Source organism: Achromobacter sp. JD417 (assembly GCF_041879325.1).
GTDB classification, from domain to species: domain Bacteria; phylum Pseudomonadota; class Gammaproteobacteria; order Burkholderiales; family Burkholderiaceae_B; genus Achromobacter; species Achromobacter mucicolens.
Map to the genome: position 1 here is coordinate 6,141,992 of NZ_CP087159.1, position 57,671 is coordinate 6,199,662.

General features: G+C 63.1%; 46 protein-coding genes and 4 tRNA genes (2 of these 50 running past the window's edge). 7 read left to right on the top strand and 43 right to left on the bottom strand.

Annotated features, from left to right (window positions below):
• The 7 genes from rplC to LN047_RS28345 form a co-directional block, all read right to left on the bottom strand.
• Positions 1 to 661, bottom strand: partial view of a 50S ribosomal protein L3 gene (gene rplC / locus LN047_RS28315; protein ID WP_056327035.1) — the 5' portion only. Its footprint begins 29 nt before the window's first position; the window shows 661 of its 690 coding nt (coding positions 1-661); its start codon is at positions 659 to 661; the stop codon falls past the left edge of the window.
• Between the two features lie 417 nt (positions 662 to 1,078).
• On the bottom strand, positions 1,079 to 1,390 hold the full coding sequence (rpsJ, locus tag LN047_RS28320) for a 30S ribosomal protein S10 (RefSeq protein ID WP_003806903.1): 312 nt from the start codon (positions 1,388 to 1,390) through the stop codon (positions 1,079 to 1,081).
• Between the two features lie 74 nt (positions 1,391 to 1,464).
• On the bottom strand, positions 1,465 to 2,655 hold the full coding sequence (gene tuf, locus LN047_RS28325; RefSeq protein ID WP_063953628.1) for an elongation factor Tu: 1,191 nt from the start codon (positions 2,653 to 2,655) through the stop codon (positions 1,465 to 1,467).
• A 77-nt stretch (positions 2,656 to 2,732) separates the two neighbouring features.
• Positions 2,733 to 4,835 carry an elongation factor G gene (fusA, locus tag LN047_RS28330; protein WP_056320702.1) on the bottom strand — a complete coding sequence of 701 codons (2,103 nt, stop codon included), beginning with the start codon at positions 4,833 to 4,835 and terminating at the stop codon, positions 2,733 to 2,735.
• Positions 4,836 to 4,853: 18 nt separating this feature from the next.
• Complete coding sequence (gene rpsG, locus LN047_RS28335) at positions 4,854 to 5,324, bottom strand: 30S ribosomal protein S7 (RefSeq protein WP_006389600.1); 471 nt, start codon at positions 5,322 to 5,324, stop codon at positions 4,854 to 4,856.
• Between the two features lie 166 nt (positions 5,325 to 5,490).
• Positions 5,491 to 5,868: a 30S ribosomal protein S12 gene (gene rpsL / locus LN047_RS28340; protein WP_005017264.1), complete on the bottom strand. Its 378-nt coding sequence runs from the start codon at positions 5,866 to 5,868 to the stop codon at positions 5,491 to 5,493.
• A 560-nt stretch (positions 5,869 to 6,428) separates the two neighbouring features.
• Complete coding sequence (locus LN047_RS28345; protein ID WP_373980825.1) at positions 6,429 to 7,106, bottom strand: response regulator transcription factor; 678 nt, start codon at positions 7,104 to 7,106, stop codon at positions 6,429 to 6,431.
• A 285-nt stretch (positions 7,107 to 7,391) separates the two neighbouring features.
• Here LN047_RS28345 and LN047_RS28350 point away from each other — a divergent pair, with 285 nt between their 5' ends.
• The 3 genes from LN047_RS28350 to LN047_RS28360 are packed head-to-tail and all read left to right on the top strand — an operon-like array spanning position 7,392 to position 11,563.
• Entirely contained in the window at positions 7,392 to 8,108 is a 717-nt protein-coding gene (locus LN047_RS28350; protein ID WP_223573695.1) for a response regulator transcription factor, read from the top strand.
• Positions 8,109 to 8,142: 34 nt separating this feature from the next.
• Positions 8,143 to 9,249, top strand: a complete 1,107-nt coding sequence (locus LN047_RS28355; RefSeq protein WP_373980826.1) for a FecR domain-containing protein — start codon at positions 8,143 to 8,145, stop codon at positions 9,247 to 9,249.
• Between the two features lie 10 nt (positions 9,250 to 9,259).
• Positions 9,260 to 11,563: a CHASE2 domain-containing protein gene (locus tag LN047_RS28360; protein WP_373980827.1), complete on the top strand. Its 2,304-nt coding sequence runs from the start codon at positions 9,260 to 9,262 to the stop codon at positions 11,561 to 11,563.
• A gap of 9 nt (positions 11,564 to 11,572) precedes the next feature.
• On the opposite strand, the gene LN047_RS28365 is transcribed toward LN047_RS28360, so the two are convergent.
• The gene (locus LN047_RS28365) at positions 11,573 to 12,880 is read right to left on the bottom strand and encodes a serine/threonine protein kinase (RefSeq protein WP_373980828.1); all 1,308 of its coding nucleotides are present in this window, start codon (positions 12,878 to 12,880) and stop codon (positions 11,573 to 11,575) included.
• 156 nt (positions 12,881 to 13,036) lie between these two features.
• Here LN047_RS28365 and LN047_RS28370 point away from each other — a divergent pair, with 156 nt between their 5' ends.
• Positions 13,037 to 13,432: a TssQ family T6SS-associated lipoprotein gene (locus tag LN047_RS28370; RefSeq protein ID WP_280001453.1), complete on the top strand. Its 396-nt coding sequence runs from the start codon at positions 13,037 to 13,039 to the stop codon at positions 13,430 to 13,432.
• Between the two features lie 114 nt (positions 13,433 to 13,546).
• On the opposite strand, the gene rpoC is transcribed toward LN047_RS28370, so the two are convergent.
• The 21 genes from rpoC to LN047_RS28475 all read right to left on the bottom strand — a co-directional run bounded on the left by rpoC (position 13,547) and on the right by LN047_RS28475 (position 36,970).
• Positions 13,547 to 17,791 (bottom strand): DNA-directed RNA polymerase subunit beta', encoded by a 4,245-nt coding sequence (gene rpoC / locus LN047_RS28375; protein WP_175156981.1) that lies wholly within the window; start codon positions 17,789 to 17,791, stop codon positions 13,547 to 13,549.
• Complete coding sequence (rpoB, locus tag LN047_RS28380; protein WP_142052175.1) at positions 17,791 to 21,903, bottom strand: DNA-directed RNA polymerase subunit beta; 4,113 nt, start codon at positions 21,901 to 21,903, stop codon at positions 17,791 to 17,793. The genes rpoC and rpoB overlap by 1 nt, the downstream gene beginning before the upstream one ends.
• Before the next feature lie 161 nt (positions 21,904 to 22,064).
• Positions 22,065 to 22,445 (bottom strand): 50S ribosomal protein L7/L12, encoded by a 381-nt coding sequence (gene rplL / locus LN047_RS28385; RefSeq protein WP_008157777.1) that lies wholly within the window; start codon positions 22,443 to 22,445, stop codon positions 22,065 to 22,067.
• A gap of 81 nt (positions 22,446 to 22,526) precedes the next feature.
• Positions 22,527 to 23,051, bottom strand: coding sequence for a 50S ribosomal protein L10 (gene rplJ, locus LN047_RS28390; RefSeq protein ID WP_056320723.1), 525 nt, complete (start codon positions 23,049 to 23,051; stop codon positions 22,527 to 22,529).
• 273 nt (positions 23,052 to 23,324) lie between these two features.
• Positions 23,325 to 24,026 carry a 50S ribosomal protein L1 gene (gene rplA, locus LN047_RS28395; protein WP_056320726.1) on the bottom strand — a complete coding sequence of 234 codons (702 nt, stop codon included), beginning with the start codon at positions 24,024 to 24,026 and terminating at the stop codon, positions 23,325 to 23,327.
• Between the two features lie 2 nt (positions 24,027 to 24,028).
• Positions 24,029 to 24,460 carry a 50S ribosomal protein L11 gene (gene rplK, locus LN047_RS28400; protein WP_043542688.1) on the bottom strand — a complete coding sequence of 144 codons (432 nt, stop codon included), beginning with the start codon at positions 24,458 to 24,460 and terminating at the stop codon, positions 24,029 to 24,031.
• Positions 24,461 to 24,523: 63 nt separating this feature from the next.
• Positions 24,524 to 25,057: a transcription termination/antitermination protein NusG gene (gene nusG / locus LN047_RS28405; protein ID WP_006389586.1), complete on the bottom strand. Its 534-nt coding sequence runs from the start codon at positions 25,055 to 25,057 to the stop codon at positions 24,524 to 24,526.
• A gap of 9 nt (positions 25,058 to 25,066) precedes the next feature.
• Positions 25,067 to 25,447 (bottom strand): preprotein translocase subunit SecE, encoded by a 381-nt coding sequence (secE, locus tag LN047_RS28410; protein WP_046806052.1) that lies wholly within the window; start codon positions 25,445 to 25,447, stop codon positions 25,067 to 25,069.
• Positions 25,448 to 25,511: 64 nt separating this feature from the next.
• Positions 25,512 to 25,587: transfer RNA gene (locus tag LN047_RS28415), tRNA-Trp, on the bottom strand.
• A 118-nt stretch (positions 25,588 to 25,705) separates the two neighbouring features.
• Positions 25,706 to 26,896, bottom strand: a complete 1,191-nt coding sequence (gene tuf / locus LN047_RS28420) for an elongation factor Tu (protein ID WP_063953628.1) — start codon at positions 26,894 to 26,896, stop codon at positions 25,706 to 25,708.
• A gap of 55 nt (positions 26,897 to 26,951) precedes the next feature.
• Positions 26,952 to 27,026: transfer RNA gene (locus LN047_RS28425), tRNA-Thr, on the bottom strand.
• A gap of 12 nt (positions 27,027 to 27,038) precedes the next feature.
• A tRNA-Gly gene (locus LN047_RS28430) sits at positions 27,039 to 27,112 on the bottom strand.
• A gap of 147 nt (positions 27,113 to 27,259) precedes the next feature.
• A tRNA-Tyr gene (locus tag LN047_RS28435) sits at positions 27,260 to 27,346 on the bottom strand.
• Positions 27,347 to 27,459: 113 nt separating this feature from the next.
• Positions 27,460 to 28,623: an iron-containing alcohol dehydrogenase gene (locus tag LN047_RS28440; RefSeq protein WP_373980829.1), complete on the bottom strand. Its 1,164-nt coding sequence runs from the start codon at positions 28,621 to 28,623 to the stop codon at positions 27,460 to 27,462.
• 25 nt (positions 28,624 to 28,648) lie between these two features.
• The gene (locus LN047_RS28445; RefSeq protein WP_373980830.1) at positions 28,649 to 30,058 is read right to left on the bottom strand and encodes an aldehyde dehydrogenase family protein; all 1,410 of its coding nucleotides are present in this window, start codon (positions 30,056 to 30,058) and stop codon (positions 28,649 to 28,651) included.
• A gap of 25 nt (positions 30,059 to 30,083) precedes the next feature.
• A complete protein-coding gene (locus LN047_RS28450; protein WP_373980831.1) occupies positions 30,084 to 31,469 on the bottom strand; it encodes a glutamine synthetase family protein in 1,386 nt (461 codons plus the stop codon).
• 57 nt (positions 31,470 to 31,526) lie between these two features.
• Entirely contained in the window at positions 31,527 to 32,333 is an 807-nt protein-coding gene (gene hisN / locus LN047_RS28455; protein WP_373980832.1) for a histidinol-phosphatase, read from the bottom strand.
• Positions 32,334 to 32,439: 106 nt separating this feature from the next.
• The gene (locus tag LN047_RS28460; protein ID WP_373980833.1) at positions 32,440 to 33,441 is read right to left on the bottom strand and encodes a Bug family tripartite tricarboxylate transporter substrate binding protein; all 1,002 of its coding nucleotides are present in this window, start codon (positions 33,439 to 33,441) and stop codon (positions 32,440 to 32,442) included.
• A gap of 150 nt (positions 33,442 to 33,591) precedes the next feature.
• A complete protein-coding gene (locus tag LN047_RS28465) occupies positions 33,592 to 35,187 on the bottom strand; it encodes a rhodanese-like domain-containing protein (protein WP_373982193.1) in 1,596 nt (531 codons plus the stop codon).
• Entirely contained in the window at positions 35,187 to 36,380 is a 1,194-nt protein-coding gene (metC, locus tag LN047_RS28470; RefSeq protein WP_373980834.1) for a cystathionine beta-lyase, read from the bottom strand. The genes LN047_RS28465 and metC overlap by 1 nt, the downstream gene beginning before the upstream one ends.
• Before the next feature lie 2 nt (positions 36,381 to 36,382).
• Positions 36,383 to 36,970 carry a cysteine dioxygenase family protein gene (locus LN047_RS28475; RefSeq protein ID WP_056320567.1) on the bottom strand — a complete coding sequence of 196 codons (588 nt, stop codon included), beginning with the start codon at positions 36,968 to 36,970 and terminating at the stop codon, positions 36,383 to 36,385.
• Between the two features lie 140 nt (positions 36,971 to 37,110).
• Here LN047_RS28475 and LN047_RS28480 point away from each other — a divergent pair, with 140 nt between their 5' ends.
• The gene (locus LN047_RS28480; RefSeq protein WP_152383024.1) at positions 37,111 to 38,004 is read left to right on the top strand and encodes a LysR substrate-binding domain-containing protein; all 894 of its coding nucleotides are present in this window, start codon (positions 37,111 to 37,113) and stop codon (positions 38,002 to 38,004) included.
• On the opposite strand, the gene LN047_RS28485 is transcribed toward LN047_RS28480, so the two are convergent.
• From LN047_RS28485 to LN047_RS28520, 8 genes are all read right to left on the bottom strand, one after another.
• Positions 37,998 to 39,002, bottom strand: a complete 1,005-nt coding sequence (locus LN047_RS28485) for an asparaginase (protein WP_056320573.1) — start codon at positions 39,000 to 39,002, stop codon at positions 37,998 to 38,000. The two genes, LN047_RS28480 and LN047_RS28485, sit on opposite strands and share 7 nt — an antisense overlap.
• Entirely contained in the window at positions 38,995 to 39,912 is a 918-nt protein-coding gene (locus LN047_RS28490; RefSeq protein WP_373980835.1) for a ParB/RepB/Spo0J family partition protein, read from the bottom strand. Before LN047_RS28490 ends, LN047_RS28485 begins: the two co-directional genes overlap by 8 nt.
• A 45-nt stretch (positions 39,913 to 39,957) precedes the next feature.
• The gene (locus tag LN047_RS28495; RefSeq protein ID WP_373980836.1) at positions 39,958 to 40,779 is read right to left on the bottom strand and encodes a GNAT family N-acetyltransferase; all 822 of its coding nucleotides are present in this window, start codon (positions 40,777 to 40,779) and stop codon (positions 39,958 to 39,960) included.
• Positions 40,780 to 40,788: 9 nt separating this feature from the next.
• Positions 40,789 to 41,589 carry a ParA family protein gene (locus LN047_RS28500; protein WP_056320583.1) on the bottom strand — a complete coding sequence of 267 codons (801 nt, stop codon included), beginning with the start codon at positions 41,587 to 41,589 and terminating at the stop codon, positions 40,789 to 40,791.
• Entirely contained in the window at positions 41,586 to 42,275 is a 690-nt protein-coding gene (rsmG, locus tag LN047_RS28505; RefSeq protein WP_373980837.1) for a 16S rRNA (guanine(527)-N(7))-methyltransferase RsmG, read from the bottom strand. The genes LN047_RS28500 and rsmG overlap by 4 nt, the downstream gene beginning before the upstream one ends.
• A complete protein-coding gene (gene mnmG, locus LN047_RS28510; RefSeq protein ID WP_062839283.1) occupies positions 42,272 to 44,191 on the bottom strand; it encodes a tRNA uridine-5-carboxymethylaminomethyl(34) synthesis enzyme MnmG in 1,920 nt (639 codons plus the stop codon). The genes rsmG and mnmG overlap by 4 nt, the downstream gene beginning before the upstream one ends.
• 3,031 nt (positions 44,192 to 47,222) lie before the next feature.
• A complete protein-coding gene (locus LN047_RS28515) occupies positions 47,223 to 47,429 on the bottom strand; it encodes a cold-shock protein (RefSeq protein ID WP_056320589.1) in 207 nt (68 codons plus the stop codon).
• Between the two features lie 233 nt (positions 47,430 to 47,662).
• Positions 47,663 to 48,685, bottom strand: a complete 1,023-nt coding sequence (locus tag LN047_RS28520) for an AbrB family transcriptional regulator (RefSeq protein WP_373980838.1) — start codon at positions 48,683 to 48,685, stop codon at positions 47,663 to 47,665.
• Positions 48,686 to 48,799: 114 nt separating this feature from the next.
• On the opposite strand from LN047_RS28520, the gene LN047_RS28525 reads away from it, so the two are divergent.
• Complete coding sequence (locus tag LN047_RS28525; protein ID WP_373980839.1) at positions 48,800 to 49,966, top strand: pyridoxal phosphate-dependent aminotransferase; 1,167 nt, start codon at positions 48,800 to 48,802, stop codon at positions 49,964 to 49,966.
• A 151-nt stretch (positions 49,967 to 50,117) separates the two neighbouring features.
• On the opposite strand, the gene LN047_RS28530 is transcribed toward LN047_RS28525, so the two are convergent.
• The 5 genes from LN047_RS28530 to LN047_RS28550 form a co-directional block, all read right to left on the bottom strand.
• Positions 50,118 to 51,644, bottom strand: a complete 1,527-nt coding sequence (locus LN047_RS28530) for a tripartite tricarboxylate transporter permease (protein WP_373980840.1) — start codon at positions 51,642 to 51,644, stop codon at positions 50,118 to 50,120.
• The gene (locus tag LN047_RS28535; protein ID WP_152383031.1) at positions 51,641 to 52,078 is read right to left on the bottom strand and encodes a tripartite tricarboxylate transporter TctB family protein; all 438 of its coding nucleotides are present in this window, start codon (positions 52,076 to 52,078) and stop codon (positions 51,641 to 51,643) included. The genes LN047_RS28530 and LN047_RS28535 overlap by 4 nt, the downstream gene beginning before the upstream one ends.
• A gap of 114 nt (positions 52,079 to 52,192) precedes the next feature.
• Positions 52,193 to 53,191, bottom strand: coding sequence for a tripartite tricarboxylate transporter substrate binding protein (locus LN047_RS28540; protein ID WP_223573728.1), 999 nt, complete (start codon positions 53,189 to 53,191; stop codon positions 52,193 to 52,195).
• Positions 53,192 to 53,309: 118 nt separating this feature from the next.
• Positions 53,310 to 54,794, bottom strand: a complete 1,485-nt coding sequence (locus LN047_RS28545; protein ID WP_373980841.1) for a sensor histidine kinase — start codon at positions 54,792 to 54,794, stop codon at positions 53,310 to 53,312.
• A complete protein-coding gene (locus LN047_RS28550; RefSeq protein ID WP_056320607.1) occupies positions 54,784 to 55,461 on the bottom strand; it encodes a response regulator in 678 nt (225 codons plus the stop codon). The genes LN047_RS28545 and LN047_RS28550 overlap by 11 nt, the downstream gene beginning before the upstream one ends.
• Positions 55,462 to 55,950: 489 nt before the next feature.
• Between LN047_RS28550 and LN047_RS28555 the strand changes: the two genes are divergently transcribed.
• Positions 55,951 to 57,330 (top strand): ClcB-like voltage-gated chloride channel protein, encoded by a 1,380-nt coding sequence (locus LN047_RS28555; RefSeq protein WP_373980842.1) that lies wholly within the window; start codon positions 55,951 to 55,953, stop codon positions 57,328 to 57,330.
• A gap of 57 nt (positions 57,331 to 57,387) precedes the next feature.
• Here the strand turns inward: LN047_RS28555 and LN047_RS28560 are convergent, their stop codons facing one another.
• Positions 57,388 to 57,671: the 3' portion of a GNAT family N-acetyltransferase gene (locus LN047_RS28560; RefSeq protein WP_373980843.1), read on the bottom strand. 205 nt of this gene lie beyond the right edge of the window; the window shows 284 of its 489 coding nt (coding positions 206-489); the start codon falls outside the window, past its right edge; it ends in the stop codon at positions 57,388 to 57,390.

A 57,671-nucleotide genomic window follows, 5' to 3' on the forward strand; every position in this document is an offset into this window, starting at 1 on the left:
TGGCCGGGCGCACAACGATGTCGGCGCCAGCGTGGCCGGGGACAGCGCCCTTGACCAGCAGCAGGCCGCGCTCAACGTCAACGCGAACGACGTCGAGGTTTTGAACGGTGCGGGTGACGTCACCCAGGTGACCAGCCATGCGCTTACCCGGGAAAATACGACCCGGATCCTGAGCTTGACCAATCGAGCCGGGAACGCGGTGCGAACGGGAGTTACCGTGCGACGCGCGCTGCGAACCGAAGTTGTGACGCTTGATGGTACCGGCAAAGCCCTTACCAATGGTCGTGCCCGTGACGTCGACCTGTTGGCCGGCTTCGAACACGGATTCCACGGCGATCACGGAACCGGCCGAAAATTCAGCGGCGCGAGCGGGATCAAGGCGGAATTCTTTGAGGATGCTACCGGCTTCAGCGCCGGCTTTGGCGTAGTGGCCCGTTTGCGGCTGAGCCACACGCGAGGCACGACGAGTGCCATAAGCCACCTGGATAGCGGCGTAGCCGTCGGTTTCCAGCGACTTAACTTGGGTCACGCGGTTGTTGGACACGTCCAGCACGGTCACCGGGATGGATTCACCTTCCTCGGTAAAAATGCGGGTCATGCCGACCTTGCGACCCACCAGCCCCAGCCGGTGAGCGGCGGGCGTGGGTGTCGAATTCGACATCGTTTTCTCCATTCCCGACTGCGATTGGTCGGGGCTAATCAGGCAAAAGGTAACGGCCTTTGCCCTACGACTATGTTCAACCTGGACTTGGCGCGCCGTCCTCGAACTGCAGGGCGGTTTTCGCTTCATCCATAGTTAGACTTGCCACAAAATGGCAAGCTTCGCATATTAGCATGTTTTTTCTAAGCGGCACAAGCACTTAGCGGATTCAAGGCAAGCGGCAGTGGGCATTTTTGCCACGGTTTGCGCGCCCGGATCTGCGGCCAGGTACGCGCATGGCCTGAGGGCGCACATTGCACGAGAGTGAGCGCCTGCTCACGACTGCCACAGCAGCCGCAAAACAAAATGGCCGCAATCCCGAGGGAGTGCGGCCATTCTTGACGAACCTGCCGGCGAAGGTAGCAGGCTCGGAGCGTCTTACTGCAACGCGATTTCGACGTCGACGCCGGCCGGCAGGTCCAGACGCATCAGGGCGTCAACGGTCTTGTCGGTGGGATCAACGATGTCCATCAGGCGCTGATGGGTACGGATTTCGAACTGGTCACGCGACGTCTTGTTGACGTGCGGCGAACGCAGGACGTCATAGCGACGGATACGCGTGGGCAGCGGCACCGGACCGCGGACGACAGCGCCCGTGCGCTTGGCGGTGTCGACGATTTCGGCGGCCGATTGATCGATCAGCTTGTAATCGAAGGCTTTCAAGCGGATGCGGATCTTTTGGTTTTTCATGGCGTTTCCTAAAGAACGAGATGCGAGGGCGGGATCACGCCCTCGCTGGTTGGGTGCTGCTTAGTAGATCCGAATTACTTCAGGATCTTGGCGACGACGCCGGCGCCGACGGTACGACCGCCTTCACGGATGGCGAAACGCAGACCTTCTTCCATGGCGATCGGGGCCAGCAGCTTGACGGTCATCGTCACGTTGTCGCCCGGCAGAACCATTTCCTTGTCGGCCGGCAGGTCGATCGTGCCGGTCACGTCCGTCGTGCGGAAGTAGAACTGGGGACGATAGCCGTTGAAGAACGGGGTGTGGCGGCCGCCTTCTTCCTTGGACAGGATGTACACCTCGGACGTGAAGTCCGTGTGCGGGGTGATCGAGCCCGGCTTGGCCAGAACTTGGCCGCGCTGGACGTCTTCACGCTTGGTGCCGCGCAGCAGGATGCCCACGTTGTCGCCAGCTTGACCTTGGTCCAGCAGCTTGCGGAACATTTCCACGCCCGTGCAGGTCGTCTTGACCGTCGGAACGATACCGACGATTTCGATTTCTTCGCCGACCTTGATGATGCCGCGTTCGATACGGCCGGTCACCACGGTGCCGCGACCCGAGATCGAGAACACGTCTTCAACCGGCATCAGGAACGCGCCGTCGATGGCACGCTCAGGCGTCGGGATGTACGAATCCAGCGCAGCAGCCAGCGACAGGATGGCCTGTTCGCCCAGTTCGCCCTTGTCGCCTTCCAGCGCCAGCTTGGCCGAACCCTTGACGATCGGGGTGTCGTCGCCCGGGAAGTCGTACTTGGACAGCAGTTCGCGAACTTCCATTTCCACCAGCTCGAGCAGCTCGGCGTCGTCAACCATGTCAGCCTTGTTCAGGAAGACGATGATGTACGGCACGCCAACCTGGCGGCTCAGCAGGATGTGCTCGCGCGTTTGCGGCATGGGGCCGTCAGCGGCCGACACGACCAGGATCGCGCCGTCCATCTGGGCAGCGCCCGTGATCATGTTCTTGACGTAGTCGGCGTGGCCCGGGCAGTCAACGTGCGCGTAGTGACGCGTTTCCGTTTCGTACTCGACGTGAGCCGTGTTGATGGTAATGCCGCGTGCCTTTTCTTCAGGAGCTGCATCGATCTGGTCGTAGCCCTTGGCTTCGCCGCCGAACTTGGTCGACAGAACGGTCGTGATCGCCGCCGTCAACGTCGTTTTGCCGTGGTCAACGTGACCAATCGTACCCACGTTCACGTGCGGCTTGGTACGTTCAAACTTGCCTTTTGCCATGATCTCTATCCTTTGACTTTCAAGGAAACTTGATATCTGCCGGGGCCGTCCGGTTGGACGGACCCGGCAAGGGTTATTTACTTGGCCCGAGCGGCGATGACTTCGTCAGCGACGTTCTTGGGGGCCTCGGAGTAATGCTTGAATTCCATCGTGTACGTGGCACGGCCTTGCGTCAGCGAACGCAGGTTCGTGGCGTAACCGAACATCTCGGCCAGGGGCACTTCGGCCTTGATGGTCTTGCCACCGCCGACCATGTCATCCATGCCTTGGACCATGCCGCGACGCGAGGACAGATCGCCCATCACGGTGCCAGCGTAGTCTTCCGGCGTTTCGACTTCGACGGCCATCATCGGTTCCAGCAGCACGGGGCTAGCCTTGCGCATGCCTTCCTTGAATGCCATCGAACCGGCCATCTTGAACGCGTTTTCGTTCGAGTCCACATCGTGGTACGAACCGAAGAACAGGGTGACCTTGACGTCCACGACCGGGTAGCCGGCCAGGATGCCCGAAGGCAGCGTTTCCTGGATGCCCTTGTCCACCGCGGGGATGTATTCGCGAGGAACCACACCGCCCTTGATGGCGTCGACGAATTCGTAGCCACCGCCAGGAGCGAGGGGCTCGACCTTCAGGACCACGTGACCGTACTGGCCGCGACCGCCCGACTGCTTGACGAACTTGCCTTCGACTTCTTCGCAGACCTTGCGGATCGTTTCGCGGTAGGCCACCTGCGGCTTGCCGACGTTGGCTTCCACGCCGAATTCGCGCTTCATGCGGTCGACCAGAATTTCCAGGTGCAGCTCGCCCATGCCGGAAATGATGGTTTGGCCGGATTCTTCGTCGCTGCGCACGCGGAACGACGGATCTTCCTGAGCCAGACGCGACAGCGCCAGACCCATCTTTTCCTGGTCAGCCTTCGACTTCGGCTCGACGGCCTGCGAAATCACGGGCTCCGGGAAAATCATGCGTTCGAGCAGGATGTGGGAGTCGATGTCGCACAGCGTTTCGCCGGTGGTCACGTCCTTCAGGCCGACCACGGCGGCGATGTCGCCCGCCAACACTTCCTTGATTTCTTCGCGGTTGTTCGCGTGCATCTGCAGAATGCGGCCGATACGTTCCTTCTTGCCCTTGATGGGGTTGTAGACCGTGTCGCCCGACTTCAGGACGCCCGAGTACACACGCACGAAGGTCAATTGACCCACGAACGGATCGCTCATCAGCTTGAATGCCAGGGCCGAGAACTTCTCGGAGTCGTCGGCATTGCGCTGGATGGCGTTGCCATCGTCGTCCTGACCGTCGACCGGGGGAATGTCCACGGGCGAAGGCAGGTAGTCGATGACCGCGTCCAGCATGCGCTGCACGCCCTTGTTCTTGAAGGCGGTGCCGCACAGCATCGGCTGGATTTCGCCAGCGATGGTGCGTTGACGGATGGCCAGGTTGATTTCGGCTTCTTCCAAGGAACCCGTTTCCAGGTACTTGTTCATCAGCTCTTCCGACGACTCGGCAGCAGCCTCAACCAGCTTTTCGCGCCATTCGTTCGCCAGACCTTCCAGCTCGGCCGGAACGTCCTTGTAGTCGAACTTGGTGCCTTGGCTGGCTTCGTCCCAAATGATCGCCTTCATCTTGACCAGGTCGACCACGCCTTGGAACGTGTCTTCGGCGCCGATGGGAATGACGATCGGCACGGGATTGGCGCGCAGGCGGTTCTTCAGTTGGTCATAGACCTTGAAGAAGTTGGCGCCGGTGCGGTCCATCTTGTTGACGAAGGCCAGACGCGGCACGCCGTACTTGTTGGCTTGGCGCCACACGGTTTCGGACTGGGGCTGAACACCGCCCACCGCGCAGTAGACCATGCAAGCACCGTCCAGGACGCGCATGGAACGTTCCACCTCGATGGTGAAGTCCACGTGTCCCGGGGTGTCGATGATGTTGATGCGGTGCTCGGGGTAGTTGCCGGCCATGCCACGCCAAAACGCCGTCGTAGCAGCCGACGTAATGGTGATGCCACGCTCTTGCTCTTGCTCCATCCAGTCCATGGTGGCTGCGCCATCATGCACTTCGCCAATCTTGTGATTGACGCCGGTGTAGAACAGGATACGTTCGGTCGTGGTGGTCTTCCCTGCATCGATGTGCGCAGAGATACCAATGTTGCGATAGCGCTCGATCGGGGTTTTGCGGGCCATGGTGGATTAATCCTTAAATTACCAGCGGAAATGGCTGAAGGCCTTGTTGGCCTCTGCCATCTTGTGCGTGTCTTCGCGCTTCTTCATCGCGGCGCCACGACCTTCGGAGGCGTCGATCAGTTCGCCAGCAAGACGCAGATCCATCGACTTCTCGCCACGCTTCTTGGCGGCTTCACGGAGCCAACGCATAGCCAGGGCCAGGCGGCGCACGGGGCGCACTTCAACCGGCACTTGGTAGTTGGCACCGCCAACGCGGCGGCTCTTCACTTCGACGATCGGCTTGATGTTGTTGATCGCCAGGCTGAACACCTCGATCGGCTCCTTGCCGGTCTTGGTGGCGACTTGCTCGAGGGCGCCGTAAACGATGCGCTCGGCGACGGCCTTCTTGCCGTCCAGCATGACGACGTTCATGAACTTGGCGAGCTCGACGCTGCCGAACTTGGGATCGGGCAGAATCTCGCGCTTGGGTACTTCGCGACGACGGGGCATTGTTGCTTCCTTGTGTCTGTTCAGTTGAACCGTGTTTCATTACACGGCCATGGCCGCCCATTGGGACGACCCCTTACGTGCCGCGCACCTTCCCATCATCTGGATGGCGCGGTCGCACTTCCCGGGTGACGGACTTCCGTCACGTGGGGGTACTGCTGACTTGTAATTAAGCCTTCTTCGGGCGCTTGGCGCCGTACTTCGAGCGGGCTTGCTTACGGTCCTTGACGCCTTGCAGGTCAAGGGAACCGCGCACGATGTGGTAACGCACACCGGGCAAGTCCTTCACACGGCCGCCACGCACCAGAACCACCGAGTGCTCTTGCAGGTTGTGGCCTTCACCGCCGATGTACGAAATGACTTCGTAACCGTTGGTCAGACGCACTTTGGCAACCTTACGCAGAGCGGAGTTCGGCTTCTTGGGGGTGGTGGTGTACACGCGGGTGCACACGCCGCGGCGTTGCGGGCAGTTTTCGAGCGCGGGGCTCTTGCTTTTGATGATGCTGACTTCGCGCGGCTTGCGCACGAGTTGGCTAATGGTAGGCATGACCTTTGAAATCCCTTTTACGTACCACTGGTAAGTACTTACGTACTCGTCTCCTGGAGCGGGTGAGCTTTCGGAGAAGGCAGTTCGCGCAAAACCGCCTCAAACGTTCAAATACGTAAAAGAGCGGGCTTGCCAACAAACCATGACAAACGCACAAAATCGGGGGCAGCCAGAAAAACAGTTGCTACTAGCTGGAGCAAGGACAAAAGGCTCGTGACGCACCTTCGACCATGACCCTGAACTGTCTGCCTGAGCGTGCTGATTTTGCGCGCGAAATAAAGCAGTAAGCCCTTTAGCATAACTGAGATGAAGGGCTACTGTCAAAGTTTTTTGTAAGTGTCGCCAAGCCGCGCGTTGCCGGCAAAAGCCGGGCAGTTGGCTGCGGCTGACGAAAAATGGGGCCATGTAAGGGGCAAACCCCAGGGACAAAGCCGGCCGACAAAGGCGGCTGGCGGACCCAGCGGCCAAATCCGGTGCTTGATACCGCAGTGCTCGCGGACCGGGCTGCGAGCAATTCCTGCCCCACGTTCTGGATTGGAGGAGTGTACCCCCTTGCGCGCTCAGCGATCAGTAAATAGATAGCCGCTGCCGTAGACGGTGCGGATCGGCAACACCACGCCGGCGTGCTCGGCCTTGCGCCGCAATCGGCTGACGATGACGTCGATGCTGCGCGCGCTGCTGGCGCGCGCTCCGCCCCCTTCCGCCTGCAATTCGCTGCCCAGCACGTCGCGGCCCACGGCCTTGCCGGCCACGTTCAGCAAAGCCCGCACGATGAGACGTTCGTTGGCAGACAGGGATAGCGTCACGCCAGTCGGCGCCACCAGCGTCCAACCCTGGTCGCGCAGCTCCCATTGCCCGCTGCCCGTCTCGCGCGCGTCGGCCGGCTCAGCGTTGGCGGGCAGCCGGCGCGCAAGGGCGAGAAGGATGCAGACGAGTTCGCGTGGATCCTGGGGGTCTGGCAGACACGCATCGGCGCCGCTCTGAAGACAGCGCAGGCGGTTATCCACGGACATGTTCTTGCCGACGACCACGATGCCTAGCGGCGCGGAGCCATGCAAGCGGGCGACAAGGGCGTAGCCGATTTCACCTGATGCGCCGATGTCCAGGACCACGGCGTCGAAATGCCCGCCGCTGAGCAGGCCGAACAATTCCAGCGTAGTGGAGCAGCCGCGGGCCGAGATGCCGGCCTGCAGCAGCGTGGATACGGACGAACCCCGTACGGCCTCGTCCGGAGACATCACAAGTATGCGCAATTGATTCATATCTGTCCCGATCTGCGTTCCCTCCCCTTGCACCGCCTGCTGTGTCGCGGCTGGTGACATCGTTGGAACAGTGTGGCGCTCGTTAACGCAACAACTCCAGTCAAGATTCGTCAACTTTGCAATGTTTGACAGTTCTTGCCATAACGTAGCCGCGGAAGGGTTTTCCCGAGTTATCATTCGTTTACATAAATCCGCCCCCCTTCGTTTTGCTAGGTCGCCACACGCGCGCCTGCGCAGCCAACTTTCGCGAGAACTCGTCTAATGAAAATCGCGTCGCTGGAAGACGACCTGGATCAGGCTCGGCGCATCCAGCAGGTTCTGACCGCCGCCGGCTATGCTTGCACCAGTTACCACCAAAGCCGCGATCTGCTCGCGGCTTTGCGTACCGAAGCGTTCGACCTGGTGCTGCTGGACTGGCACCTGCCCGATATCGACGGCGACGACGTGGTCCGCTGGTTGCGCACCCATATCGGCGCGCGCATCCCTGTGATTTTCCTGACCAACCGATCGGCCGAAGATGACTTGGTCGAGGGCTTGCGCGCGGGCGCGGACGACTACATCGTCAAACCGATGCGTCCCCTGGAACTTCTGGCCCGGGTCGCGGCGCTGCTGCGCCGCAGCCAGATCGCCGAGCCCGTGGACCAGACCATCGAAGTCGCGCGATACCGTGTCGATCCCGCCGCACGCGTCATTACGCTGGACGACGTGGCCATTACGCTGGCGCCGAAGGAATTCGAACTGGCGCTGCTGTTCTTTCGCAACATTGGGCGGCTGATGTCGCGCGATGTGCTGGCCGAGTGCGTCTGGAACCGGGAAATCCCCGCCACCTCGCGCACGCTGGACACCCACCTGTCGAACATCCGGCAAAAGCTCCAGCTTCGTCCGCAGCACGGTGTGCGGCTGACCTCCTCTTATGCACTTGGCTACCGGCTTGAACTGGTCAGCCCGACCGACGACGGCCAGACCCTTTCGCTGTAGCTGCGTTGCCCGACTCCCTGGAGAATCGTTTGCCATGAGCCGCTTCCGCGCGCTTTGTTTGCTTGTCCTGGTTTCCTGCATCACGCTCACCGCCCCCGCGCGCGGTCAGCCAGCGGGCGCATTGGGCGACGACTTCATCCACCGGGTCCGTCCCGGCGATACGCTGATTGATTTGGCCTCGCGGTACACGCGCAGCCCGGCCAACTGGAACCGGCTGCAGACGCTGAACAAGATCGTCACGCCCGAAACACTGCCCATCGGGTTGGAGTTGCATATCCCGCTTGCCATGATTCCCGTGCGCGACGCGCAGGCGCAGGTGGTGCACGTGAGCGGCCGCGCAGTCCTGAATGGCAAGCCCGTGCAGCCCGGCACGCCCGTGACCGAAGGCAGCACGCTGGAGACCGCCCCCGACGGCTTCGTCACGCTTCAACTTGCCGACGGATCCCGCCTCACGCTGCCGTCCAGCGGCGCCGTGGACCTTACCCGCCTGCGGCAGTTCGAGGGCACCGCGCTGACGGATTCGGTGATCAACGTGCGCCGCGGCAGCGTGGAATCCAGCGTCGCGCCCGCGGGTCAGGGCGTGGGCCGTTTCGAGATCCGCACGCCGGTTGCGGTGACGGGTGTGCGCGGAACGCGCTTTCGCGTGCAGCGCAGCGCGCAGGGCGTGCATAGCGAAGTTTTGCAAGGCAGTGTGCGCCTGCAGGCGCAGGCGCCCGGCGACGCGCCCGCCAAACCGGTCGCGGTGGCGCAAGGGTTCGGCGCCGCGGTGGGCGCCGACGGCGCCATGTCGGGCGTACGTCCGCTGCTGGCTGCGCCGCAATTGGGCGAGCCGGTTCGCGCAGGCGGCACGTGGTCGATCCCCTTCGCCCCCGTCGAAGGCGCGCAAAGCTATCTGGTGCGCGTCTCGCGCGATGCCGAAGGCCTGCTGCCCGTTTCTTCCGCCAGCTTTCCGACCCCCGACATCCGCTTTTCCGCCCCCGGCCCCGGCACGTTCTACGTATCGGTGCGCGCCGTCGATGCCATCGGCCTTCACGGAACGGATTCGGTGCAGTCGTTCGAGGGCGCGAACATGCTGATGACGTCGTACGGGCTTGGCGTGGCGAGCGGCTCCGGCGGCCTTGTGACGCTGACCGCGTACTAAGGCACCCGCCATGCCCGACGCCGCCGACTCGCTCGACCGGTCCTGGCGGTCCGGCCTGTGGCTGACATTGGCGCTGGCGGCGCTGGCGGCGTTTCTGGGCGCGTTCAACGGCCTGGGCCGTCTGGACCAGGTCTTCTATGACCGCGCGGTCATGCTGACGGGCAGGCCCGCCGACCCGGATATCCTGATCGTGGCGATCGACGACGCCAGTATCGACGCGCTGGGCCGCTGGCCGTGGCGGCGCGCCATCCACGCCGCCCTGCTCGACCGGCTGACCGGCGCGCGCGCCGTGGGATTGGATCTCATCTTTGCGGAACCCGACAAGATCAATGCCGACGACGATGCAATTCTTGCAGACAGCATCCGTCGCAATGGGCATACCGTGCTGCCGGTGGTGCTGGACCGCCTGAAGAACCCGACGGCCATCGGATTGCCCATTGCGGAACTGGCGCAAGCGTCCGCCTCCACAGGCTTCATCAATGCGGTCATCGACCCGGACGGCGTCGTGCGCGAAGCCGCCCTCACCGCGCAGTTTGCCGGAGATCGCCGCAACCACCTGGCCATCTCGATGCTGGAAGTTGGCGGCCAAGCCGGCGAGGCGCAACGTCTGCTCAAGCGCGCCGATGCCGACGGCCGCATCCTGATTCCGTATGCGGGTCCTCCCGGCCATGTGCGGACGGTGTCGTACCTTTCGGTGCTGCGCGGCGACCTGCGGCCGGAAGACCTGCGCGGCAAATATGTGCTCGTGGGTGCGTGGGCCACCGGCCTGGGCGACGATTACCCGACGCCGGTGTCGCACGACGCCAACGGCATATCGGGCGTGGAGATCGTCGCCAACGTCCTGCAGGCCGCGCGCGACGACATCGCATTCCAGCGGCCGCCGGCTGCGTGGAGCGCGCTGTTCGCGGCGTTGCCGGTGTTGCTGGCCTGCCTGGCCTTGTGGCGCCTGGCGCCGAAAAAGGCGCTGCTCGTCACCCTTGCGCTGCTTGCCGTCATTCCCGCGGCAGCTTGGTTATTACTGGCCCACGCCTATCTGTGGTTCGCGCCCACCGCGGCGCTGGCGGGCGTGGCGCTGTGCTATCCGCTCTGGAGCTGGCGTAACCAGGAAGCCGCGCTGCGCTATATGGACACGGAGTTGCAGCGTTTGCGGCGCGAGTACCCGCCGATCCTGAACGAAGCCCGCGTGCAGCTTGCCAATCCCAGCGCCTCGCTGGAGAGCCGGGTGGGCGAACTTCGGCGCGCGCTGGCGCGGGTCCGCAACCTGCGGCGGTTCCTGGCTGACGGGCTCGACGGCATGCCCGATGCGACGCTGGTGTTCGACCAGGAAGGCCGCGTGCGATTTCGCAACCAGGCCGCCATCATGTTCTTCCAGCAACTTGGCGTTCGTCCGCCGCGCATCGGCCGGCCGGCGGCGCATCTGCTTGAACACACCCTTGCCGACGACGCTGCGCGGGCGCGCGTGGCCGACGCGCTGAGTGGCCGTCACCCGGCCGATGCGGCTTCGCCCTGGAGCGCCGACCTGGAAGTGCGCGACCGGGCTGGCCGCGACCTGATCCTGAAATGCGCCCCCATCCACACGGCCGAGGGCCAGTTCGCGGGCACGGTGGCCACGCTGACCGACATTTCCAACATCCGTCAGGCCGAGCGGCAGCGCGAAGAGACGTTGCGCTTCATCTCGCATGACATGCGCGCGCCGCAAAGCTCGATCCTCGCATTGGTGGAACTGGCGCAGGAAGGCGGGCAGCAGGAAGGACGGCACGACACGCTCGCGCGCATTGCGCTGCTGGCCAACCGCACGCTCAGGCTGGTCGACGACTTCGTGCATCTGACCCGCGCCGAATCGATGCCGATCAGCACCATCGAACTGGATCTGGGCGGGCTGCTGCAGGACGCCGTCGACGATCTCTGGCCGTCCGCCAGCAAGCGCGGCATCGCATTGGAAGCCAGCACGCCGCTACCGGTCGCCTACACGCGCGGCGAGCAGACACTGCTGATGCGCGCGCTGTGCAATCTGGTCGACAACGCCATCAAATACAGCGCGAGCGGCACGCGTGTCGATTGCAGCATCGATGAGCAGCACGGCTTCTGGTGCGTGCGCATCAAGGACCAGGGCCAGGGCATCGCGGCGCAGGACGTGGCCCGGCTGTTCGAGCCCTTTGCCCGTGTCGGCGCCGACAATCGCGACGACGTTGGCGGTGCGGGGCTGGGGCTGGCATTCGTGCATACCGTGGCCGGACGGCACGGCGGGCGAATCGAAGTGCAGAGCGAGCTCGGCGCAGGCTCCGAATTCATCCTGCACCTGCCAAAGGTGTAGGTCGCGATCCTATTGGAAGGTGTGCGAGATGACCGCGGGCTTGCCCGGCCTGACCTCGAGCGTCATGCGAAAGGGCGGCAGGTCTGCGTTGCGCACGACCACCTGATACTTGCCCGGAATCAGCTTGAGCTCCTTGACGGGCGGACTGATTCCCCGCGCCACGCCGTTGATCCAGACTTCGCCCCAGGGGCGGATGTCCACCCGCACGGTGACCGGCACCGGTTTGGGCTTGGGCGCCTCTTCGGCAACCGAAGCTGACGGCGCGGTTTCCTGCGCCGTGGGCGCGGGCGGCGGCTCGGCGGCACTTGGCGAATCCGCCTGCGTGCGCGCAGACGGCGAACCCGGCCCGGCGGCCGGGACCGTCGCGGTTGCTTGGCCCCCAGCGGCGGCGCCGGCCGTCAAGGGCGGCAGGTCGGCGGGCGCTTGCGATACCGCCGGCGCGGGTTTTGGCGTGGGTGTGGGCGTGGGCGCGGACACTGGCGCGGCAGGCTGCGGCAAGGGATGCACGACGGGCGGATTAGGCTGTACGACTTCCGAGCGGGTAATCAGCGCATTGGGACTGCCCTTGCCCCAATGGAACCACGCATAGATGCCCGCGCCGATCAACGCGAGGATCAGCAGCCAGAACAGCAGCGGACCGCGTCGGCGGGCGGGCTCGCGCCGTTGCGCGAAACCGGCCACGGGAGGCGGCTTGGCCGTCTCTACCGATTCGTCTTCCGGCTCGGCCGGTTCGTCGTAGGCGGCGACGCCAAGCAGGCTGGCCAGCTCCGCCAACGACTGCGGGCGAGCCCTGGTGTCCATCGCCAGGCCGGCATCGATGACCCGCAGGAAGTCCTGTCCGTACTTGGGCAGTCCCATGTCGGCCAGCGCTTCGTATTCGTCGTGGGCGCGGCGCTCGGGCGCCGGCGGCGGCCGGCTGCCGATCACCAGCGCGTACGCCACGGCGCACAAGGAATAGATGTCGGTCCAAGGTCCGCGCGGCCATTCCACGGAATCCGTGTACAGCTCGAACGGCGCGAAGCCCGCTGCCGGCGTCCTGCTTGCCCGGCGCGAGCGCGCCACCACCAGTTCGGGCAGCAGATGCGCCCGCGCGCCTTCATCCATGCCCACGGTTTCGAGCGAGATGTCGCCGCAGATTTCCCCTTGCGCATGCAAAGCGATAAGCGAAGGCAGAAGGTCGGACAGGAGCCGCTTGATGCGCGATTCCGGCACCCCGCCCGCTGCGCTGGCAGCAATGGCGCTCAATGGGCGAAGCGCCAACGGCGCAGCGCCTGAAAAGGGGCCACGCGGCGTCAACAAGCCGGCGGGTGTAGACATCATCGAAGCTGCGCAGACGCGCCAATAACAGGTTCAGGGGCTATTTAGGCGGAATATTATCCAATCCGCAACGGCAGGACATTGCCGAAAATGTCCGAGCGCATCAGGCTGTGGCACGATAGCGTACCGCGTCACCATCCTACATCTTTGGAAGCCATGAAAATTCGCATCCTGAGCAGTCTGCTTGGCGTATCGGCCCTGTTGGCCGGTTGCACGGGCATCTCCAAATTGCAACCCGAGAGCCCTCCAACGGCCGAAGCCCTGGCCGAGCTGCAGCAGGTGCGCGACCAGTACAGCGCCGGGCGCTACGGAGAAGTCATCCGCGGCGTCGCCCGTTCCGACACCCTGGCCACCTCATCCAAAGCGGTACGCATCGAGGCCTACAAGCTTCAGGCGTTCAGCTACTGCGTCACGCGCTATACGCAGCTCTGCGAGGACAGTTTCGCGCGCATCCTGGTCCTGGATCCGGCCTTCGAACTGGCGCCCAACGAAGCTGGCCATCCCGTCTGGGGACCGGCCTTCCAGCGCGCCCGCGCCCAGACGGCCAAATAGTCCTGCCGCACCCTTTCTTTCGCAAGTAAAAAGGCCGCTGATTCTCATCAGCGGCCTTTTGATTTTCAGGCTTGCCCGCGAACCTCGCGGGGCAAGCCTGCCGGAGACTTCCGCTTATTCGGCGGAATCCTCGGTACCCACGTCGGAAGCAGGCGTCTCGGCGTCCGAACCCACCGTGACCGGCGCGTCCTCGAACGGGTTGGCCTGCTGGCGGGCGGCTTCGCGTTCCGCGGCCTCCAGCTGTTCCTTGTCGCGGCGTGCGTGGTGGTAAGCCAGGCCGGTACCCGCCGGGATGAGGCGGCCGACGATGACGTTTTCCTTCAAGCCGCGCAGGTCGTCGCGCTTGCCCATGATGGCAGCTTCGGTCAGGACCCGGGTGGTTTCCTGGAACGAGGCGGCCGAGATGAACGAGTCGGTCGACAGCGAGGCCTTCGTGATACCCAGCAGCACGTTGTCGTACGTGGCCGGACGCAGGTCGGCAGCCGTGACGCGGTCGTTCTCGTTCAGCAGCTCGGAGCGCTCGACCTGCTCGCCCGGGATGAACTCGGTATCGCCCGCATCGACGATGTTCACACGGCGCAGCATCTGACGAACAATCACTTCGATGTGCTTGTCGTTGATCTTCACGCCCTGCAGACGGTAAACGTCCTGCACTTCGTCGACGATGTACGTCGCCAGTTTCTCGATGCCTTGCAGGCGCAGGATGTCGTGGGGATCGGCCGGGCCGTCCACGATCATTTCGCCCTTGTTCACCACCTGGCCGTCGTGCACCAGAACCTGCTTTTCCTTCGGAATCAGGAACTCGTGGCTCACGCCTTCCAGGTCGGTGATGACCAGACGCTGCTTGCCCTTGGTGTCCTTGCCGAACGAAACCGTACCGGTGACGTCGGCGAGCATGCCGGCGTCCTTCGGCGAACGGGCTTCGAACAGTTCGGCCACACGCGGCAGACCGCCGGTAATGTCGCGGGTCTTTTGCGATTCTTGCGGAATACGCGCCAGAACTTCACCCACGGCAACCTGCTGGCCGTCGCGCACCGTGATCAGCGCGCCCACCGGGAACGAGATGTTCACCGAGTGATCGGTGCCGGCGATCTTGACGTCTTCGCCGTTCTCGTTGACCAGCTTGATCTGCGGACGCATGACGATCTTGCCGCCACGGGTCTTGGGCGTGATGACGACGAGCGTCGACAGGCCGGTGACTTCGTCCACCTGCTTGGCAACGGTCACGCCTTCTTCGATGTTCTCGAAGCGGACGGCGCCGCCGTATTCCGACACGATCGGACGGGTCAGCGGATCCCACGTCGCCAAACGCGCGCCGGCCTTCACGGCCTCGCCATCGCCCACCAGCACGGTCGCGCCGTACGGGATCTTGTGGCGTTCGCGTTCGCGGCCGTTGTCGTCGAAGATCGCCAGTTCGCCCGAGCGCGAGATCGCGACACGTTCGCCCTTGGCGTTCGTGACGTAACGCATCGTGCTGGCAAAGCCGACCGTACCGGTCGACTTCGTTTCCACCGCGCTGGCCAGCGCCGAACGCGACGCCGCACCACCGATGTGGAACGTACGCATCGTGAGCTGCGTGCCCGGTTCACCGATGGACTGCGCCGCGATGACGCCGACGGCCTCGCCCTGGTTGACGGACGAACCGCGGCCCAGGTCACGGCCATAGCAATGCGCGCACAGACCATGACGCGTTTCGCAGGTCAGCGGCGTGCGGACCTTGACTTCGTCCACGCCGATGCGGTCGATGGTGTCGACCAGATCTTCGTCCAGCAGGGTGCCGGCGACGATGGCCGTTTCCTGCGTGTCCGGATTGACGATGTCCACAGCAGCCACGCGGCCCAGGATACGGTCGCGCAACGGTTCGATGACTTCACCGCCTTCGACCAGGGCCTTCATGTTGTAGCCCTGCGAAGTGCCGCAGTCGTCTTCCGTAATGACCAGATCCTGCGTCACGTCGACCAGACGGCGGGTCAGGTAACCCGAGTTCGCGGTCTTCAGTGCCGTGTCGGCCAGACCCTTACGCGCACCGTGAGTGGAGATGAAGTACTGGAGTACGTTCAGGCCTTCACGGAAGTTCGCGGTAATGGGCGTTTCGATAATCGAGCCGTCCGGCTTGGCCATCAGGCCGCGCATGCCGGCCAGCTGGCGGATCTGGGCGGCCGAACCGCGGGCGCCCGAGTCAGCCATCATGTAGATGGAGTTGAACGATTCCTGGCGCACTTCCTCGCCGTGACGGTTGGTCACGGGCTCGGTGGCCAGTTGTTCCATCATCGCCTTGCCGACCTTGTCGCCAGCCTTGCCCCAGATGTCCACAACGTTGTTGTAGCGCTCTTGGGACGTGACCAGACCCGACGAGTACTGCTTGTCGATTTCCTTCACTTCGCGGCTGGCTTCGGCCAGGATGCCTTCCTTGGCGGTCGGGATCAACATGTCGCCCATGGCGATCGAGATACCGCCGCGCGTGGCCAGGCGGAAGCCCGACTGCATCAGCTTGTCGGCGAAGATCACCGTGTCGCGCAGGCCGCAGCGGCGGAACGACTGGTTGATCAGACGCGAGATTTCCTTCTTCTTCAGCGCCTTGTTCAGGACGGTGAAGGGCAGGCCCTTGGGCAGGATCTCGGACAGCAGCGCACGGCCGACCGTCGTCTCGTGACGGCGGATGACCGGTTGCCATTCGCCGTTCTCGTCGCGCTCGTGTTCCTTCAGGCGCACGGTGATGCGGCTTTGCAGCTCGACTTCGTTGTTGTCGTAGGCGCGCTGGACTTCAGCGACGTCCATGAAGAAGATGCCTTCGCCACGGCCGTTGATGCGCTCGCGGGTCGTGTAGTACAGACCCAGCACGATGTCCTGCGACGGCACGATCGACGGTTCGCCGTTGGCGGGGAACAGCACGTTGTTCGAGGCCAGCATCAGCGTACGCGCTTCCAGCTGGGCTTCCAGCGACAGCGGCACGTGAACAGCCATCTGGTCACCGTCGAAGTCGGCGTTGAACGCCGCGCAAACCAGCGGGTGCAGCTGGATCGCCTTGCCTTCGATCAGCACCGGCTCGAACGCCTGGATGCCCAGACGGTGCAGCGTCGGCGCACGGTTCAGCATGACCGGGTGTTCGCGGATGACTTCTTCCAGGATGTCCCAGACCACCGGTTCCTGGCTTTCGACCAGTTTCTTGGCAGCCTTGATGGTCGTGGCCAGGCCCATCATCTCCAGACGATTGAAGATGAACGGCTTGAACAGTTCCAGGGCCATCAGCTTGGGCAGGCCGCACTGATGCAGCTTGAGCTGCGGACCCACCACGATGACCGAACGGCCCGAGTAGTCGACGCGCTTGCCCAGCAGGTTCTGACGGAAACGACCGCTCTTGCCCTTGATCATGTCGGCCAGCGACTTCAACTGGCGCTTGTTGGCGCCCGTCATGGCCTTGCCACGGCGGCCGTTGTCCAGCAGCGAGTCGACAGCTTCCTGCAGCATGCGCTTTTCGTTGCGCAGGATGATCTCAGGCGCCTTGAGCTCCAGAAGACGCTTCAGGCGGTTGTTGCGGTTGATGACGCGGCGGTACAGGTCGTTCAGGTCGGAGGTCGCGAAGCGGCCGCCGTCCAGCGGCACCAGCGGACGCAGGTCCGGCGGCAGCACGGGCAGCACTTCCATGACCATCCACTCGGCCTTGATGCCAGACTTCTGGAAGCCTTCCAGCACCTTCAGGCGCTTGGAGATCTTCTTGATCTTGGCTTCCGAGCTGGTGGCCTTCAGTTCGCCGCGCAGCGTTTCCACTTCGCGATCGATGTCGATGGTGCGCAGCAGTTCACGCACGGCTTCGGCGCCCATCAGGGCACGGAAGTCGTCGCCGTATTCCTCGGTCTTGGCCAGGAAATCGTCGTCCGACATGATCTGGCCGCGCTTGAGCGGCGTCATGCCGGGTTCGATCACGCACCAGGCTTCGAAGTACAGCACGCGTTCGATGTCGCGCAGGGTCATGTCGAGCACCATGCCCAGACGCGACGGCAGGCTCTTCAGGAACCAGATGTGCGCGACGGGGCTGGCCAGCTCGATGTGGCCCATGCGTTCACGGCGAACCTTGGCGACGGTGACTTCAACGCCGCACTTTTCGCAGATCACGCCACGATGCTTCAGGCGCTTGTACTTGCCGCACAGGCACTCGTAGTCCTTGATCGGGCCAAAGATCTTGGAGCAGAACAGACCGTCACGCTCAGGCTTGAACGTGCGGTAGTTGATGGTCTCGGGCTTGCGAACTTCGCCGTAGGACCACGAACGGATCTTCTCGGGCGAGGCGATGCCGATCTTGATGGCATCGAACTGCTCGTCTTGCGAGACTTGCTTAAAGAGGTCGAGTAGCGCTTTCATTAGTTACGCTCCAAATCCATGTCCAGGGCCAACGAGCGGATTTCCTTGACCAGAACGTTGAACGATTCCGGCATGCCGGCATCGATCACGTGGTCGCCCTTGACGATGTTCTCGTAAACCTTGGTACGACCGTTGATGTCGTCCGACTTCACCGTCAGCATTTCCTGCAGGGTGTAGGCGGCGCCGTATGCTTCCAGCGCCCACACTTCCATTTCCCCGAAACGCTGGCCGCCGAACTGCGCCTTGCCGCCCAGCGGCTGCTGCGTGACCAGCGAGTACGGGCCGGTGGAACGGGCGTGCATCTTGTCGTCGACCAAGTGGTGCAGCTTCAGGTAGTGCATGTAGCCGACCGTCACGGGGCGTTCGAACTGCTCGCCCGTGCGGCCGTCGAACAGCCATGCCTGCGTACGCGACGGCGTCAGCGCCATGCGTTCGGCGACGTCGTCCGGATAGGCCAATTCCAGCATCTTGGTGATTTCCTCTTCGGTCGCGCCGTCGAAGACGGGCGTCGCGAACGGCACGCCGTTCTTGAGGTTCTGGGCCATTTCCATGACTTCGTCATCGGTCAGCTCGTCGATGCGCGCGCCGGTGCCAGTCGTGTTGTAGACCTTGTCCAGGTAGGCGCGGACGTTCTTGACCTGCGCCGTGCGCTCGTCACGCAGCATGTCGGCGATGCGATGACCAACACCCTTGGCAGCCCAGCCCAAGTGAACTTCCAGCACCTGGCCGACGTTCATCCGCGAGGGCACGCCCAGCGGGTTCAGAACGATGTCGGCCGGCGTGCCGTCAGCCATGTGGGGCATGTCTTCCACCGGGGTGATGCGCGACACGACACCCTTGTTGCCGTGACGGCCTGCCATCTTGTCGCCAGGCTGCAGACGACGCTTCACGGCCAGGTAGACCTTGATCATCTTCAGCACGCCCGGGGGCAGCTCGTCGCCCTGCGTCAGCTTCTTGCGCTTCTCTTCGAAGGCCAGATCGAACTGGTGACGCTTCTGCTCGAGCGATTCCTTGGCCTGTTCCAGCACGACGGCGTGCGGCTCGTCGGCCAGACGGATGTCGAACCACTGCCAGCGATCCAGATCGGCCAGGTAGGCCTTGGTGATCGTCGCGCCCTTGGCCAGCTTGCGCGGGCCGCCGTTGACGGTCTTGTTGATCAGCATCTTTTCGATACGATCGAACTGGTCGTTTTCAACGATGCGCAGCTGGTCGTTCAGGTCCTGGCGATAGCGGCGCAGTTCATCGTCGATGATGGACTGGGCGCGCTTGTCGCGCACGATGCCTTCACGCGTGAACACCTGCACGTCGATCACGGTGCCGGTCATGCCCGAGGGCACGCGCAGCGAGGTGTCCTTAACGTCGGACGCCTTTTCACCGAAGATGGCGCGCAGCAGCTTCTCTTCCGGCGTCAGCTGGGTTTCGCCCTTGGGCGTGACCTTGCCGACCAGCACGTCGTCGGCGCTGACTTCGGCGCCGATGTAGGTGATGCCGGAATCGTCCAGACGGTTCAACTGCGTTTCAGCCAGGTTGCTGATGTCGCGGGTGATTTCTTCCGGTCCGAGCTTCGTATCGCGGGCGACAACGGTCAGTTCCTCGATGTGCACCGAGGTGTAGCGGTCATCCGCCACGACCTTTTCGGAGATCAGGATCGAGTCTTCGAAGTTGTAGCCGTTCCAGGGCATGAACGCGATCAGCATGTTCTGACCCAGGGCGAGTTCGCCCAGGTCGGTCGATGCGCCGTCAGCCAGCACGTCGCCCTTGGCAACGCGGTCGCCACGCTTGACGATCGGACGCTGGTTGATGTTCGTGTTCTGGTTGGAACGCGTGTACTTGATCAGGTTGTAGATGTCGACGCCCACTTCGCCGGCGACGTTTTCTTCGTCGTTCACGCGAATCACGACGCGCTCGGCGTCGACGTGGTCGACCAGACCGCCACGCAGCGCCTGCACGGTGGTGCCCGAGTCAACGGCCACGGTGCGCTCGATACCCGTACCCACGACCGGCTTTTCCGGACGCAGGCAAGGCACGGCCTGACGTTGCATGTTGGCGCCCATCAGTGCGCGGTTCGCGTCGTCGTGTTCCAGGAACGGAATCAGCGAGGCAGCAACCGACACGATCTGCGACGGGGCAACGTCCATGTAATGCACGTTGGCCGGGGCGGTCAGCATCGTTTCGCCAGCTTCACGGCAGGCGACCAGGTCGTCCACGAAACGGCCTTCTTCGTCGAGCGCGGCGTTGGCCTGCGCGATGACGTAGTGGCTTTCTTCGATGGCCGACAGGTAATCGATCTGCTCGCTGACGCGGCCGTCGATGATCTTGCGGTAAGGCGTTTCCAGGAAGCCGTACTCGTTCAAGCGAGCGTACAGCGCCATGGAGTTGATCAGACCGATGTTCGGGCCTTCCGGCGTTTCGATCGGGCAGACACGGCCGTAGTGGGTCGGGTGCACGTCGCGGACTTCAAAGCCGGCGCGCTCGCGGGTCAGACCGCCCGGGCCCAGTGCGGAAACACGACGCTTGTGCGTGATTTCCGACAGCGGGTTGGTCTGGTCCATGAACTGCGAGAGCTGGCTCGAACCGAAGAACTCCTTGATGGCAGCCGAGATCGGCTTGGAGTTGATCAGGTCGTGCGGCATCAGGTTTTCGGTCTCGGCCTGGCCCAGACGTTCCTTGACGGCGCGCTCGACGCGCACGAGGCCGGCGCGGAACTGGTTTTCGGCCAGTTCGCCCACGCAACGCACGCGGCGGTTACCCAAGTGATCGATGTCGTCGATCTGGCCACGGCCGTTACGCAGCTCAACCAGCACCTTGATGGTTTCAAGGATGTCTTCGTTGGTCAGCGTCATCGGGCCGGTGATGTCCTCACCACGGCCCAAACGGCTGTTGACCTTCATGCGGCCGACACGCGACAGGTCGTACGTCTCTTCGCTGTAGAACAGACGCTGGAACAGCGCTTCCACCGCTTCTTCGGTGGGCGGCTCGCCAGGACGCATCATGCGGTAGATGGCAACGCGAGCGGCCATCTGGTCGGCGGTTTCATCGGTGCGCAGCGTTTGCGAGATGTACGGACCGCGGTCCAGGTCGTTCGTGTAGAGCGCCTGGAACTCGTGCACGTTGGCGGCGCGCAAGGCGCCGAGCACGCTTTCCGTGATCTCGTCGTTGGCGTTGGCGATGACTTCGCCGGTATCTTCGTCAACGATGTTCTTGGCCAGCACGCGGCCGTACAGGAAATCTTCCGGCACGGAGATGCGCTGGATGCCGCCGGCAGCCAGGTCGCGCAGGTGCTTGGCGTTGATGCGCTTGTCCTTCTCGACGATCACCTTGCCCGAACGGTCGGCGATGTCGAAACGGGCCATTTCGCCCTTCCAACGCTCAGGCACGAATTCCATCATCGCGCCTTCGCTCTTCAGTTCGAAGTTGTCGAAGTCGAAGAAGTTGGCCAGGATGGTTTCCGGCGTCATGCCGATGGCCTTGCACAGGATCGTGACAGGCATCTTGCGGCGGCGGTCGACACGGAAGAACAGGACGTCCTTCGGGTCGAATTCGAAGTCCAGCCACGAGCCGCGGTAAGGAATCACGCGGGCCGAGAACAGGAGCTTGCCGGAGCTGTGCGTCTTGCCGCGGTCGTGTTCGAAGAACACGCCAGGCGAGCGGTGCAGCTGCGAAACGATGACACGCTCCGTGCCGTTGATGACGAAGGAACCCGTGCCCGTCATGAGCGGAATTTCGCCCATGTAGACTTCCTGTTCCTTCACTTCCTTCACGGTGGGCTTGCTGACTTCGCGGTCAAGCAGCACCAGGCGGACCTTGGCTCGCAGGGGCGAGGCATAGGTCAGGCCACGTTGCTGACATTCCTTGACATCGAACACCGGTTCGCCGAGCACATAGCTCACGAACTCCAAGCGCGCCATACCGTTGTGACTAACGATCGGAAAAATCGACGAGAACGCCGCCTGCAAACCGTCGGCTACGCGTTCGGACGGGGCGGTATCCGCCTGCAGGAAAGTTAGGTAGGATTGAAGCTGTGTCGCCAAAAGGAAAGGAACGTTTTGAACGTCTTCACGCTTGGCGAAGCTTTTGCGGATGCGCTTTTTTTCGGTGTACGAGTAAGGCATGAGCACTCCGACTCGAGGTTGCATGGGCCGTCAACCACGGCCCCAGGTGATACGACTCCAGGAAACCCCACTGAATGGGCATACCCCCAGTAGGGGTTTCCTGGAAACGCAAAAGCCCGGGGACTGCAAACTGTGCTGTCCCCGGGCAGTTGACGCAGGTCTTACTTGACTTCGACCTTGGCGCCAGCTTCTTCCAGCTTCTTCTTGGCGGCTTCGGCGTCAGCCTTGGCCACAGCTTCCTTGACGGGCTTCGGAGCGCCGTCGACCAGGTCCTTGGCTTCCTTCAGACCCAGACCGGTCAGCTCGCGCACGGCCTTGATGACGCTGACCTTGTTCGCGCCGGCTTCTTGCAGGACGACGGTGAACTCGGTTTGCTCTTCAGCAGCGGCAGCAGCGCCACCAGCGGCGGGAGCAGCGACAGCGACGGCAGCGGCAGCAGCCGACACGCCGAACTTCTCTTCCATTTCCTTGATCAGCTCGGACAGCTCGAGCACGGTCATGCCAGCGATGGCGTCAAGGATTTCAGCTTTGTTAAGTGCCATTTTTCAGAACTCCAAATATTTTGGTAATGCCAGGGTTTGGGTGTCGCTTCGTCGTTCAGCGAATTCCGGACAACAGGGCGATTAGGCCGCTGCCTTCTGGTCGCGCACGGCAGCGAGGCCACGGGCGAACTTGGTCGGAACTTCGTTGAGCGTACGCACGAATTGCGCGATGGGGGCTTGCATGGTGCCAAGCAGTTTCGACAGCAACTCTTCGCGCGAGGGCATGGTGGCCAGGGCCTTCACGCCTTCTTGGTTCAGCAAGTTGTTGGGCAGAGCGCCCGCCTTGATGACCAGCTTATCGTTGCTCTTCGCGAAACCAGCAATGACCTTGGCCGCCGCTACCGGATCAGTGCTGATGCCATAGATCAGCGGACCGGTCAGTTGCTCAGCCAACGGCTCGAAAGCCGTGCCAGCAACAGCACGACGGGCCAGCGAGTTCTTCAGAACACGCAGATACACGCCCGATTCACGCGCAGTTTTGCGCAGTACGGTGACAGAGGCGACGTCCAGACCACGGTACTCAGCGATAACAATCGATTGGGCCTTGGCGACTTCCGCCGAGACTTCCTCGATTACCACCGCTTTCTCTTGACGATTGAGACTCACGGTTTGAACACTCCATCAAAAGACGCCTGGGGCCGGAGCCTTGCGCGTCAACCGAATGCGGCGCCTGGACGAGTTCTTCGGGTAAAGAATTCTTCCTGGGGACGCCGTCTACGCTGGATCCGGACTAGGTGAGCTCCGGGATTAAGCGGGGCAGCGGCGATGCTGCTTTCCTTGCGGAAGGTAGATTCCTTCCACTGCCCTGCTCCAGCGGTCTTTGACAGCAACATCCGGAGGGGTCCGGATGCAGCCCAAAGTACGTTTACTGCTGTTGGCTTAGTTGGAAGCCGACAGCGAGGCAATTTCCACACGCGCTCCGCCGCCCATCGTGGACGAAACGGCGAGCTTGCGCAGGTAAATGCCCTTGGCAGCTGCGGGACGAGCCTTTTGCAGGGCGTCGACCAGAGCGGCCAGGTTGGTTTGCAGCTGTTCCACGCCGAACGACGCGCGGCCGATCGTTGCGTGGATGATGCCGGCCTTGTCGGTGCGGTACTGAACCTGACCGGCCTTGGCGTTCTTCACAGCGGTTGCGACGTCGGGGGTCACGGTGCCGACCTTCGGGTTCGGCATCAGGCCGCGCGGGCCCAGGATCTGACCCAGGGCGCCGACGACACGCATCGTGTCGGGCGAGGCGATGACAACGTCAAAGTCCATTTGACCGGCCTTGATGCTGTCGGCCAGGTCGTCCAGACCAACGATGTCGGCGCCAGCGGCCTTGGCGGCTTCAGCCTTGTCGCCTTGGGCGAACACGGCGACGCGGACCGACTTGCCGGTGCCGGCGGGCAGCACGACCGAACCGCGGACCAGTTGGTCCGACTTCTTCGGGTCGATGCCGAGTTGCACGGCCACGTCAATGGATTCATTGAACTTGGCGACGGCGGTTTCCTTGACCAGGGTCAGGGCTTCAGCGACCGGGTACAGCTTGGTGCGGTCGATCTTTTGTGCAATAGCGGCGGCGCGCTTGGACAACTTAGCCATGATTAGATCCCCTCAACCGTGATGCCCATGCTGCGGGCGCTGCCAGCGATCGTGCGCACTGCGGCTTCCAGATCGGCGGCGGTCAGGTCGGGACCCTTGGCCTTGGCGATTTCTTCAGCTTGCGCGCGGGTCAGCGTGCCGACCTTGTCGGTATGCGGCTTGGCCGAACCCTTTTGCACGCCGGCGGCCTTCTTGATGAGGACCGTCGCGGGCGGGGTCTTCATGATGAAGGTGAAGCTCTTGTCGGCGAAAGCGGTGATCACCACCGGAATCGGCAGACCAGGCTCCATGCCTTGGGTCTTGGCGTTGAACGCCTTGCAGAATTCCATGATGTTCAGGCCACGCTGACCCAGGGCCGGGCCAATCGGGGGGGAGGGGTTAGCCTTACCAGCCGGTACTTGCAGCTTGATAAAGCCGACGATCTTCTTCGCCATGCTTTGCTCCTTGCGGGTGATATCGCCCTGGCCGATAAGGACAGGGCTCCCCGGGGGTTAGATTCAGGTCTTTTCGACCTGGCTGAAATCGAGCTCGACGGGCGTGGCGCGACCAAAAATGGTGACGGACACACGCACCTTGCTCTTTTCGTAGTTGACTTCTTCGACGTTGCCGTTGAAGTCCGCAAACGGACCTTCCTTGACCCGAACCATCTCGCCCACTTCGAACAGGATCTTGGGGCGGGGTTTCTCAACACCCTCTTCCATCTGGGAGAGGATCTTTTCGACTTCTTTTTCGGAAATCGGGGTCGGACGATTGCCCGAGCCGCCCAAAAAGCCGGTGACTCGGTTGGTGTTCTTGACCAGGTGCCACGTTTCGTCGGTCAGGTCCATTTCAACCAGGACATAACCGGGGAAAATGCGGCGCTCGGTGATCGACTTCTGACCACCCTTGACCTCGACGACTTCTTCGGAGGGCACAAGGATGCGGCCAAAAGACGTTTGCAGGCCCGCGCGCTCGATGCGCTCATTCAGGGCCTTGTGTACGCTTTTTTCCATGCCGGAGTACACATGGACGACATACCAACGCTTACTCATTTGCCGTCCTTATTTCCAGCCCAGCAGCAGGCCGTAGAGAATCCATTCGATGCCCTTGTCGAGCACCCACATGAAAATGCCCATGACCGCCACGAAGGCAAAAACGATACCCGTCATCTGGGTCGTTTCCTTGCGGGTGGGCCATGCGACACGCTTGACTTCGTTGTAGGACTCGCTGGCAAAGCTCAGGGTACGGCGACCGGGTTCGCTGAACCAGGCGATCGCGGCTGCGATCACGAGGCCGCCGACGAACACACCGATCCGAGCGGGCATCGGCTGCGCGCTAAGCACGGAGAACCCGACGATGCCAGCAATAACGACGAGAACCGCCAGCCCGAGCTTGACCCGGTCGGCGGTACTGGTAACGGTTTCTACGCTGGTATTAGACATATTGCGACGCGAGCCGCCGTGAATGCGTAACTCGCGATGATCTCCCGCGGGTTTATCCTGGCGGTGGCAGGGGCAGTAGGAATCGAACCTACAACCTTCGGTTTTGGAGACCGACGCTCTGCCAATTGAGCTATGCCCCTAAACACATCAAAATCTTGTTCCGCCCTGCATCGGCTCGCGGAACCATACATAGTACTACTTTTACAGCAAAGATGGATAGAGGGGCATGAATGCCCACCCTACCCATCCGGGTATTGCTTACTTCAGGATCTTGGCGACGACGCCGGCGCCGACGGTACGACCGCCTTCACGGATGGCGAAACGCAGACCTTCTTCCATGGCGATCGGGGCCAGCAGCTTGACGGTCATCGTCACGTTGTCGCCCGGCAGAACCATTTCCTTGTCGGCCGGCAGGTCGATCGTGCCGGTCACGTCCGTCGTGCGGAAGTAGAACTGGGGACGATAGCCGTTGAAGAACGGGGTGTGGCGGCCGCCTTCTTCCTTGGACAGGATGTACACCTCGGACGTGAAGTCCGTGTGCGGGGTGATCGAGCCCGGCTTGGCCAGAACTTGGCCGCGCTGGACGTCTTCACGCTTGGTGCCGCGCAGCAGGATGCCCACGTTGTCGCCAGCTTGACCTTGGTCCAGCAGCTTGCGGAACATTTCCACGCCCGTGCAGGTCGTCTTGACCGTCGGAACGATACCGACGATTTCGATTTCTTCGCCGACCTTGATGATGCCGCGTTCGATACGGCCGGTCACCACGGTGCCGCGACCCGAGATCGAGAACACGTCTTCAACCGGCATCAGGAACGCGCCGTCGATGGCACGCTCAGGCGTCGGGATGTACGAATCCAGCGCAGCAGCCAGCGACAGGATGGCCTGTTCGCCCAGTTCGCCCTTGTCGCCTTCCAGCGCCAGCTTGGCCGAACCCTTGACGATCGGGGTGTCGTCGCCCGGGAAGTCGTACTTGGACAGCAGTTCGCGAACTTCCATTTCCACCAGCTCGAGCAGCTCGGCGTCGTCAACCATGTCAGCCTTGTTCAGGAAGACGATGATGTACGGCACGCCAACCTGGCGGCTCAGCAGGATGTGCTCGCGCGTTTGCGGCATGGGGCCGTCAGCGGCCGACACGACCAGGATCGCGCCGTCCATCTGGGCAGCGCCCGTGATCATGTTCTTGACGTAGTCGGCGTGGCCCGGGCAGTCAACGTGCGCGTAGTGACGCGTTTCCGTTTCGTACTCGACGTGAGCCGTGTTGATGGTAATGCCGCGTGCCTTTTCTTCAGGAGCTGCATCGATCTGGTCGTAGCCCTTGGCTTCGCCGCCGAACTTGGTCGACAGAACGGTCGTGATCGCCGCCGTCAACGTCGTTTTGCCGTGGTCAACGTGACCAATCGTACCCACGTTCACGTGCGGCTTGGTACGTTCAAACTTGCCTTTTGCCATGGCTGACTCCTGACCTGGATTGCGCTTCTGACTGAAGAAAAGAATTTGGAATTTGTGGTGCCCATGGCGCGGATCGAACGCGCGACCTCTCCCTTACCAAGGGAGTGCTCTACCACTGAGCCACATGGGCATTTAAAAATCTTGGAGCGGGTGAAGGGAATCGAACCCTCGTCGTAAGCTTGGAAGGCTTCTGCTCTACCATTGAGCTACACCCGCGGCAAACCCTTTCACCTTCTCTCATCCCAACCCTTCGAAATGAAGGCCGGAGGATCCTTGCCACCTTCTTTGCGAAGGCTGCGCAAGGCCACCGGGCCTTACATTGCAAATCCAGGCCAACCGCGCCTGGATTTAGGTATGGGTCTCTGGTGGAGGAGGTTGGATTCGAACCAACGTAGGCGCAAGGCCAACAGATTTACAGTCTGCCCCCTTTAACCACTCGGGCACCCCTCCAGCGGAGAACTTGAGATTATGAACACTTTCAAATCCGCTGTCAAACCATTCGGATGAAAAATTCATAATTTCAGTTCCACCTCCGCCGCGTTTCCGCGCAGAGGGGGCGAAGCTTACAGGTTTCCGCGAATTGCTGCACGAAAAAGCTGAGAATATTTTTCGGCGGAGAAATTGACGGGGTTCGTGCCGGCGGAAGGATCCTGGCTGGCCATGCGCCCCACCCGCTCGGCCTGGCCGTCATCCAGGCCGATCTCGGCGAGCGTATGCGGGATGCCCACGGCCTCGCGCAGCGCCAGCACCCAGTCGAGCACCGCGCCCGGGCTTTGCCGCGGCAACCCGAGATAACGCGCAAGCGCTTCAAGCCGGGGCGCCACCGCTTCTTCGTTGGCCTTGAGCACGTAGGGCATCAAGATCGCGTTGAGCAGGCCGTGATGCGCGTCATAGAGCGCGCCGAGCGGATGCGCCAGCGCGTGCATGGCGCCCAGGCCGCGCTGGAAGGCGGTGGCGCCCATGCACGATGCCGTCAGCATCTGCTGGCGCGCCTGCAGATCGGCGCCATCGGCCACCGCCTGCGGCAGATACGCCTTGATAAGGCGCATGCCCTCCAGCGCAATGCCAGCCGCCATGGGATGAAAGAACGGCGAACAGTAGGCTTCCAGGTTGTGCGACAGCGCGTCCATGCCCGTGGCCGCCGTGATCTTGGGCGGCAGGCCCACGGTGAGCTCGGCGTCCAGGATCACGATGGACGGCAGCATGCGGGCGTGAAAGATGATGCGCTTGATGTGCGCGGCCTCGTCGGTGATGACGGATGCGCGCCCGACTTCGGAGCCGGTGCCTGCGGTGGTGGGTACGGCCACGACGGGCGCCATGCCGGCGGCATTGACGCGCAGGTAGTTGTCGCCGATGTCTTCGAAGTCCCACAGCGGCCGGCTCTGCCCCGCCATCAAAGCGATGGCCTTCGCCGCATCGAGCGCCGAACCGCCGCCGAACGCAATGACACCGTCATGGCGCCCGCGCTTGAACGCCGCGACACCGTCGTCGACGTTGCGCCCGGTGGGATTGCCCTTGATGTCGTGAAAGACCGCGCAATCGACGCCATCATCGTGGCACATGCCCACGGCATCGCGGACCATGGGCAACGCGGCCAGTCCGGGATCGGTCACGAGCAAAGGTCGGGACATGCCCAGCTCACGGCAGCACGCGGGCAGTTCCTTGATGCGTCCGGGACCCACCTTGATGGCGGTGGGATAGTTCCAGTTGACGTGGGGGACGGTCATGATTCGGTTCCTGGTGATGCCGCGCTCAGAGGCTGCGCATATGGAAGGATTTCGCCTGGGTGAGCGGTTCGTAGCCGAGCTTGGACAAGGACACGCCGCGGCCCGACTCCTTGACGCCCGTCCACGCGAGCGCCGGGTCGAGGTAGTCGCATCGGTTCATGAAGAACGTGCCGGCGCGCACCTGCCCGCCGATACGCAATGCGGCCGCTTCGTCCTGCGTGAAAACGGCAGCCGTCAATCCGTACGGACTGTCGTTCATCAGCGCGATGGCCTGTTCGTCACTGTCGACCGGCATGATGCCGGCGACCGGACCGAAACACTCCTCGCTCATGATGCGCATGCGGTGGTCGACCTGCGTCAGCAACGCGGGCGCGACATAACACGAGCTTTCGCTCGCTTTAAGTGAGCTTTCACTCGCGTTCTTGAAATGCGAGTTATCGATCACGTTTACAGCGCCGGCGCCGACGGCTTGCGCGATCACTTCCCGGATCTCGGCCGCCGCGCGGGTGCGCACGACAGGGCCAAGCGTCGTGCCCGGCTGCAACGGATTGCCCAGCACATAACGCTGCGTCAAGGCGACGGCGCGCTCGACGAACGCGTCATGCACGCCACGCGCCACGTAGATGCGCTGAATGCCGCAACACGACTGGCCGGCGTTGAAGAACGCGCCATCGACGAGCGTCTCTGCCGCGGCGTCCAAATTGGCGTCCTCGCGCACGTAGGCTGGGTCGTTGCCGCCCAGTTCCAGTCCGACGCCGATAAAGCGACCCGCCGCGCTTTCCTCGACAATGCGCCCTCCCCGGACCGAGCCCGTGAAGGACACATAGCCGATCTCCGGCGCGCGGATCAGCCGTTGCGTGATGTCGTGACTGGCGTGCAGGTATTGAAAGACGCCTCTTGGCGCCCCCGCGTCTCGGAATGCGCGATCGATGAGCTCGGCGCACAGCGGCGTCTGGTCGGAATGCTTGAGAATGACGGTGTTGCCCGCCATCAGTGCGGGCACGATGCTGTTCACCGCGGTCAGCAGCGGATAGTTCCACGGCGCGATGGTGAGCGCCACGCCGACGGGCTCGCGGCGGATGAAGCGCGTAAAGCCTGGCTGCGCGGGAACGGCAATGGGAGCGAGGGCATCGTCGGCGATGGCGATCATGTGGCGCGCGCGGGCGGCGAAGCCATCGACTTCGCCGGGTGCGTCGCGTAGCGGACGGCCCATCTGAATGGTGATCGCGCGCGCAATTTCATCCTTGGCCGCCACGACATGGTCCACCGCAGCCGTCACGATGCGCCCCCGCGCCTGGATGCCGAGCGCATGCCACGCCGGCTGCGCGCCCTGCGCGTTGGCCAGCGCCTGCGAGATCTGCGCTTCGCTGGCGTACGCGCGGCGCACGACCGGACGTCCGTCGATGGGGCTGATGGTGATGAGTTCGTGGGTCATGGCTACCCTGATGCAATGGACGGGTTCAGATGATTTCGAAGTAGCGCGCAAGCTCCCAGTCGGTCACATGACGCCGGAACTGCCGCTCTTCCCATTCGCGCGTCGCGGCGTAGTGCTCGACGAAGGCGTCGCCGAACAGCAGCCGCGCGGCGTCGGAGCCGCGAAGACGCTGCGCGGCTTCCCACAAGGTCGTGGGCAGATGCAGATGCGCGGGAAACTCCTGCGTATAGGCATTGCCCTGCACCATGGGCTCGGGCGACAGCCCTTGCTCGATGCCGTACAACCCTGAGGCGAGCGCCGCGGCCAGCGCCAGATAGGGATTGGCGTCGGCCGATCCGATGCGCACTTCGACACGCTGCGATTTGTCGCTGCCCGGGATGAGGCGCAGTGCCGTCGTCCTGTTTTCCATCCCCCACGTGGCGTCCAGCGGCGCCCAATAGCCGGGCACCAGGCGCGAATAGCTGTTGATGGTTTGCGCGTACAAGGCCATGAATTCGGGAAGGTACCGCTGCACGCCCGCCATGAAGGCGGCCTGCAGGTTGCCGACGCCATGTGGCTGCGACTCGTCGTAGAAGGCCGAACGCCCCGTCTTGCGGTGGCGCAGAGACAGGTGAATGTGGCCGCTTTGACCCGGGTGGTCATGCGACCATTTCGCCATGAAGGTGGCCATCAGGCCGTTCTGTTGCGCAAGCGCCTTGGCGAACGTCTTGAACAGAAACGCCTTGTCGCCGGCCGCCGCCGCATGGTCCACGGCAAGCGCGGCCTCCAGCACGCCCGGCCCGGTCTCGGTGTGCAGGCCTTCGATGGGCATGTCCATGCGCTCGCACATGTCGAGCAGCTTGCGATAGAAGTCGCCCTCGACCGTGCTGCGCAGAACCGAATACCCGAAATTGCCGGGTGTCCAGTTCTCCATGTTGCGGTAGTGCTTGGCGCGCACGGAGTGCGGCGTCTCGCGGAACATGAAGAACTCGTACTCCAGCGCGGCATAGGCATCGAATCCCATGTCCGCCGCGCGATCGATCACGCGGTGCAGCAGGCGGCGCGGACAGATGGCGGCGGCATCGCCCTCGAATTCCGCCAGGAACAGCAGCATGTCTTCGCCGCCGGGGCCTTGTTCCAGCGTGAGACGGCGCGCGCTTTGCGGCACGATGCGCATTTTTGCGTCGGGGTATGCGGTGTGCCAGCCGGTGTACCGGGTGTTGTCGTAGAGCTGATCGTCCAGGTCCCACCCCAGCACCACGTCGCAGAACGCGAGCCCGGAACGCAGCGCGCCCAGGAATTTGTCGCGCCTCAGGTACTTGCCCAGCATGACGCCGTCCACATCGGACAGGCCGATCTTGATATGCGAGAGCGGGCTGGCCTGCACCAGCCGCTCTGCGTCTTCCACCGTTGCTACCCCTAGTGCATGCATGCTCGTTCACCTTATGGCTGAAGCGTTGCGTGGAACTGCGGGCGGGCGGCGCGCCGGTCAGGCCATGGCCGCCCCCAGCACCTGCATCGCCTGGCGATGCAGCGCAGGCGTGGCGGCCGCGATCACGCGGCCCTTTGAGGCAAGACCGAGCGGCTGCCCTGCCCAATCCGTCATGACGCCGCCCGCGCCTTCGATCACGGGCGCAAGGGCAAGGTAATCGTAGGGTTGCAGCCCCGCCTCCACGACGAGGTCGACGTGACCGCTGGCGAGAAGCCCATAGCTGTAGCAGTCGCCGCCATAACGGCGCATGCGTGTCTTGGCTGCCAAGTGGTCGAAAGCGTCCAGCTCGGCGCCCGTGAAGATGTCGGGCGAGGTGGCATACAGGATGGCGCTGTCGAGGTCGGTGCATGCGCGCGTCGCGCACGGCTCGCCGTTCAATCGCGACGGCGCGTGCGCCACGCCGATCCAGCGTTCGTCGAGCATGGGAATGTCGATCACCCCCAACACCGGCCTGCCGCGGTGCAGCAGCGCAAGCAGCGTGCCCCACAGCGGATTGCCCGAGATGAAGGCGCGGGTGCCGTCGATGGGGTCGAGCGACCACACGAATTCGGCATCGGCATGAGAGGCGCCGAATTCTTCACCGAATATGCCGTGGCTGGGATGATGCGCGGCAATGGCCTCGCGCAGCGCCGCCTCGACCTGCCTGTCTGCCTGCGTGACGGGACTGTCATCGGCCTTGGTGTCGACGTCAAGCGGATGCCGGAACCACTTGCGCGACAGAGGCCGGGCGCGATCGGCCAGCGACTGCGCGAACGCGGCATACGCCGCGAGCTGCGGCGCCGACAAGGCCGAGGAAGTCTGCATCGATGCCCTCCAGGAGGGGCGCGCGGAGGATCAGTGCGCCGACGGAACGCCTGCACGCAGGCATTTCCAGTCTAGACACCTTGCTCCGCGTTGGCAAACATGCCGTTCAATCGAGCGACACGCCCGCCGTCTTCACCATGTCGGCCCAATACGTGGTGTCCTGCTGCAGCCGGCTCTTGAAGGCCGCGGGCGCGCTGCCCACGGGTTGGCTGCCGCCGCTGTTGATCTTGGCGATCACGGCGGGCGACTTCATGGCCTGCTCCACGGCCTGAGCCAGATAAGCGATGCGCTCGGGCGGCGTTCCCGCGGGCGCGAACAAGCCGTACCAGTCATCCGCGGTGATGCCTTCCAGACCGGCCTGCTTCAACGTGGGCGCGCGCTTGAAGATGCCCACGCCATCGCCGTGACTCATCGCGAGGATCTGCAGTTTTCCGGCCGCCACCATGGGTTCGGCCGATGCCGGCGAGGTGATCAGCATGTCGACGGTGCCGCCCAGCAGGTCCGTGACCGCCGGCGCCGCGCCGCGATACGGCACATGCACCAGCTTGACGTTGGCCTTCTGTGAAACCAGCGCGCCCATCAGATGGCTCATCGTGCCGTTGCCCGGCGTCGCGTAGGTGATGACCCCAGGTTGCTTGCGCGCGGCCGCAAGATAATCGTCCAGCGTCTTGTACGGGCCATCCGCGCGCGAGACGAGCACCAGCGGCGCCGAGGTGATCTGCGAAATGGGCACGAAGTCCTTCAGCGGATCGAAGCCCACGTTCTTGTACAGGCGCGGATTGACGGCCATGACGCTGGTCTGCGACATCACGAGGGTGTAGCCGTCAGGCTTGGCGCGGGACACCTGCGCCGTGCCGACGTTGCCGCCCGCCCCCGAGCGGTTTTCGACAACCACGCTTTGCCCCGTGATGGCGCCCAGCTCCTGCGCGATCAAGCGTGCGATGCCGTCGTTGCCGCCGCCCGGCGGGAACGGCGAGACAACGGTGATGGCCTGCTTCGGATAGTCCGCCAGCGGCGCCGGCGTCTGGGCATGGGCGGCGAACCCCCACGCGAGGGCTGCCGCTGCCACCGCGGCCGTCTTGCAAGCTTGCAATGCATGTTGCTTCATCTGGATTTCCCCTTGAGATGGCGGCCGGATACTCGGCCGTCCTTTGCATTCCGGTTCGCCATGAACCGTCCGCACCCCGGCGGCAATTGCCGCCAGGGCGTCCTGATCAGGTTGAAGCGGGTGTCGCCGCGCAAACGCGCGGCGGCGGCGTCAGATGGCCGGGAACCGGTACGCGGCGCGTTCCCGGTCGTCGATCTGCTTGACGAGATTGGTTTCCCAGGCGAGGTACTGCCGCGCGGCGGCCTTGTTCCCGTCGTGGCGGTCGTGCACAAAAAACAGGTAGTCGATGCAATCGCTGTCGGGCGGATCGGCGGGCGTCGTCTCCAGCGAAATGCCTTGGGCGGACCAGCTGTTCGGCGTGCCCGTATTGGCCTTGACGTCATCGATGCCCAAGGCAGCCAGATCGCGCGCCGCCCACGCCGCCAATGCGGCGTCTTCGGCCAGCAGCACGACAGGACGCGCGGGATCGAGCGCCAGACGATGCAGCCGCGGACGGATGGACCAGCGGGCGCCGGCCACGTGGCTCGCGCGGTACCGCATGCTGGGCCGAATGTCGACAATCTGGGCGCCCTGCTTCAGCACATCGGCCAAGGCCGCATCGGACAGCAGAGCAAGCGCGGGCGCCTCGGGCTGTGCCGGAGTGTGCGCCAGGACGGCGCCAGTGCCTTCTTCGAGCGTGCAGGCGTCCCATCCCATCTGCCGGAGCCAGCTGGCGACGACCGGCGCGCGCACGCCTTCGCCATCGAACACGACGATGCGGGCGCCGCGCACGGCGATGTACTGGTCCGTCGCCTGAATGAGTTGCCCGCCAGGCGCATGCTGCGCGCCGGGCAACGATCCCTTCGCGAACTCTTCGGCGCTGCGCACATCGCACAGGAACGTGGTGCGCTGCGGGTCGCGCAGCCAGTCCTGCACCTGCGCGGCGTTGGCCGACGGCACGCCGTGACGCTGGGCGAGCTGCGCGGAACGCTGCGCCAGCGCCGGCACGTCTTCAGGCGTGACGTCATCCGGATACCGGCGGCGCGCGCCGTGCTCGAGCTGCAGGTCTTCCAGGTACCAGCCCTGCGTGCCGTTCTCCAGGGCGTAGACCGGATTGGGCACACCCAGGTTGATGAGCGTCTGCGCGCCGATGATGCTGCGCGTGCGGCCCGCGCAGTTCACCACGATGGTGGTGCCCGGCCGCGCAGCCAGCGTGTGGGCGCGCAGCGCCAGTTCGCCGTTGGGGCAGCAGATGCCGCCGGGAATGCTCATCTTCTGGTATTCGGCGAAGGGCCGGCCGTCCAGCACGATAAGGTCGTCGCCCCGGCGCTGGCGTTCGGCCAGTTCGCGGGCGCCGATGCGCGGGGTGTGGAAAACCTCTTCGGCGAGTTCGCCAAACGTTTTGCTGGGAACGTTCACGCCTGCGAATGCGGCATAACCGTCGCGCTGCCATTGCGCGATGCCGCCGGCCAGGCGGTGCACATCCGTGTAGCCCAGCACGCCAAGGGCGCGCGCGGCGCGGGCCGCGGTGTCGTCCTCGCCCCCCTCGTCGTAGACCACGACGCGCACGCTGCGGCGAGGCGCGAGGCGGACGATGTCGACTTCAAGGCGGCTGTACGGGACCGGCGCGGCGTAGAACAGATGCGACTCGCCATACTGGCCGTGCTCGCGCACGTCCAGAAGCGCGATCTCGCGGCCGTCGTGCAACCACTGCTTGAGCGTGTGCGAATCGACGTCGGCGAAGGTGGGGTCGTTATACGGCTGCATCATGAGATTCGGAGGGAACGGATGGGTTGAGTCAGAGCGGCCAAGCCGCGGTCAAGGTCGGTGATCAGGTCGTCAGGATCTTCCAGGCCGATGTGCAGGCGCAGCATGGGGCCGCGCGCTTCAAGGCCCGGCAGCGAGCGCGCAGCCTGCAAGTTCACCGGAATCACCAGGCTTTCAAAGCCGCCCCACGAGGCGCCGATGCCGAAAAGCTGCAGGCTGTCGATGAAGCGCTCGGCGTCGGCCTCGGTATAGGTGTCAGACAGTTCCAGCGTCAGCAGGCCGTTGGCGCCGGTGCAATCGCGCCGCCAGATTGCGTGGGAGGGATCGCCAGGCAGCGCAGGATTCAAAACGCGCGCAACTTCCGGACGCGCCTTGAGCCACTGGGAGATCAGGAGCGCGCTGCGGGCGTGCTGCGCCATGCGCAAGGGCAGCGTGCGCATGCCGCGCAACACCAGGAAGGCGTCGTCGGCGCCGACCGTCTGGCCGAAATCGATGGTGGCGCGTTCCAGCGCCCGCCATGCGCGCTCGTTCGTGACGACGGCGCCCATCATCACGTCGGCATGGCCGCCCAGATACTTGGTCGCGGCCAGGATGGAAATGTCGGCGCCCAATGCGAGCGGTTTTTGCACCAGACCGGACGCCCACGTGTTGTCCACAGCCAGCCAGCAATCGTGTTTTCGCGCGGTTGTGGATAACTCGGTGAGGTCCGGCATTTCGTACGTCAACGATCCCGGCGACTCCGCGTAGATCATGCGGGTATTGGGCCGGATCAGCGCCTCGATGCCAGCGGCATCCGGACGGTAGTACGTGAATTCGATCCCCAGGCGCGTCAGGTGTTCGGCGCAGAACCGGCGCACCGGCTCATACACGGCGTCTGTCACAAGCACATGATCGCCCGCGCGCAGATAGGCAAGCAGCACGGTGGCGATTGCGGCCTGGCCGGTGGGATAAAGCTTGGCGCGATAGCCCGTTTCCAGTTCGACGAGCGCGTCTTCCAAGGCGTGCGTGCTGTCGGTGCCCCGCGCGCCATAGGAGGGCAGACGCTCCTGTTCGCGGCGCGCCCGCGTGTCGCGCCACGCTTCTACGCTATCAAAGACATACGTGCTGGCGCGCGTGACCGGCGTGTTGACCCAGCCTTGATGAGGACGTCCTGCGCGCAGCAGGCGCGTTGCGGACCGGAAGGGCTTGCTCATGATCAGCGCCGCGTCTGTACGCCAATCGGCATGATCTTGCAGGTGCCGGTCTCCAGGTCGAAGCCCAGGCGTTGGTCCAGCGTTTCCAGCGCGCGTCCGTACATGTGCAGATGGCGGATGACGCTGTCGCCCTGGATTTCCACCGCGTGGATATCGTCGGGCATCAGCGCGATGCCGGTGCCCGGGCCCACCACCACGGTATCGATCTGCGCCAGCTTGCCGACTCCCGGCTGCGAACCGTCGTCCAGGCGGTCGTACACGTAGTTGTATTCGACGCCTTCGACCGCCGCGATACACGCCCAGGTGGTGTGGTTGTGCGGCACGATCTTCTTGCCCGGGCGCATGACGTTCAGGTACAGCGCATAGCTCTTGTCGGCGTCTTCGGCGATGAGATAGCGGGCCTGGCGTTCGTCGCCCTCGGGCGGCGGGTAGCGGTCGGCGCCCCACCAGGCGGTATTGCCGGCCAACGCCACCAGTTCATCCAGGACGAGCTGAAGGCTGTCGCGGTTCAGGCCCTTATTTCCTACAGTTTTTTTAATATTTTCGACCGCGCTGTCGATGCCGGCCTGTTGGGGATGTGCAGTGCTCACGTCGTTGTTCCCTCTTGTTTCATGAGTTATTGCACTTACTGTATCGCCGGGTGTGAATGCCAACAATTTAAATTGCTTGAACATTCCATTAGGACTGCTAATGTGTCGGGTTATCCCTGAACCCATTTCCCGCTGAACGGATGCGCAATCTAGACCTGGACCTGCTTCGCACGCTGACGGCCATCGCGCAGCATGAAACGTTTTCCGAGGCCGCCAACCGGCTGCACAAGACGCAGTCCGCCATCACGCAGCAGATGCAGCGGCTCGAGGCGATGATCGGTTTGCCGCTGTTTGAAAAGCAGGGCCGCAACAAGGTGCTGTCCTCGCATGGCCGGCGGCTGGTCGAATACGCCCGGCACATGCTGGCCATCAACGATGAAGCGCTGCGGGCGTTGCAGGATGGGCCGCTGGAGGGCGATCTGCGGCTGGGTGCGCCCCTGGACGTGGCGGACACGATCTTGCCCACCCTGCTCACGCACATTGCGCGCGTGGCGCCCCGCGTGAAGCTGGAGATCCGAGTCGATCGCAGTCCGTTCCTGATGGATGCCCTGCGTGCGGGCGAGATCGACCTGACGATCTCCACGCGCTTTGACCAGGACTTCGAGGGCGTAGCGTTGCGTACGTCGCCAACGGTCTGGCTGGCATCCGCCGATTACGTGCATGATTCCCATGCGCCCGTGCCGCTTGTGCTGGCGGACGAACCCAGCATCTTTCGCCGCCTGGCGCTCAATGCGCTGGAGCAGGCGCAGGTGCGTTGGCACACGAACTACGTGGCGCCAAATCTGGTGGGGATCAAGGCCGCGCTGCGCGCAGGCCTGGGCGTGACGGCGCGCAGCGTGGAACTGCTGGGGCCGGAGATGCGGGTGCTGGGAGAAAAGGAAGGGCTGCCGCCCCTGCCGGACGTGACCTACTTCCTGTGGATAAGGCGTGATCTCATCAATCCGCTGACGCGGCAGGTGTACGACATGCTGCGGACCAACCTGGGTCTTGCGCAGCAAGGCGCGGCGACGGAGCCGCCGCCCGCGGTTCAATAACGGTCGAACACCTGCTGCAACGCATCCGGATCGCGAGTGATCGTCAGCGCGAGCATCAGAAGTATGCGCGCCTTCTGCGGATTCAGGTCGCGCGCGGCGACAAAGCCCAAGCTGGCGTCGTCGACTTCGACATCGCGCGCCACGAAACCGCTGCCCGTGCGACTGGATCTAACGACGGCCACGCCGTCGTCGGCTGCACGGCGCAGGCCTTCGATGGCCAGGTCGGTGGCGTTGCCGTCGCCCACGCCCGCCAGCACGATGCCGTCGGCGGCGCTGGCCAGGAAATCGATCAGGTCGGCCTGCAGGTTGGCATACGCATAGACGATGTCCACACGCGGCCAACCAGCCTTTTCCAGCAATGCGAGTGAAAACTCGCTTTGTGCGCCATAGGTGGTGGCATTGCGCGAGTAAAAGCAAGGCACGCCGCCGTGCATGACGCCGGCGCGGCCGCGATTGGGCGATGCAAACGCGCACAGGCCGGCGCTGGCGATCTTCTGGATTTCGCGGGCGTAATGGATGTCTTCGTTCATGACGACGAGCGGGCCGCGGCCCCGCGCATCGGGATGGCGCGCCAGCGCCACCGCGTTGTACAGATTGGCCGGACCTTCTGCGCCCAGGGCCGTGGCCGGGCGCATGGCGCCAACCAGCACGACGGCCTTGTCATGACGGTTCACCAGGCTGAGGAAATACGCGGTTTCCTCGAGCGTATCCGTCCCGTGGGTGATCACGATGCCTGCCACCGAGGCGTCCTGGCAAAGCGTGTCCACGCGCTGCGCCAGCGCGCGCCAGACGTCGTGCGTCATGTTCTGGCTGCCGACGTTGGCAACCTGCTCAGCGCGGATCTCTGCGATGCCGGCCAGCTGCGGCACCGCCGCAAGCAGGTCATTCACGGAAAAAGTGCCCGACTTGTAGCCGGCGGACGTGGCGTCAGCCTGGGCCCCCGCAATCGTGCCCCCCGTCGCCAGCACCGCGATGACGGGCAATGCGTTTTCAGGCATCAACCGCTCCGGAAAGGCCCTGGCGCTCGAGGAGCGAATTCAGGTGCTCCCAGCCGTGGAAGTCGATGACGATCTGACCCTTTTCCTTGGCGCCCACTTTCAGCGCCACGCGCGTGCCCAGATGATCGGACAGCGCTTCTTCCAGACGCGTCAGGTCGCGCGACACGCCGTTGGTCTTTTTCTTGGGCGACGCCGAGGTTTCGGCTTCCTTGGCCGTCTTGGCAACGAGCTTTTCGGCCTCGCGCACCGACAGACGGCGCGCGATGATGAGATTGGCAAGCTGGATCTGCGTGGCCGCATCGACGGCGAGCAGCGCGCGGGCGTGGCCCATGTCGACGTCGCCGGCCAGCAGCATGGTCTGCACGGGCGCGGCCAGGTTCAAGAGGCGCAGCAGGTTGCTGGTGGCGGACCGTGAACGGCCGATGGCCTGCGCGGCCTGTTCGTGCGTCAGGCCGAACTCATCGAGCAGGCGGCGCACGCCGTGCGCTTCTTCGAGCGGATTCAGGTCTTCGCGCTGGATGTTTTCGATGAGCGCCATGACGGCGGCGTTTTCATCGGCGACTTCGCGCACCAGGACCGGCACTTCTTTCAGGCCGGCAAGCTGCGCGGCGCGAAAGCGGCGTTCGCCAGCAATGATTTCGTAGTGGCCGGGCGCATCGCCCAACGCACGCACGAGTATCGGCTGCATGATCCCTTGCGTGCGAATCGATTCGGCCAGCTCGCCCAGGGCCCCCTCGTCCATGCGCGTGCGCGGCTGGTACTTGCCGGCGCGCATCTTCGAGATGGGCAGGGTGGACGGCGGACCCTCGGGCTTGGCGACAGCCTTGCCGATGTTGTCGATTGCGGGCGCATCGGCGCCCAGCAAGGCGTCCAGTCCGCGACCCAATCCCTTGGGTTTCTTGGTGGCCATAATTAAATCCTCTTTCCTTCTGTCTTTGTATCCTGAGCGCCGGGCTCAGGCGTCCGCCTGCTCGGCGGGCAGGCGGTACCAATACGCGTAACAGTCTTTGAATCCGTAGCGGTCATACAGGGTCCGCGCGGCGACGTTTTCCGGCTCGACCTGCAGATAGGCCGTCCTGGCGCCGCCGGCAGCCCCTTCGGCCAGCAAATGCTCCACCAGGACAGCGGCGTAACCTTTGCGCCGATGTCCCGGGTGGGTAACGATGTCGAACAGGCCGAGCAGGTCGCCTTCACGCACGGCCATCCCCGCAGCGACCACCTGCCCTGCCGCGTCGGTGGCGAGCACCGGCTGCTTATCCACAGCCAGACCGGCAAGGCGCGCGTGGTGTTCGGCGATGTGCGCAGCCGATGAGCCGCGCAGCGCCCCGACCGCCGCCGCAAAGCGCTCGGCATCGACCATGCTGAAATGCAGATCGCTCCTGACGCTTGCGCGGGGAGCGAGCGGCGTGCTCATGACGCGAGTCTCACCGGTGTAGAGATAACCGCGGGCCTCCAGCTCGGCGTCGAGCGAAAAATCGGGGCCGATGGAGGTGATGCGCAGCACCATGGGCAAACCCTGGCGCGCATACAACGATGAACAATACGCCAGCCGCTCATCCAAAGGACGTGTGGATAACCCCAGCACATTGACGCTTCGGACCCGCTTGGCCGGCGATTGGGCAAAACGCACAAGCCAGCCATCATAGATCACCTGCGCGCCCACGGCAGTGGCGTTCAGCGCCGCGTCTTCCAGCCGCACGCGCAGCGCATCGCGCACGTCGGCGGGCGGCGTGGAGAGGGTTGGCTGTGGCGGAAAAAAGAGCGCGGCGTCGGGCATCGGGGACGGCTAGTTCAGGTCTTTCCTGACGCGTTCGATCATTTCGGCCCCGAACGAGATGTACGCCTGCGCGCCGCGTGACGCACGGTCGTACACAACGCCCGGCATCCCGTAACTGGGTGCTTCGGCCAAGCGCACGTTGCGCGGCACGACGGTCTTGAAGACCTTGTCGCCGAAGTGCGATTCCAACTGCGCGGACACCTGCTGTTGCAGCGTCATGCGCGGATCGAACATGACGCGCAGCAACCCGATGACGCGCAGGTCGTCGTTGATGTTGCGATGCACGCGCTTGATGGTGTTGACGAGGTCCGACAGGCCTTCGAGCGCGAAATATTCGCACTGCATGGGAATGATGACGCCATGCGCGGCTGCCAGGCCGTTCAAGGTAAGCAGGGACAGCGTGGGCGGGCAGTCGATGAGCACGAAGTCGTACTGGGTCGCGACCGTGTCGATGGCGGCCTTCAGTTGGCGCTCACGCTGTTCCATCTGCACCAGATCGATTTCGGCGCCGGACAGTTCGCGGTTAGCCGGCAGCACGTCGTAACCACCGGACTCGGACTTCACGCGCGCCTGCTCGATGGAGGTCTCGCCGATCAGCACCTGGTACAGATTGGACTCCAGCGAGTTCTTGTCGATGCCGCTGCCCATCGTGGCATTGCCCTGCGGGTCCAGATCCACCAGCAGCACGCGCTGATTGTGCGTGGCAAGACCCGCCGCCAAGTTGATGGCGGTCGTCGTCTTGCCCACGCCGCCCTTCTGATTGGCAATGCAGAAAACGCGGGCGGATGTGCTGGGGGGTATGTTCTTCATAGGGTTCCTTGACTGCGGCGCATCCAGATCAGGCAGCGTTCTGCTTGCAGCTCCGGCACCTGGAGCGGCTGAATATGGTCGACTTGCCATTCCCCGCGCGCGTGCAGCGCCTGGATTTCTTCTTCGGGGACCTTGCCCTTCATGGCGACGAGGGTACCATTCTTGGCTACATGGCGACCCGCGAGTTGCGCAAAATCATCCAATGATGCAAACGCTCGCGAGGTGACGATGTCGCACTCGGCGGGATCCAGCGTTTCAATGCGCGCGTGCCGCGATTGCAGGTTGGGCAAACCCAGCGCGCCGCTCATCTGGCGCACGAACGCGGTCTTCTTTTCGACGGCGTCGACGCACGTCACGGACCAATAGGGCTGCATGATCGCCAGGACGACGCCAGGCAGGCCGCCGCCCGATCCGACGTCGAACACCTTGGCTGGCGCGTCGGGCGCGGCCAGCGCCTCGCTGAAGGGCTTTACGGCCGCAAGACTGTCGAACAGATGCTGCACGAGCATCTGCTGCGGATCGCGAATGGCGGTCAGGTTGTACGTGCGATTCCAGCGCTGCATCTGCGCCAGGTAATTGAGCAGTTTGGCGACGGCGTCATCGTCGGGGCGCAGGCCAAGCTGCTCGCATGCACGAGTGAGTCGGCCGGCCATGTCGATGCCGGCCTGATTGGCGGGCGCGCTCATGCCGCTTGCTTGCGCGAGCCGTAATGCAGGCGCTTCAGGTGAATGAGCAGGAGCGAGATGGCAGCCGGGGTGACGCCGGAAATGCGTGCGGCCTGGCCGATCGTTTCCGGACGATGCGTCTTGAGCTTCTGGCGCACTTCAAAGGACAGGCTGGTCACGGCGTCGTAATCCACGTCCGCGGGAATCGGCTGTTGTTCATGGGCAATGTGCTTCTGCACTTCGTCCTGCTGGCGCGCGATGTAGCCGGCGTACTTGACCTGGATCTCGACCTGTTCCGACAGCACGTCGTCTTCGACGACCCCCGGGCCGGCGAGCAACGAACCATCGGCGTTTTGGGCGCCCATCAAGGCTTCGTAGGACACGTTCGGCCGTTTCAGCAGGTCTGCGAGTGAGTACTCACGTTCAATTGCCTTGCCCAGTAGCGGTTCGGCGACCTCGGCCGGCAACAGACGCGGATTTACCCACGACGACTTTAAGCGTTCGACCTCAGCCGCGACCGCATCGCGCTTGCGGTTGAAGGCATCCCAACGCGCATTGTCGACAATTCCGAGCTGCCGGCCGATTTCGGTCAGGCGCAGATCGGCATTGTCTTCACGCAGGCTAAGACGATATTCGGCGCGCGAAGTGAACATGCGATAGGGTTCGGTCACGCCACGAGTGACCAGGTCATCGACCAACACGCCCAGGTAAGCCTCATCGCGGCGCGGGGTCCACTGCTCGCGTTCCTGCGCCTTCAGGGCCGCATTCACGCCAGCCAGCAATCCCTGCGCGGCGGCTTCTTCGTAGCCGGTGGTGCCGTTGATCTGGCCGGCGAAGTACAGACCTTCGATGGCCTTGGTCTCGAGCGTGCTCTTGAGTCCACGTGGATCGAAGTAGTCGTACTCGATGGCGTAGCCGGGCCGCATGATGTGCGCATTCTCCAGCCCGGGCAGCGAGTGGATCAGATCAAGCTGCACGTCGAACGGCAAGCTGGTGGAGACGCCGTTGGGATACACCTCGTGCGTGTCCAGCCCTTCCGGTTCAAGAAACACCTGGTGGGACTGCTTGTCGGCGAACCGGTGGATCTTGTCTTCGATGGACGGGCAATACCGCGGACCCACCCCTTCGATGACGCCGCTGTACATCGGCGAGCGATCCAGACCGCCGCGAATGATGTCGTGCGTGCGCGCGTTGGTGTGGGTGATCCAGCACGGCAGCTGGCGCGGATGCATGGCCACGTTGCCCATGTACGAAAACACGGGAATCGGGTCCAGGTCGCCGGGCTGCTCTTCCAGGATGGCGTAGTTAATGGTGCGCCCGTCAATGCGCGGCGGCGTACCGGTCTTGAGGCGGCCTTGGGGAAGCTTCAGTTCCTTCAGGCGCTGACCCAGCGAAATAGCCGGCGGGTCGCCGGCGCGTCCGCCCGAATAGTTCTGCAGGCCAACGTGGATCAGGCCGTTCAGGAATGTGCCGGCGGTCAGCACCACCGTCTTGGCCCGGAACTTCAGGCCAACCTGCGTCACGGCGCCGACCACACGATCGCCCTCCACCATCAGGTCCTCAACCGCCTGTTGAAACAGCCACAAGTTCGGCTGGTTCTCGAGGCGACCGCGGATGGCCTTGCGATACAGCACGCGATCTGCCTGCGCGCGCGTGGCACGGACAGCCGGCCCCTTCGAGCCGTTCAGGATTCGGAACTGGATGCCGGACTCATCCGTGGCCAGTGCCATGGCCCCTCCGAGGGCGTCCACCTCTTTGACGAGGTGGCCCTTGCCGATTCCGCCGATGGACGGATTGCAAGACATTTGGCCAAGGGTCTCGATGTTGTGCGTGAGCAGCAGCGTCTGCGCACCAGTACGGGCTGCAGCCAGAGCCGCTTCGGTGCCGGCGTGGCCGCCACCGACGACGATGACATCGAATTCGCGGGGATAGTCCATGATGGGGGGAAGGTAAAGAAGAGAGCGTTCGGCGCTCATTATAGAGGCAGGGGTTGCATGTTTCACGTGAAACATTTTGGGGAGTGTGTTTTGCGCCAAAGGGCCCTTGTCGGGTAGCGCGAGACCTCGTGGGGCGGCGGGCGGAGGGGTCTGAAAGTATCGGCATCTGCCGGTGTCGTGGGCTGATGTTCCACGTGAAACATACCCGTCGCTTGTCGACTGAGTACGCCGCAAGAAAGCTCTTTCGTTGTTTCACGTGGAACATTCATTTATTAAGGACTTGGTGATTCGTGTAGGTGGCCAGATGCATCGGCGCGAGGGCTGAAGCCCGCACCTATAGCGCCTGCTCCGCCGTCCCAAAGGTGAAGGCCGGATCTATGGGTCCAGGTAACAGGCGAGCCTAGAAGGATCTGAGCAATGGGCATGAGAGTGTTTCACGTGGAACACTCCCCAGGACATCATCGACCCACCAGCGTGCCGCGGTTCGTCCCCCGTTGAACCCTGCCAATGGGTCCATACTTATCTCCCCTCACCCATCGTCAGCATCGTCGCGCATAGGACGTGTAGCCAGATTTGAGGCCTCCCAGACGCGCGGGGCCGAGTCCTTTGCACCACACGGTGACGTCATGCTTTAGACAGCAGAGACCACCGTCAGCTGTGTATAGGTTAGGTAAGTATGCCAACCGCCTGTGCATTCGGGCTTGAGGCAATCATTCCTAGCTTCACAGTGCGCCTATCCAGGCTGCGGAACGGGTGTTCCACGTGAAACAAGCGCTTAGCTCTAGGTGGTCGCCGATGGGGCACATCGCTACGTGGCAGCCATGCGGGCCAATCGGTGCAAATTGCTGAAGGAAGATGAGGGTGCCGAGATATGCCGCAAGTACCGCAGCAGCAAACGCTTTCACCAGCCGGAGCCCGATGCGCACCACAGTTATTCAACACCATCCAATGTTTCACGTGGAACACTAGTCACCAATAGATCATCGTAGTTAACGTCGATGTACTCGATGCTAGTTACCCTTCGATCGCTTGAACTGGCCTTCGGTCGCCCCAACTAATTTTCGCTGTTAGGTCGGTGACCGATATGGCTGCGGTGTTCAACGATGCTCGCGCCCACTACCTGCACGGCTAAAGCAACGTGGACGTCGCTCCCTTGGGCAAAAACCGCCCGCCAAACCCGACGACCTGAAGTCGTAGTCTCGAAAGCCTGCCGAATCTACCGCCACTCGTGCCCCGCAAAGACGGCCGATGTTTCACGTGGAACATCCAAGACATAGATTCTGCAGCTGGCCGGCAGCTATGTTCCACGTGAAACACCCAAAGCAGCCGGCGTCTATCCCGCCGCAACATCTCACTTTCCGCGGGAGGGCCACAACAATACGCAGCGCATCGACCAGCAGCGTGTGACACAGGAAAAGTAAGAAACCGGAAAAAAATCGATTTATGACACCCTACCCTAGCCCTAGCCCAAAAAAACGAATTTTTCGGACCACAGCGGTTGGACAAAACTCAGCGGTTGATTCGAAAGCCGCATTAAAGTTCCCCGGGGTAGCCAACCAGGCAGCTAATTGCGGCAAGCGAAACGGTTCTCACGTTCCGTTCCGACGGCCGGCAGCATGAAGCGCAAACACGGGTAGATGCAAAGCGAACGGCAAGCGGGAACCATGAAGCATGCGTTCCCCGCGTAAAACCCAGGGCTTATCCACAGACAACGGTTAACCGCAGCGCACTATGAAAAGGTTCGAATTGCTCAACGCCAGACTCGGGTTACGCACATTCTTATCAACAGGCCGTCAAGGGTGCAAGCCAGTACACGCCATTGCATTGAAGACCCGTGCGTACCATCGACAACAGCAAAAGCCACCGAAGGCCTAACTCCAGCGGGTTCCCGCAACCCCAAGCAGACACGGCTGTCTTATCCACAGCACCTGCAGCACGCTCTACTGACGTCGGCCTCATACCCACATCTCGTTGATGGGCATTCTCATGCCAGCGCGGACTGCGGCTACGCTGATCAAAATCGGCGGCGTACATCGGCATGTTGCTGCCGGCCGCCCTGAGCAAACTTGCCGCGCAGATTACTGGGGGGCACGTTATTCACAAAATTATCCCCACCCCAGAAATTCGCTGAAAACCCACATGCCCAGGGCATCGATCTTCATTGACCCGACAATCATCTTGCTCGGTCTCTGCCGCCCGCGCCATCATCCATATGGCCGAGACGACAACACTTCATGTGAAACGCTGTGGAAAAGTCGGCGGAAGACGTTCTATGAGCAATTCTCCGCGCGACTAGTGCGCCCAGGCATCGTTGGGATAATCCAGTGCCCGGTTCCTGTCCGACCCTCTCGAATCAGCAATGCAACGTGGCGCGCCAACCGCTTGATGAAGCTCGTCGTGCTCACGCCAGGCCTCGGGATAACTTCGCAATTTCCGTTCCCGGACCCTAACCCTTTCGGCGATATCCCCACTTCTATCCACAGGCGCAGACCGACAATTTGGACTCCAGAAGGCGTAATTCTGTGCATAACCGGGATGGGGATATCTTTGTGAACAACAGACAGGATTCAGGCCCGGACGCGTCAACTACAACCCGAAAAGCGCGCCTGTCAGCGCAAGAAAGAGCGGGCAGGCCAGCGGAAAATAATGCGCAGATCCCCGAGTTTCCCTATGAGAACGCGGATTAAACCCTCTCTCCAGCGCTCGGACGCAGGCAAACTGATTATTCACGGGAAACCCAATCGGGTCGCCGTTATTGATGCAGATATCTGTGCAAAACCGGACTGCCCACGGTCCGATTGCTTCATTACTGCGCATCAAAATGAACGACACCGGGAATAATTATCCACAGAGTTATCCAGTGGTCGAGAATATGTTAGTGAACACTAACAGTGCCTGTCTTTAATGGGCACGACCAGACTGCCCGGTGCCGCAAAACGGAAGGCCAAATGAAACAACGCCCCAGACCGGGAGGTCTTGGGGCGTTGTAGCCAGGCCGGGCCTGGCGGACGGGAAATTGGGATTTCCCGATTTAGAGCGGGCGAATGTCGGCCGCTTGAGGTCCTTTCGGACCATCCTTAACTTCGTATTCGACTTCCTGGCCTTCGTTCAGGCTGCGATAGCCGCGACCCTGGATGGCGGAAAAGTGTGCGAACACATCGGTGCCGCCCACGTCCGGCGTGATGAAACCGAAACCCTTGTCAGCGTTGAACCACTTGACTTTGCCCTTCTGAGCCATTTTCTCTAGCGTCCTGTAATTAAATCGAAATGCAATGAATCAAGGACGCCGTGCGAACTGAACGATCGGTGCAAAACCAGTGTTCCCGCTTGTCGCCAGAGCGGCAGACCGAGTCCGCGCGCTGCTTGAATCAACTGCGGAATCAGCATACTCATCCGGCATTACCGAGTCATATAGTTGTTTACCCCAATGTCGCTTTTTTTTCACTGGAACGGCATTACCGCCAGACGGAATTAGCCTTGCCGACGCGCCAGAATCGCGTAAATGGGACCGGTCACGATCACCACGAAAACCATGCGCGTGACGTGAAAAGCCGTCACCACCGGAACGCCCAATTGCAGCACTTTGGCGGTGATGGCCATCTCTGCAATGCCGCCGGGTGTCGTGCCCAGAATCAGCGTGGGAATTGGTGCGGCGGACCATAGCGAAAGCAAGGCGCCCACGCCAAATGCAAGCGCCAGCGCAAGGATCGTGAAGCCCGCCACCGCCAACATGAATCGCGGTGCGGCACGAAAGAAGTCGGGGCGATAACGATCGCCCAGCGACCAGCCGATAAGGAGCTGCCCCGCCTTGGGCACAAAGTCCGGCAACGCGGATAGCTCTATGCTCGACGCGGTGAGAATCATGGCGACAAGCATGGGCCCCAGCACCCAGGGATTGGGTAGCCGAAATTTCGTGAAGGCAGCGCCTCCCACGATGGTCAGGGCCACCAGCGCCGCAAGCCCCACCGCATGTACATCGCGCGGCCCCGGCACGGTCGGATCCAGCCCCGCCACGCCCCACCACTGAAAGATGAAAGGCACGGTGACCACCACCAGCAAGACGCGCACGCTGTGCGCGGTGGCCACGCGATCGATCCTCGCACCGTGGCGTTCGGCCAGGTTGGCCATTTCGCTTGCACCGCCGATGGCCGATGAAAACCACGCGGTCTTGAAGTCCACATCGGTATAACGACGCAGAATCGCGGTGCCCAGAAATGCGAGCGCCAGCGCAAACAACATGCCGGCAATGATGGGGCCAGCGTTGCTGCCGATATGCCCGATGACCTGCGGCGTGAAGTACAACCCCAGCGAGGCGCCGATGACCCACTGGCCCGCATTGCGAGCTGGCCTCGGGCATGCGGTTGGCAATCCTGCGATCCGGGTGGCCGCGGTCAATAGCAGCGCGCCCAACATCCACGGCAGCGGCATGTGCGCCCACACCGCCAACAACGCGCCGATCAGCGCAATAAAAAATCCGGCCAGCACTCGGGCCATGCTTTTCTGAACCACAATCCCGTCCGCGTTGGAAACTGTCGAAAATGGAATTATGAGTTAGTGGGATACTTACGAGAAATTTCCTCGGCTACCCGTGTTTACTTCGCGTCCAACATGATCCGCTCCAAACTCCCCGACGTCGGCACCACCATCTTCACCGTGATGAGCCGCCTGGCCATCGAGCACAAGGCCATCAACCTGGGCCAGGGCTTTCCTGACTTCGATCCGGACCCTGCGCTCTGCGCGCTTGTCACCAAGGCCATGGCCGACGGGCACAACCAGTACCCGTACATGCCTGGCGTCGCGCCGCTGCGCGAGGCCATCGCGGCCAAGACGCGGGAACTGTATGGACACTCCTACGATCCCGAAACCGAGATCACCGTGACCAGCGGCGCAACTGAAGCGCTGATGGCTACCGTGCTGGCGGCTGTGGGCAGCGGCGACGAAGTCGTGGTGATCGAACCTTGTTATGACTCGTATCTGCCGGCGATTCGCCTGGCCGGCGGCACCGCAGTTCCCGTGCCGTTGCGCGCGCCCACCGAAGCCGATCCGTACTACCGCATCGACTGGCAGCGCGTGCGCGACGCCATCACGTCCAAGACCCGTCTGTTGATGCTGAACTTTCCGCATAATCCCACCGGTGCGGTGCTGGACGACAGCGACCTGGATGCGCTGGAAGCCATCGTCCGCGACACGGGTGTACTGCTGGTGTCGGACGAGGTCTACGAACATATTGTGTTCGACGGCAAGCCGCATGCCAGCGTGGCGCGGCGCCCGCTGCTTGCCGAACATGCGTTCGTGATCTCTTCGTTTGGCAAGACGTACCACACCACCGGATGGAAGATCGGTTATTGCTGCGCGCCGCGGCACCTGAGCGCCGAACTGCGCAAGGTGCATCAGTTCATGGTGTTCACCGTGCCCTCGCCCATGCAGTTTGCGCTGGCCGAGTTCATGCGCGATCCCAAGCCCTACCTCGATCTGCCGGCGTTCTACCAGGCCAAGCGCGACCGTCTTTCGCAAGGCCTGGCCAAGACGCGCTTCCGGCCGCTGCCCAGCCCCGGCACGTTCTTCCTGCTGGCTGACTACAGCCAGATCTCGAAGCAGAACGAAGCGGACTTCGCGCGCGACCTGACCGTCAATCATGGCGTGACCGTGATTCCCGTGTCGGCGTTCTACCGCCAACCCGACGCGCCCGAATCCAATCATCGGATCGTGCGCTTCTGCTTTGCCAAGAAGGACACGACGCTGGATGCGGCGCTGGAGCGCCTGAAGCAGGTTTGACTTAATAACTGAGCAAAAGCTCATATATGAATGGGTGTGTCCGCGTTATGCGGCACACCTGAAAAAAGGGGGCGCCGAAAGGCGCCCCTCAACATTTTCCGGCCTGAATCCGCGCCAGCCCGCGCACCGTCAAGTGCGCGCCACCGTGCCATCAGGCCGGTCCAGCGGCAACCTTTCTCGCGGCCCGCATACGGCGCAGGACCTGCGGCACAATGACGACCGCCGCGGCACCCGTCCACAGCGCAATCGAGACCGGGCTGGCGAACAGCACACCCACGTCGCCATCTGTCATCGACAGGGCGCGGCGCAAGTTCTGCTCCATCATGTTGCCCAACACGACGCCCAGCACCAGCGGCGCCATCGGCACGCCGAACTTACGCAGGAAGTACCCAAGCGTGCCGAGGCCCGCCACCAGCAGCAAATCGAACGTGCCGGCGTTGATCGCATACACGCCGATGTAGCTGATGCACAGAATGCCCGGCACCATCAGCCACCCCGGCACCGACAGCACTTTGGAGAACAAGCGGACCAGCGGCACATTCATCACGAAAAGCAATACGTTCGCCACGAACAGCGAGGCGATCAGCCCCCACACCAATTCAGGCTTGGTGTCGAACAGCACCGGACCCGGCGTGATGTTGTACAGCGTCAGCGCCCCCATCATCACGGCGGTGGTGCCGGAGCCGGGCACGCCCAACGTCAGCATCGGCACGAACGAGCCGATGGCCGAGGACGTGGCGGCCGCTTCCGGCGCGACCAGACCGCGCATGTCGCCCTTGCCGAACTTGGCATCGGGATCCTTGGCCTCGATGATGCGTTTTTCCTGCGAATAGGCGACCGCCGCGGCCACGCTGGCGCCAGCGCCAGGCAGCACGCCCACGCCGAAGCCGACCAGCGCGCTGCGCACGACGCTCCACCACGTGAATGCCATCTCTTTCAGGTTGAACAGCTTGCGTCCGCTGGGCTTGACCTCGACGCTGTGGCCAGCCACTACCTTTTCAAGCATTTCCAGCATCTCGCTGACCGCGAACAGCGCAATGACGACCACGACGAAATCGATGCCGTCGGCCAGGTGAACGGATTCGAAGGTATAGCGATACACGCCCGAGTTCGCGTCCACGCCCACCACCGAAATGGACAGGCCGATCATCGCGGCCAGCACGCCCTTGACCGGTTGCTTGCCGAGCAGACTGGTCAGGCAGCAGAACGCGAAGATCATCAGCACGAAGTATTCGGCGGGGCCAAACGCGAGCGCCCATTTCGCCAGCATCGGCGCAAGCAGGATGATGCCCACCACCGACACGATCGCGCCAAAGAATGCCGACCACGCGGAAAGCGTCAACGCCACGTTGGCCAAACCCTGCCGCGCCAGCGGGTAGCCGTCCAGCGTCGTCATGATGGCGCTGGCTTCGCCCGGCACGTTCAGCAGGATCGCGGTGATACGGCCGCCATACTCGGCGCCCACATACACCGCGGCAAGCAGGATCAGCGCCGTTTCCGGCGGCAGGTTCATGGCGAAGGCGATGGGAATCAGCATGGCCACGCCGTTGACCGGCCCCAGCCCTGGCAGCACGCCCACCATGGTTCCGATGAAGGAGCCGATGGCCGCGACCAGCAGGTTCGTGAGGGAAAAGGCGACGCCAAAGCCTATCGACAGATGATCGAGAATGCCGCTCATATCAGGTTCTCCAGCAGTCCGCCGGGCAGGACGACGTCCAGCACCTTGTCGAACAGCACGAAAAAGAAAAGACTCATCACCACGCCGCCGATCGCGCACTTGATCCAGCTGCCGCCAAAGAGGCGTCCCACGAAGATCGTCATGAGCGAGGTCGCGATCACGAAGCCCAGCCACTGGAAGAGAAAGGCGTAGGCGGTGGCAAATACCACCATCAGCGCGATACGTCCGTTGGCGCCGGCCGGATTGCGCTCGACAGCGGCGCCGCCCTTGTAGATGAGCCACAACCCGCACAGGCCGATGATCAGCGCCACGAGCAGGGGAAAGGCGCGCGGGCCGACGGGTTCGTAGGCGAAGGGCGCCTCGATGCTCCAGCCGGCGGCCGTCATGAAGACGGCCAGCGCCAGGGCGGCAATGCCCAGGATTCGATCATTCATGGTCCAGGTTCCGTTCAAGTCGGATTGCGCGGCGCAGCGGGCCCTGCCGCCGCCCAAGGCAGGCGGCAGGGGTGCCCCTTGCGGGCGCGGTCGGGAATCAGCCTGGCGGCTGGCTTACTTTTTGATCAGGCCGAAGGTGTCGGCGAGCTCGCCGTACTGCTTGACCTGGTTCTTCACGTAGGCGTCCAGTTCGGGGCCTGTCTTGTTGAAAGGGAACAGACCCTGCTGCTGGCGCAGCTTCTCGAACTCGGGTGCGGCCGCGGTCTTGTTGAATGCGTCGACCCAGAACTGGTAGTCGCTGTCGGACACCTTGGGACCGACGTAGAAGCCGCGGATGATGGGCCAGACAATGTCGTAGCCCTGCTCCTTGGCGGTGGGCACCGAACCCAGCTTGCCCGGCAGGCGCTGGTCGTTGAAGACGGCCAGCACGCGGATGGGGGCGCCGCCCTCAAGCATGGTGAAAGCTTCGGCGGCGTCGCCCATGTAGGCCTGGATATGACCGCCGCGCAGCGCCGTCACGGCTTCGCCGCCGCCTTCGAACGCGACAAAACGCATCTTCTTGAAGTCCACGCCCGCCGCCTTGGCTGTCAGCGCCGCCTTCATCCAGTCCTGGCTGCCCACGGTGCCGCCCGCGCCCAGCACGATCTTGGTCGGATCCTGCTTGAAGGCTTCCATCAGGCCCTTCAGGTCGGTGTACGGCGAGTCGTTGCGGACCACGGCCACGCCGTAGTCGGTGCCGATCGCGGCCAGCCAGCGCACGTCGTTGACGTTGTACTTGCCGAACTTGCCCTGCGCCAGGTTGAGCAGCGAGCCGCCGGAGAACGCGACGATGGTGCCCGGCTCGTTCGGATGCTGGGCAACGATGTTGTTGTACGCCACGGCGCCGATGCCGCCGGGCATGTAGACGATGCGCATCGCGGTCTTGAGCGCGCCGCTCTGCTTCAGGCCTTCGGTGGCCAGGCGGCAGGTCAGGTCGAAGCCGCCGCCGGGCTGTGCCGGGGCGATGCATTCCGGACGGCGGGGCTCGTCGGCGGCATGCGCCGCGCCGAGGGACAGGGTAATGGCGCCAAGCGCCGCCAGGGCTGCGATGCGCAGCTTCAGACTCGTCTGCATTCTTGCGTCTCCAGGATTTATAGGTCTAGGTATGGCTGGCAGCGGCGCGGCGGCGGTCGATCGCATCCCACGGCTCCAGTGGACGCCACCGTACAAAATCGAACCTTTCCATAACCTTTCAATTCCGGCCGATTTCGTGACGCGGCGCAGCATCCGGGCCTGTTTCCAGGGAAAACACCAACGCCGCCCGCAATCCCGGCTGCCCATTCCGGTTTTCCAGCACGAGACGCGCCCCCAGGATTTCGGCAATCGTGCCTACGATCGCCAGGCCCAGGCCCGCGCCGGAGGTGTTCTTGCCTGCCGCGCCCCGCCGGAACCGCACGCAGGCCCGGGCAATGTCCTCGTCCGACATGCCGGGACCGTCGTCTTCCACGGCAAGGCGGGCCTGGCTGGCGTCCGCGTCGATCCGGACAGTGACCACGCCGCCCGCGGCCGCATACCGGATGGCGTTGTCCACCAGGTTGCTGACCGCCTCGCGCAACAGCCACTCGGCCCTGCTGACCACGACGGGCCTGCGGTCGGCTTCCAGCCCGATGTCCAGTTGCCGGGCGCGGGCATTGGGTAATTGGGTGCGGATCACCGCGTCTGCCAGTTCAACCAGGTCCACCTGTTCGGGCACCGAACCGCCTTCGGCCAGCGAGGCGTCTTTAGCGCGCGCCAGGGCGAGCATCTGGTTGGTGGTGCGTACCGCCCTGTCCAACCCCTCCTGCATCGCCAGAAGGGCTGTACGGACCTCCTGGGGGTCTGTTTCGCGCAGGGCATAGGCCATCTGGGTCCGCAAAACCGACAAAGGCGTGCGCAACTGATGCGATGCGTCGTCCAGGAACTGCGCCTGCACCCTCCCCAAGGCCGCAAAACGGGCCATGTGGAGATTTATGGCCGCCACCAGGGGTAGGACCTCACCTGGCATCTCGGACGCGTTGACGGGGCTTAAATCGTCTGCAGACCGGCCTTTGACTTCCTGACGAAGCCGCTCCAGGGGACGCAAGGCCATGAAAACGCCTAAAACGATCACCAGGACGCTGATGAGGATCACGGCAAGGTCCCGCTCCACCGAGCGCACCAAAACCTTGTGAAGGAACGCCTGGCGGCTTTCCAGGCCCTCTGCGACCTGCACGATGACCCGCCCGCCCTGGTTGGCGTATAGCGGCGGATCCATGGCCCGCGCCAGCGCCGCCACCCGGACGGGCTGCCCCTGGTAGGTTGCATAAAAAAACCGCGGCTCGCCTGACACGAGGGGCTGGTCCGGCAGGGGCAGCCCGGGATGGCCGATTTCGGCCAGCCCGTCTTCGGTCGCCACCCGGTAGAACACGCTGCCATTGGCCGTCAGCTCAAAAAATTCAAGCATCAGGTAGGGCTGCTCCATGGCTAATCCACCGCTGGCTGTGGATATGTTGTGGTCGATCGCGCGCAGCGCGCCGGCGAGAGAACGGTCATAGGCAATGTCGACCTGGTTGCGCAACTGGTGGTTGGACAGCCAGAGCGCGCCCATCATCACGAACACCAGGGTCGGGATCAGCCACCAGAGCAGTTGCGTCTTGAGGGTCCGGGCGCGTTTTTTTGCTGAAAAATCAACGCCGTTTTGCGGACTTCTAGTTGTCAACAAGGTTCTCCAGGCAATACCCCATGCCGCGCATGGTCACGATTTGCACACCGGTATCCGCCAATTTTTTGCGCAACCGGTGAACCAGAACCTCGATGGCTTCCAGGTTGACGTCCGCATCGTCGGTGAGGATGCGGTCAAGGATCTGCTGTTTGTTGATGGGTTCACCGCTTTTCTGGATCAACACCCGCAGTACCGCGTGTTCACGTGGGGATAACTGCAAAGGCTGTCCGCTCACGGTGAATTTTTGCGCGGAAGTTTCAAAAACCAGGTTTCCCAACGTCAGGCGGGGATGTTCGCGCCCGCGGCTTCGGCGAATCAGGGCAATCAGGCGCGCCTCCAACTCTTCCACAACAAAGGGTTTCGGCAGGAAATCGTCCGCTCCCTCGTGAAGTGTTCCGATCCGCTCGGCCAAGGAATCGCGCGCGGTCAAGACCAGCACCGGCGTACGGTCGTCCCGCGCGCGAATCTTCGCCAGCAAAGCATGGCCATCCATGCCGGGAAGTCCCAGATCCAGGATGACCGCATCGAAATCTTCCATGGCCAGCCTTCTTTCGGCGACCAGTCCGTCATCAGCCCACTCCACGACGAAGCCGGCATGTCTGGCCAGGCTTCTGGACAGCCAGCGGGCAAGTTCAGCTTCATCTTCGATCAAGAGGATACGCATGGACGCAGTCCGGGGGGCGGTGGATGGGCGGAATGGGAAAGCATGTTTGGCTTTTCCTTTTTTTTTCTTTATATAAAGACTAATGATTAATAAGGGCTGTGGATAACTACCTTAACCTTGAAAACCTCTTTGCTTTCATTGCCTTGCGTCCGTTTTTGCCTGTGCAAGAACTCTGTGTGGGAAAAAAGCTGAAGTTGGACAAGATTTTGGACCGCGTCCGAAACCCCTGCTTGTTCAACTTGCCTCCACAACATGTGCACAACAGCGCTACTTAGGAGTTATCCACAGGCCTCTTCTGGCAACCGAGCCTTGAAAAGGGCCCTTTTACCCCGGAAAACCGCCCTTCGCCTACCCTGATTTTTGCCCTTGCAGCGCCTCAAAACGGGCCGCTAAGCGACGTTCGGAATCGGGGATTCGAGGGGAGACGCGTACGGATCGCTGACGGTGAACTGAACAAAAAGTGAGCAGAATCCGCCGTAGAATCCGGCCATGGATAGCGACTTGAAACTGCGTCGACCGGCCTGGGCCAGACGGTTGAGACGCGGACTTTTGGCAGAAAATCTGGCCTTGACGTTGTGTGCGGCCGCGTTGGTTGGCGCCCTGGGTGCGCTGTCAACGGTGGTGTTTCGCGAACTGCTGGGCTGGATGCAATTGTTGGTGGGAGGCGGCGAGGTTCCCCATGGCATGGTGTCGCTGGCGCGGGGACTGGATCCCTGGCAGCGGTTTCTGATGCCAGCGGCCGGGGGCGCGATAGCCGGCCTGATCCTGCAGGCGGCCACCCGATGGCTGCCCCGGCGCGGGGCCGCCGACTATATCGAAGCCATTTCCATCGGACGTGGCGTCATCGGCTTTCGTCAGACGGTCGCGCGCAGCCTGTCCTCCATTTTTTCGATCGGATCCGGCGCATCCATTGGCCGCGAGGGGCCGATGGTGCAACTCGCGGCAATGTGCGCCTCGTTGACGGGCCGCTATCTGGTGCTGCCGCCCCGCCATCTCCGGCTGCTGGTGGCCTGCGGCGCCACTGCAGGCATCACCGCGGCGTACAACGCGCCGATCGCGGGCGCGGTGTTCATTTCCGAAATCGTGTACGGCGTGATTTCAACGGCGACGCTGGTGCCGCTGGCCGTCGCTTCTGTTGTCGCCAACATCGTGACGCGGCAGGTGCTGCACTACGACGCGGTCTTTCAGATGCCGCATTTCGAGTTCGTGTCGGGCTGGGAAGTGATCAATTACCTGGGACTTGGCCTCATCGCCGGCCTGGCCGCACCCCAATTCCTGCGATTCCTGGACTTGTCCCGCGCGGCGTTTCGCCGGTTGCCGTTTCCGATCTGGGCCAGGATGGCGGCAGGCGGGCTGGTCGTGGGGGCGCTGTCCGTGATCGATCCCGCGGTGTGGGGCAACGGCTACAGTGTGGTGAACAGCATGCTGCATACGGATTGGGCGTGGCAGGCGGTGGCCGCCCTGCTGCTGCTAAAGACGCTGGCCACGGCGGCCAGCGTCGGGTCCGGCGCCCTGGGCGGCGTCTTCACGCCGACCTTGTTTGTGGGGGCGGCGCTGGGCGCGCTGTACGGGACTGCGCTGCAGGGCCTGTTTCCAGCCGGCAGCCTGTCGGCCGTGTCCAGTTATGCGGTCGTGGGAATGGGGGCGCTGTTGGCCGCCACCACGCATGCGCCGCTGATGTCGATCTTGATGATCTTCGAGATGACGCTGAGCTATGAAGTCATGTTGCCGCTGATGCTGGCGTGCATGACGGGATACGTGATTGCGCAGCGCATCCGGCCGGCGTCCGTCTATGCGAAATCGCTGGCGAACAACCGGATTTCGGCTCACCTGATGGCAAAAAAGGGTAGACCGATGAATTACGAGTAAAAGCTCATATCTTCGGTTTGTCTATTCTTGTGCGGCGGAGAGCGCTGCAAAAACCCCTTATATAAGGGGTTTTTGCATGAAAACGCGGTTCAGCCCGATCTCCGTGGCGCGGTGCGTTTCCGCATAGCCGCGCCGCGTGTAGATGGCGATGTTCTCGGTCATTGCTTCCTGCGTGTAAAGCCGGATCCGTGAAAAACCGGCGCGGCGCGCGGCGTCTTCGGCCCATTGCAGCAGTGTCCGGCCGTGCCCTTTGCCCTGCGCGGTTGGCGACACGGCGATGTTGTCCAGCAGCATGCACCCGTCGTCGGGTTCTGGAATCAGCACGATGAGGCCTTCGATGC

Bases quoted from the DNA above. Each gene is read 5' to 3' on its own strand.
- LN047_RS28365 (WP_373980828.1), bottom strand. From the start codon at position 12,880: ATGTCTACACCCGCCGGCTTGTTGACGCCGCGTGGCCCCTTTTCAGGC.
- LN047_RS28555 (WP_373980842.1), top strand. From the start codon at position 55,951: ATGGATAGCGACTTGAAACTGCGTCGACCGGCCTGGGCCAGACGGTTG.
- LN047_RS28360 (WP_373980827.1), top strand. From the start codon at position 9,260: ATGCCCGACGCCGCCGACTCGCTCGACCGGTCCTGGCGGTCCGGCCTG.
- LN047_RS28520 (WP_373980838.1), bottom strand. From the start codon at position 48,685: ATGGCCCGAGTGCTGGCCGGATTTTTTATTGCGCTGATCGGCGCGTTG.
- LN047_RS28440 (WP_373980829.1), bottom strand. From the start codon at position 28,623: ATGACCGTCCCCCACGTCAACTGGAACTATCCCACCGCCATCAAGGTG.
- rpsL (WP_005017264.1), bottom strand. From the start codon at position 5,868: ATGCCTACCATTAGCCAACTCGTGCGCAAGCCGCGCGAAGTCAGCATC.
- rsmG (WP_373980837.1), bottom strand. From the start codon at position 42,275: ATGAGCGCGCCCGCCAATCAGGCCGGCATCGACATGGCCGGCCGACTC.
- LN047_RS28490 (WP_373980835.1), bottom strand. From the start codon at position 39,912: ATGGCCACCAAGAAACCCAAGGGATTGGGTCGCGGACTGGACGCCTTG.
- rplL (WP_008157777.1), bottom strand. From the start codon at position 22,445: ATGGCACTTAACAAAGCTGAAATCCTTGACGCCATCGCTGGCATGACC.
- LN047_RS28370 (WP_280001453.1), top strand. From the start codon at position 13,037: ATGAAAATTCGCATCCTGAGCAGTCTGCTTGGCGTATCGGCCCTGTTG.
- secE (WP_046806052.1), bottom strand. From the start codon at position 25,447: ATGTCTAATACCAGCGTAGAAACCGTTACCAGTACCGCCGACCGGGTC.
- LN047_RS28550 (WP_056320607.1), bottom strand. From the start codon at position 55,461: ATGCGTATCCTCTTGATCGAAGATGAAGCTGAACTTGCCCGCTGGCTG.
- LN047_RS28535 (WP_152383031.1), bottom strand. From the start codon at position 52,078: ATGAATGATCGAATCCTGGGCATTGCCGCCCTGGCGCTGGCCGTCTTC.
- nusG (WP_006389586.1), bottom strand. From the start codon at position 25,057: ATGAGTAAGCGTTGGTATGTCGTCCATGTGTACTCCGGCATGGAAAAA.
- LN047_RS28450 (WP_373980831.1), bottom strand. From the start codon at position 31,469: ATGCATGCACTAGGGGTAGCAACGGTGGAAGACGCAGAGCGGCTGGTG.
- LN047_RS28500 (WP_056320583.1), bottom strand. From the start codon at position 41,589: ATGAAGAACATACCCCCCAGCACATCCGCCCGCGTTTTCTGCATTGCC.
- fusA (WP_056320702.1), bottom strand. From the start codon at position 4,835: ATGGCCCGCAAAACCCCGATCGAGCGCTATCGCAACATTGGTATCTCT.
- LN047_RS28495 (WP_373980836.1), bottom strand. From the start codon at position 40,779: ATGCCCGACGCCGCGCTCTTTTTTCCGCCACAGCCAACCCTCTCCACG.
- rpsJ (WP_003806903.1), bottom strand. From the start codon at position 1,390: ATGAAAAACCAAAAGATCCGCATCCGCTTGAAAGCCTTCGATTACAAG.
- rpsG (WP_006389600.1), bottom strand. From the start codon at position 5,324: ATGCCCCGTCGTCGCGAAGTACCCAAGCGCGAGATTCTGCCCGATCCC.
- metC (WP_373980834.1), bottom strand. From the start codon at position 36,380: ATGAGCAAGCCCTTCCGGTCCGCAACGCGCCTGCTGCGCGCAGGACGT.
- LN047_RS28465 (WP_373982193.1), bottom strand. From the start codon at position 35,187: ATGCAGCCGTATAACGACCCCACCTTCGCCGACGTCGATTCGCACACG.
- LN047_RS28485 (WP_056320573.1), bottom strand. From the start codon at position 39,002: ATGCCTGAAAACGCATTGCCCGTCATCGCGGTGCTGGCGACGGGGGGC.
- mnmG (WP_062839283.1), bottom strand. From the start codon at position 44,191: ATGGACTATCCCCGCGAATTCGATGTCATCGTCGTCGGTGGCGGCCAC.
- LN047_RS28345 (WP_373980825.1), bottom strand. From the start codon at position 7,106: ATGTCTCCGGACGAGGCCGTACGGGGTTCGTCCGTATCCACGCTGCTG.
- LN047_RS28445 (WP_373980830.1), bottom strand. From the start codon at position 30,058: ATGACCCACGAACTCATCACCATCAGCCCCATCGACGGACGTCCGGTC.
- rplA (WP_056320726.1), bottom strand. From the start codon at position 24,026: ATGGCTAAGTTGTCCAAGCGCGCCGCCGCTATTGCACAAAAGATCGAC.
- hisN (WP_373980832.1), bottom strand. From the start codon at position 32,333: ATGCAGACTTCCTCGGCCTTGTCGGCGCCGCAGCTCGCGGCGTATGCC.
- LN047_RS28530 (WP_373980840.1), bottom strand. From the start codon at position 51,644: ATGAGCGGCATTCTCGATCATCTGTCGATAGGCTTTGGCGTCGCCTTT.
- LN047_RS28515 (WP_056320589.1), bottom strand. From the start codon at position 47,429: ATGGCTCAGAAGGGCAAAGTCAAGTGGTTCAACGCTGACAAGGGTTTC.
- LN047_RS28480 (WP_152383024.1), top strand. From the start codon at position 37,111: ATGCGCAATCTAGACCTGGACCTGCTTCGCACGCTGACGGCCATCGCG.
- LN047_RS28355 (WP_373980826.1), top strand. From the start codon at position 8,143: ATGAGCCGCTTCCGCGCGCTTTGTTTGCTTGTCCTGGTTTCCTGCATC.
- rplK (WP_043542688.1), bottom strand. From the start codon at position 24,460: ATGGCGAAGAAGATCGTCGGCTTTATCAAGCTGCAAGTACCGGCTGGT.
- tuf (WP_063953628.1), bottom strand. From the start codon at position 2,655: ATGGCAAAAGGCAAGTTTGAACGTACCAAGCCGCACGTGAACGTGGGT.
- LN047_RS28350 (WP_223573695.1), top strand. From the start codon at position 7,392: ATGAAAATCGCGTCGCTGGAAGACGACCTGGATCAGGCTCGGCGCATC.
- rpoC (WP_175156981.1), bottom strand. From the start codon at position 17,791: ATGAAAGCGCTACTCGACCTCTTTAAGCAAGTCTCGCAAGACGAGCAG.
- rpoB (WP_142052175.1), bottom strand. From the start codon at position 21,903: ATGCCTTACTCGTACACCGAAAAAAAGCGCATCCGCAAAAGCTTCGCC.
- LN047_RS28525 (WP_373980839.1), top strand. From the start codon at position 48,800: ATGATCCGCTCCAAACTCCCCGACGTCGGCACCACCATCTTCACCGTG.
- LN047_RS28540 (WP_223573728.1), bottom strand. From the start codon at position 53,191: ATGCAGACGAGTCTGAAGCTGCGCATCGCAGCCCTGGCGGCGCTTGGC.
- tuf (WP_063953628.1), bottom strand. From the start codon at position 26,896: ATGGCAAAAGGCAAGTTTGAACGTACCAAGCCGCACGTGAACGTGGGT.
- LN047_RS28460 (WP_373980833.1), bottom strand. From the start codon at position 33,441: ATGAAGCAACATGCATTGCAAGCTTGCAAGACGGCCGCGGTGGCAGCG.